General features: G+C 66.3%; 31 protein-coding genes and 1 pseudogene (2 of these 32 only partly in view). 16 read left to right on the top strand and 16 right to left on the bottom strand.

Features of this window, described 5'->3' with window-relative positions:
• Positions 1-730, bottom strand: the 5' portion of a protein-coding gene (locus OG254_RS38575) for an IS30 family transposase (RefSeq protein WP_405591451.1). The gene continues 506 nt to the left of window position 1, outside the view; the window shows 730 of its 1236 coding nt (coding positions 1-730); the start codon lies at positions 728-730; its stop codon lies off the left edge, out of view.
• Between the two features lie 582 nt (positions 731-1312).
• Between OG254_RS38575 and OG254_RS38580 the strand changes: the two genes are divergently transcribed.
• A complete protein-coding gene (locus OG254_RS38580; RefSeq protein WP_405591454.1) occupies positions 1313-2323 on the top strand; it encodes an IS110 family transposase in 1011 nt (336 codons plus the stop codon).
• 190 nt (positions 2324-2513) lie between these two features.
• Here the strand turns inward: OG254_RS38580 and OG254_RS38585 are convergent, their stop codons facing one another.
• Positions 2514-3515: a hypothetical protein gene (locus tag OG254_RS38585; RefSeq protein WP_405591457.1), complete on the bottom strand. Its 1002-nt coding sequence runs from the start codon at positions 3513-3515 to the stop codon at positions 2514-2516.
• Positions 3516-4365: 850 nt separating this feature from the next.
• Between OG254_RS38585 and OG254_RS38590 the strand changes: the two genes are divergently transcribed.
• Complete coding sequence (locus OG254_RS38590) at positions 4366-5337, top strand: IS110 family transposase (RefSeq protein WP_405595443.1); 972 nt, start codon at positions 4366-4368, stop codon at positions 5335-5337.
• A 91-nt stretch (positions 5338-5428) separates the two neighbouring features.
• On the opposite strand, the pseudogene OG254_RS38595 reads toward OG254_RS38590, so the two are convergent.
• The 3 genes and pseudogenes from OG254_RS38595 to OG254_RS38605 all read right to left on the bottom strand — a co-directional run.
• Positions 5429-6168: pseudogene (locus tag OG254_RS38595) on the bottom strand (hypothetical protein); the annotation flags it as partial.
• Positions 6169-6232: 64 nt separating this feature from the next.
• Entirely contained in the window at positions 6233-7687 is a 1455-nt protein-coding gene (locus OG254_RS38600; protein ID WP_405591460.1) for an RNB domain-containing ribonuclease, read from the bottom strand.
• 303 nt (positions 7688-7990) lie between these two features.
• On the bottom strand, positions 7991-8761 hold the full coding sequence (locus OG254_RS38605; protein WP_405591463.1) for a transposase family protein: 771 nt from the start codon (positions 8759-8761) through the stop codon (positions 7991-7993).
• Between the two features lie 436 nt (positions 8762-9197).
• Between OG254_RS38605 and OG254_RS38610 the strand changes: the two genes are divergently transcribed.
• The 3 genes from OG254_RS38610 (at position 9198) to OG254_RS38620 (ending at position 12637) form a co-directional block, all read left to right on the top strand.
• Positions 9198-10805: a phospholipase D-like domain-containing protein gene (locus OG254_RS38610; RefSeq protein WP_405591465.1), complete on the top strand. Its 1608-nt coding sequence runs from the start codon at positions 9198-9200 to the stop codon at positions 10803-10805.
• 323 nt (positions 10806-11128) lie between these two features.
• A complete protein-coding gene (locus tag OG254_RS38615; RefSeq protein WP_405591468.1) occupies positions 11129-12127 on the top strand; it encodes a transposase in 999 nt (332 codons plus the stop codon).
• 171 nt (positions 12128-12298) lie between these two features.
• On the top strand, positions 12299-12637 hold the full coding sequence (locus OG254_RS38620) for a transposase (RefSeq protein WP_405591471.1): 339 nt from the start codon (positions 12299-12301) through the stop codon (positions 12635-12637).
• A gap of 34 nt (positions 12638-12671) precedes the next feature.
• Here OG254_RS38620 and OG254_RS38625 read toward each other — a convergent pair whose 3' ends face one another.
• From OG254_RS38625 to OG254_RS38640, 4 genes are all read right to left on the bottom strand, one after another.
• Positions 12672-18782, bottom strand: a complete 6111-nt coding sequence (locus OG254_RS38625) for a hypothetical protein (protein ID WP_405591474.1) — start codon at positions 18780-18782, stop codon at positions 12672-12674.
• A 320-nt stretch (positions 18783-19102) separates the two neighbouring features.
• Positions 19103-19234 carry a hypothetical protein gene (locus OG254_RS38630; RefSeq protein ID WP_405591477.1) on the bottom strand — a complete coding sequence of 44 codons (132 nt, stop codon included), beginning with the start codon at positions 19232-19234 and terminating at the stop codon, positions 19103-19105.
• Between the two features lie 547 nt (positions 19235-19781).
• Positions 19782-20066, bottom strand: a complete 285-nt coding sequence (locus tag OG254_RS38635; RefSeq protein WP_405591480.1) for a hypothetical protein — start codon at positions 20064-20066, stop codon at positions 19782-19784.
• A 499-nt stretch (positions 20067-20565) separates the two neighbouring features.
• The gene (locus tag OG254_RS38640; RefSeq protein ID WP_405595445.1) at positions 20566-21483 is read right to left on the bottom strand and encodes a sensor histidine kinase; all 918 of its coding nucleotides are present in this window, start codon (positions 21481-21483) and stop codon (positions 20566-20568) included.
• A gap of 147 nt (positions 21484-21630) precedes the next feature.
• Between OG254_RS38640 and OG254_RS38645 the strand changes: the two genes are divergently transcribed.
• Entirely contained in the window at positions 21631-22020 is a 390-nt protein-coding gene (locus OG254_RS38645; RefSeq protein WP_405591483.1) for a hypothetical protein, read from the top strand.
• A 146-nt stretch (positions 22021-22166) separates the two neighbouring features.
• On the opposite strand, the gene OG254_RS38650 is transcribed toward OG254_RS38645, so the two are convergent.
• Complete coding sequence (locus tag OG254_RS38650) at positions 22167-27572, bottom strand: sacsin N-terminal ATP-binding-like domain-containing protein (protein ID WP_405591486.1); 5406 nt, start codon at positions 27570-27572, stop codon at positions 22167-22169.
• 307 nt (positions 27573-27879) lie between these two features.
• On the opposite strand from OG254_RS38650, the gene OG254_RS38655 reads away from it, so the two are divergent.
• Both OG254_RS38655 and OG254_RS38660 read left to right on the top strand, forming a co-directional pair.
• A complete protein-coding gene (locus OG254_RS38655) occupies positions 27880-29856 on the top strand; it encodes an ATP-dependent nuclease (protein WP_405591489.1) in 1977 nt (658 codons plus the stop codon).
• Between the two features lie 5 nt (positions 29857-29861).
• Positions 29862-31622, top strand: coding sequence for a UvrD-helicase domain-containing protein (locus OG254_RS38660; RefSeq protein WP_405591492.1), 1761 nt, complete (start codon positions 29862-29864; stop codon positions 31620-31622).
• 118 nt (positions 31623-31740) lie between these two features.
• Here the strand turns inward: OG254_RS38660 and OG254_RS38665 are convergent, their stop codons facing one another.
• Positions 31741-32016 carry a helix-turn-helix domain-containing protein gene (locus OG254_RS38665; RefSeq protein WP_405591495.1) on the bottom strand — a complete coding sequence of 92 codons (276 nt, stop codon included), beginning with the start codon at positions 32014-32016 and terminating at the stop codon, positions 31741-31743.
• A gap of 324 nt (positions 32017-32340) precedes the next feature.
• Between OG254_RS38665 and OG254_RS38670 the strand changes: the two genes are divergently transcribed.
• Both OG254_RS38670 and OG254_RS38675 read left to right on the top strand, forming a co-directional pair.
• On the top strand, positions 32341-33231 hold the full coding sequence (locus OG254_RS38670) for a transporter (protein ID WP_405591498.1): 891 nt from the start codon (positions 32341-32343) through the stop codon (positions 33229-33231).
• Positions 33232-33632: 401 nt separating this feature from the next.
• Positions 33633-34625, top strand: coding sequence for a restriction endonuclease (locus OG254_RS38675; RefSeq protein WP_405591500.1), 993 nt, complete (start codon positions 33633-33635; stop codon positions 34623-34625).
• Positions 34626-34924: 299 nt separating this feature from the next.
• On the opposite strand, the gene OG254_RS38680 is transcribed toward OG254_RS38675, so the two are convergent.
• Both OG254_RS38680 and OG254_RS38685 read right to left on the bottom strand, forming a co-directional pair.
• Positions 34925-35392, bottom strand: coding sequence for an NUDIX domain-containing protein (locus OG254_RS38680; RefSeq protein WP_405591502.1), 468 nt, complete (start codon positions 35390-35392; stop codon positions 34925-34927).
• Between the two features lie 341 nt (positions 35393-35733).
• Positions 35734-37950 carry a CRISPR-associated endonuclease Cas3'' gene (locus OG254_RS38685; RefSeq protein WP_405591505.1) on the bottom strand — a complete coding sequence of 739 codons (2217 nt, stop codon included), beginning with the start codon at positions 37948-37950 and terminating at the stop codon, positions 35734-35736.
• A gap of 273 nt (positions 37951-38223) precedes the next feature.
• Between OG254_RS38685 and cas5c the strand changes: the two genes are divergently transcribed.
• The 5 genes from cas5c (at position 38224) to OG254_RS38710 (ending at position 43466) form a co-directional block, all read left to right on the top strand.
• Complete coding sequence (cas5c, locus tag OG254_RS38690; protein WP_405591508.1) at positions 38224-38940, top strand: type I-C CRISPR-associated protein Cas5c; 717 nt, start codon at positions 38224-38226, stop codon at positions 38938-38940.
• Between the two features lies 1 nt (position 38941).
• Complete coding sequence (gene cas8c / locus OG254_RS38695) at positions 38942-40777, top strand: type I-C CRISPR-associated protein Cas8c/Csd1 (RefSeq protein WP_405591510.1); 1836 nt, start codon at positions 38942-38944, stop codon at positions 40775-40777.
• 55 nt (positions 40778-40832) lie between these two features.
• Positions 40833-41702, top strand: a complete 870-nt coding sequence (gene cas7c / locus OG254_RS38700; protein ID WP_405591513.1) for a type I-C CRISPR-associated protein Cas7/Csd2 — start codon at positions 40833-40835, stop codon at positions 41700-41702.
• A gap of 213 nt (positions 41703-41915) precedes the next feature.
• Positions 41916-43208 (top strand): IS256 family transposase, encoded by a 1293-nt coding sequence (locus tag OG254_RS38705; protein ID WP_405591516.1) that lies wholly within the window; start codon positions 41916-41918, stop codon positions 43206-43208.
• 57 nt (positions 43209-43265) lie between these two features.
• Positions 43266-43466 carry a hypothetical protein gene (locus OG254_RS38710; protein WP_405591519.1) on the top strand — a complete coding sequence of 67 codons (201 nt, stop codon included), beginning with the start codon at positions 43266-43268 and terminating at the stop codon, positions 43464-43466.
• A 2698-nt stretch (positions 43467-46164) separates the two neighbouring features.
• On the opposite strand, the gene OG254_RS38715 is transcribed toward OG254_RS38710, so the two are convergent.
• A complete protein-coding gene (locus tag OG254_RS38715) occupies positions 46165-46338 on the bottom strand; it encodes a hypothetical protein (RefSeq protein WP_405591522.1) in 174 nt (57 codons plus the stop codon).
• A 1118-nt stretch (positions 46339-47456) separates the two neighbouring features.
• On the opposite strand from OG254_RS38715, the gene OG254_RS38720 reads away from it, so the two are divergent.
• Positions 47457-47987, top strand: a complete 531-nt coding sequence (locus OG254_RS38720) for a hypothetical protein (RefSeq protein ID WP_405591525.1) — start codon at positions 47457-47459, stop codon at positions 47985-47987.
• Between the two features lie 5425 nt (positions 47988-53412).
• Here the strand turns inward: OG254_RS38720 and OG254_RS38725 are convergent.
• Together OG254_RS38725 and OG254_RS38730 are read right to left on the bottom strand one after the other, a co-directional pair.
• Complete coding sequence (locus OG254_RS38725; protein WP_405591528.1) at positions 53413-54600, bottom strand: Wadjet anti-phage system protein JetD domain-containing protein; 1188 nt, start codon at positions 54598-54600, stop codon at positions 53413-53415.
• A protein-coding gene (locus OG254_RS38730) for a hypothetical protein (protein ID WP_405591531.1) crosses the window boundary here: on the bottom strand, positions 54597-57671 show its 3' portion. Its footprint extends 1383 nt past the window's final position; 3075 of the gene's 4458 nt are visible here — the last part of the coding sequence; its start codon lies beyond the right edge, outside the window; its stop codon occupies positions 54597-54599. Before OG254_RS38730 ends, OG254_RS38725 begins: the two co-directional genes overlap by 4 nt.

Here is a 57671-nt window from a genome sequence, read left to right on the forward strand (position 1 = left end):
CCATGGGGGTGGCAAACCGCGAGGTGCGCTGCTGGGCCTGGCGGCGGGGCTTGCGCCGGACACGTCCGGTGCGCAGGGCCCGGGCCAGCTCACGGCGCAGTTCGCCGCGGCCTTGGACGTAGAGGGCCTGGTAGACGGTCTCGTGGACCACATGCATCTCCGGCCGGTCGGGAAACTGTGTCCGCAGAGCCTGGCAGATCTGCTCCGGGCTCCACCGCTTGTCCAGATGAGTCTGGATGAAGTCCCGCAGTTTCGGGCTCTGGCCGATCTTGCCCGGCTTCGGACGGGGCCGGCGGTCATCCGCGCGGGCCTGGGCGGCGAAGGGGCGGTAGGCCCAGCGGGATGCACTTCCACGCAGAGGCGTGCCGTTGCGGCGGACCTCCCGGCTGATCGTCGATGGGCTGCGGCCCAGCTCGGCGGCGATCGTGCGGATCGACGCCTTCTCCCGCAGCCGGTCGGCGATATGGATCCGGTCTGCCTCGCGCAAGTAGCGCGACGGGACAGACGACGGCACCACCGTGCGACGAGCCGGTGGTGCCGCCTTGTCCTTACCTGACGGGTTGCGGCCGTTACGCCATCGCTTGCCCGTCCGGATGTTGATCCCGACGCGTCTGCACGCCTCGGAACTGCTCAGCCCCTGGCCCATGAGCCGGAAGTATTCCTCCCGCTCACGGACCAGCTGCCTACGGCCTTGGGCCACCGTCCGCACCTTGCGGATCTCGAACTCCATCGCACCCCTCGAGCTGGGGTGTTGCGACGACTTCTAGAACCCAAGATGCTGGCAGGGGGCCTCAGCGTTCGCCAGCGGCGAGGTCGCTTACACCGGTGCGGCGTCTGTCGTGACGCAACTTGAACCAAGATGTCGGCCTCTGTGCCGCATAACGATCAGCCGGTGTCGGGTCCGCGATGCCCCGAGAGCTGGGACTGAGCATGCTCTCTGTTTACGGGTGGGAATGTTGTGACGGGCGGGAGGATTGGTGGTGCTGTCCCGGGTCCTGCGGGGTCTGACTCATGACATCTCTGACCGGAGCGTCTGAATTTCGCAGTGTCGGCTGTGGGCCGGGGATGGTGCGTTGTCGGTGCCGGGCTGGCGGGGTGTGTCCCGAAAGGGGCCTGCCGAGTGTTGTGGCGTCCTCACGATTCTGACCGTCTGACGCGGCCCGGTACCGGCGACGCGACACTTCGTCGGATCGGAAGGGGAACGGTCATGTCTACTTCGACGGTGCCCAGTACGTCGCTCGCCCCGCAGGCCCGCCGTCGCCGTGCTGGGGGAGAGGTGGTGCTGGGAGTGGACACGCACCGGGATGCACACGTGGCTGCGGTGCTCTCCGTGACAGGGGCAGTGCTGGCCACCGACGAGTTCCCGGCCACCGCAGCCGGTTACCGGGATCTGCTGAAGTGGGCCAGGAAGTCGGGTGTGGTGAGGCGGGCCGGGGTTGAAGGGACCGGTTCCTACGGGGCGTCACTGTCGCGCTATCTGCTGGCGCAGGGCGTGGATGTGGTGGACGTGAACCGGGTGGACCGGGCGGATCGCCGGCGGCGCGGCAAATCGGATCCGCTCGATGCTCAGAACGCGGCGCGAGCCGTGCTGAGCGGGCGGGCCCGCGCCCGGGCCAAGGCAGGCGACGGACCGGTGCAGATCGCGAGAATGTACAAACTCACGAAGGCGTCGGCCGTCAAAGCCCGCACGCAGGCCATCAACCAGCTCAAGGCCGTCCTCATCACTGCCGACCCCGCCTTGCGGGAGGAGCTGACCGGACTGGGCAATGCCGAACTCTTCCGTACCTGTGCGGACTTTGCCGACCTGAGCAGTCACGCGGAGGCCGGCGAGGAGTCGGTGCTGCAGGCAACTCGGATCACGCTGGGTCTGCTGGCTGGCCGGATCGGCCAGCTCTCCGAGCAGATCCGGGAGTTGGACGCACGTCTGGCCCGGCTCGTTGATAGTCATGCCCCGCAGCTGCTCGACGTGGTGGGGATCGGTCCGGACACGGCGGTCACGTTGCTGATCACGGTGGGGGACAACCCGGAACGGCTCGACAGCGAGGCATCATTCGCCGCGCTGTGCGGTGTCAGCCCTGTCAAACGTTCCTCGGGACGCCGGCAGTTCCGTCGCCTCAACCGTAGTGGCGACCGTCAGGCCACCGCCGCGCTCCACCGCATCGCATTCACTCGTCTGCGGGTCGACCCGCGCACTCAGGACTACTACGAGCGCCGCATCAAGGAAGGCAAGACCCGGCGCGAAATCGTCCGTTGCCTCAAACGCTACGCTGCCCGGGAGGTCTTCCACCTGGTCAAACAGCTACAGCTAGGACCCCGCTCATAGGGGCTGTTGTGACAGCTGTGACTGACATGGACCCCCGTGGGTTGTATCGACGGGGGTCTTCGTTGTGGGGCCGAGATGACGTGAGCCTTAGCGCCAACGATCGACGAGCGGCGGGATCTGGCACGGTTCGACGTCCGCCATCACCTGGCACGCGCCGACGTACGTTGCTCAGTCAGCCGTTTGCAGTCGATCACGCCTCATTCTTCCTACGGCACGAGAAGTGCTCGGGCAGTCCTTCTGGTCCTGGAAGGCTTGCGGGTTGGCCACAGCCGAAGCGGCAGAGCGGGATCACTTGACCCATCGCGTCGACCGGAACCCTGACGGCCTCGGATTCCCGGGGGCGGGACTCGAGGACGATCGAGCGGCTGCCACGTCTCTGCTTCGGTTCAGCCCGCGCTTCCGAAGATGGCCGGTCCTCGGTGCACCTGTTGCGACGGTCTCCCTGTCGTATGGATGGCTGGCGCTCCTTGTCGTCCAGGGCAGGTCCGTTCGCCTCGATGTACTGCTGCCACTGCTGTGCAGGGAGCCAACCGTGGTGCCCGCTCCGCTGGAACGGGATCCGCTCACCGGCCGCTGCTTCCACGATGAACCGGGTGAGGGTCAGACCGCCTTCCCCAGTGAAGGCGCTCGACTGATGGGCGGGCACGAGGACGCGATGCCAGCCCCCGCAGTAGCCGGTATCGGTGGGGTTCTCCGGGTCGTAGGGCTTCTCAGGACACCGGGTCAGCGCGCCGTTTTGGCTGCACTGGCCTTCCTCCAGGACGAAGTTGCCGTCCTGGACCGCGATGGGGTTCTTCTGCACGCGGATGACGGAGGCCGGCAGGTTGGGTGTGCGGACGTAGGGGACGGTGCCGATGCCGGCGTGGTCAGGGTCGGCGAAATCCCAGACCGATTGAATCCCGGCGCGGCGCCGGAACCCCTCCCGCGCACGCATCCCGCGGGCCGTCTGGATGCTCAGCTGAGGCTCGTAGCCCAGGACGATGCCGTTGGCGCCATCGATGCGTACGTCGAGGCGTGCGTGTCCGTCGGCGGTCTGCGACTCGATATCGGCGTGGAAACCATGATCTTCGGAATCTTTCGCAACGCGTTCCTTGCGCGCGAGGTGCTCGTCGGACTCGTGGCTGATGGGCTTGTCTCCGGGCTTCCGGTAGTGGGAGGCGAGCCATACGCCGTCACGCTGGACGAGGTACATGGGGACACGTCGGCCGCGAATGTCCCGGCAGTCGGGGCAGATGAGTCCGCGCTTTTCGACGGGGACACGTCCCCGCATGCGCAGGAGCACGTTCAGGAGGTCCTCGCCTTGCGGGACACCGAGGTCGGGGCGGTCCAAGTCAAGGTTGCGGCCGACCGGTTCGTAGTAGACGGGGTTGCGGAAGAGGTCTTCGTCGCTGTCGACTTGAAGGTCGTCGTCCATCAGTGCTCCCCGCAGCCGTCACGAGTAGGACTTACAACGCTACGGGGAGGTTCTGACAATCGGGACGGAGCTGAGGTGAGGGCAATGTTGCGAGACGCAAGGGGAGTGGGTCAACAGGAGTTCAGGCTCGCAGGGTGTACGGGCAGCCGACGGAGTGGTCTGCCGAAGGGGTGTCAGCATGGACAGGCGGGCATGCCGGGGTTCGCGCGGGGCGCGTGGAAATGCGCTGCCGCACCCTCTGCGGCGCGTGGTGGTGTGGCGGGGTAAAGCGTCGGGTCGTCGGGAAGCATGAGGCTCAGCACTGCTGCTGCACCGTGGACTGGCTCCTGACATCTCTGACCGAAGTGTCCTGACCATCCTGTGTCGACGCGGGGCGGGGCAGTAAGCGCAGACGCTGGACCGGGCGAGTGTGTCTAGAGCTCTGCATTGCGGGCGGCTCCTGCACCGTGTCACTCGTGACCGCTCTCAGGGCCGGCGGCGAGGCGTGTGAGTGGGCGCTGACGGGGGTGAATTGGCCATCGAATCGCCGAACCCTGAGCAAGTCGTGGACCACTCTGAGCGTTGCGGTGAGGTGGTGCTCGGGGTCGACTCGCATCGTGATGTCCATGTGGCGGCTGTGGTGTCGACGGTGGGGCAGGTCTTGGCTGTTGAGCGCTTCCCGACCACGGCGAGTGGATATCGAGACCTCGCCGAATGGGCCCTTTGCCGGGGTGTGGTGCGGCGGGTAGGGGTGGAGAGTTCTGGCAACTACGGGGCGGCGCTGTCTCGGTATTTGCTGTCTGTGGGCATTGCGGCGGTGGAGGCTCCCGGTCCTGGTCGTTCGGCTCGGCGTCGACGGAGCAAGTCGGATGAGGGCGATGCAGTCGCTGCTGCCCGCTCTGTACTTAGTGGCCGTGCGCAGTCCCCGGTGAAGTCAGGGGATGGCCCGGTCGAGATTGCCCGCATGTACCTGATGGCCAAGGACTCTGCGGTGAGTGCCAAACGGCAGGCGGTGAACCAGCTCAAGGCCCTCTTGGTCACGGCGGAGCCGGCCCTGCGAGACGAGTTGCGGAGCCTGTCGCGCCGCGGGCTCGTCCTTGCCTGCCTGCAGTTACGCGAAGGCGGCGAGGAGGTGGATCCGGTGGTGAGGGCAACGAGGTTCACGGTGCGGGTGCTGGCCGAGCGTATCGAGCAGCTCGGTGCGCAGGCCCGCGTGCTGGAGCAGCGCCTAGCGAACCTGATCGGGACGCACTACCCCCGCCTCATGGACTCTGTCGGAGTGGGCCCTCACAGTGCGGCGGTGTTGTTGACGGTCCTGGGGGACAGCCGTGAGCGCATGCGAGGCGAGGCTTCGTTCGCGGCGTTGTGCGGGGCAAGCCCCGTCGAATACTCCTCGGGCAGCCGACAGTACCGCCGGCTCAACCGCGGCGGAAACCGACAGGCGAACGCCGCCCTGCACCGCATCGTGCTCACCCGGCTGCGCTGGGATCCACGTACCCAGGCGTACTACGAGCGCCGGGTGGCAGAAGGAAAGACGCGGCGCGAGATCATCCGCTGCTTGAAGCGGTACGTGGCCCGCGAGATCTATCGGTTGATCATCACCAGCCGCGGGGAACTGTGACCGGGCACACCTGCCGGCGCGTCACCCGCCTGGAGATGGCGCTCGTCGACGAAATGGCGAACTTCGGGGTGACGAAATGCCGTGGTGGCGCTTACCGCTTGACCCGTCCGCGGATAGCGAGAACTGCGAGGCCGAGCAGTACAGGTTCGGTCCGCCGGGAAGCCATCTCGGTGTAGGTGCCGGTGGTAGTGAGGTCCTGACCTGAGGAGCGGAAGACGACTGAGTTCACCACGATGCGCAGCGACTTTCCCACCGTTAGGAGGTAAGCCGGGAGCTGAGTGAGCCGGTGGGGTTGACCGGGTCGGATTTGTCGGTGGTCAGTGAGATGTCCTGCCCGTTCAGCCGTCCGGTGGTGGACGGCTTCGGGTCGTCGACAGGTAGCCCCCACAGCATCATGACCAGCACGGTGGCAGCCATGGCACCAAGCAGCCAGCCCAACGCACGAGAAGCCCGCAGGCCATACCCGGAAACTGCCCAGTACAGGGCCAGCAGCACACGCTCGGCGCCAGGCCGATTGCGGTCGCAGCGGCGCATCTCCATCTCTCCGTAATAGAAGTCCGCTGCGTCCGGCTCGTTCTTGCCGTCCTCAAAGGACTTCCGGAACTGCCGGTACACCGGTGCCAGACCGGCCGGCTGCACCACCTCTACCCCGGCGGGTGCTGCCGTCCACCCGGGCTGGCCCTGCGCGGCACGCCAGTGATGCTCCTCGGCCAGCGTCCGCCGCGGGGTCCACCGCACAGGAAGTGGACCTCGCCGTCGCAAGCCTGTCGGCGCGGGAGCGAGCGGGCAGTCCCCCTCGAGCCGTAGTTGATCCAGGTGCACCGTGCCGGATATCCGCTGAGCGTCACCGCCCGGACCGCCCCCCTTCGCCCATCCGGCCGGACAAAGAACGAGCTTAGGGCACGGTGAAAAGGACCTTGTCCTCGTCCGCGGCGGGGTGCGCCTGTTTGAGCCTGGCCCTGATGCTGGAGCCGAGCTGGAGATCCAGGCCGTTGGTCGAGACGACCTTGGCAAGCACGGCGGGGTCGGCCAGGAACACTTTGCCCTCGCGCGGCCTGCCCCGCTCCGCGTCGGTGTCGATGACCGTGGCGTCGAACACCTCGCCCACGCGGTCCTTGAGCACCGCGGCCTCGGCCAGGTCCACGGTCTGCCGGTCCGCCAGGCCGCCCTTCCCCCGTGCCGTGTCGCACGGGATGCAGGACAGGGCGTCGAGCACCCAGTTCGGCGGGGCCTTGTCCGCGCACGCCATCACGCACAGCTCACCGGTGTACCGGTCGACCAGGCGCCGCAGCGGAGCCGTGCAATGGGTGTACGGGGCCGCGATCGCTGCGTGCATTGTGTACGCCGGCTTCTGGTTGTCGCGGAAGACGGTGTACTCCGCCTTGAGTATCGTGCTCGTGGCCTCGGTGAGGAAGGCCATGTGCTGCTGGTTCTGGGGATCGAGCTTGCGGACCAGCGTGGCGTACGAGATGCCGGGCCGCCAGACGATGCCCAGGGCCTTCGCGATGTCGTGCAGGCGCTTGATCACATTCTGATCGGCCTGCTCCTTCTGGGTCCGCAGGATGCCGGTACCCGTGTCGAGCATGATCTGGGCCGCGGACATCCCGGTCATGAGGGAGATCTGCTCGTTCCAGCCCTCGACCGGCAGCGTCGCCACGTAGCGCAGCCGGAACGATCCGTCCTCGAGGGTGACCTCCTGGTCCGGCAGATTCACCGAGATGCCGCCGCGCGCGATTTCGACAGCCTCCCGCAGCTCGCCGATCTCGCGCAGCAGGGCGAGGGACTCCTCCGCCGTGCCGTTCTCGATGGCCTGCTGGGCGCCGGCGTAGTCGAGCTGGGCCCGACTTCGGATCATGGCCCGGCTCACGGACGAGTCGGTCAGATTGCCGTGGGCGTCGAGGTCGTGCTGCCACACCAGGGCGGGGCGGTCCTTGTTCGGCAGCAGGCTGGCCGCGCCCTCGGAGAGGACGGGCGGGTGCAGGGGCACCTTGAGGTCGGGAAAGTACAGCGTTTCGATCCTGTCGTGCGCCTCGATGTCCAGAGGGCTGCCCGCCCTGACGAAGGTCGCCACGTCCGCGATGGCGTAGTACACGCGGTAGCCGCCACCGGGCCGCCGTTCCAGGTGCATGGCCTGGTCGAGGTCCTTCGAGGTCGGCGGATCGATCGTGAAGAACGGCAGGTGGGTGGCGTCCTTGTCGGGCAAGCGCGCCTCACCCGCGGCCTTGTCGGCCGCTTTGAGTACGCGCTTGGGGAAGCCCAGGGGGACCTTCAGCTCCGCGCGGAGTTCCTCCAGCGCGGTACGCAGAGCGTCCTGGGCCTCGGCAGACATGTGCATCAGGCGGCGTTGCATGCCCCGAGCGTAGGGCGGCGGTCACGAACCGGCGCGGCGAGCGGGGCCGGGCGGCTGAGGGGACCGGGGCGACGGCGGCCGCGCGGGGAGGGGACATCGCCTGAGGGCGCGCGACGGAAGCTACGGCACCTCGCCGCGTTGTCGGATCGCCCGAACATACCCAGCATGAGGACGACCCTCCGCCTTGCCATGCACGGCATCTGACGCCGCGCGCTGATCCACCGGGGATTACGGGACAGCCTTTAAAGCGTGTTGCAGAAGGCCGTGAACAGGCAGCCTGAGCTGGGCTGTTGGCGGGTTTGGTCATGCGGCGAGGGCGAGGTTGTGCATGCGGGCGACGGCCTGGACGGCGTGGTGGAGGCCGTCGCCGTGTTGCCGGCAGTCGCGGAGGATCTTGTAGTTCTTCATCCGACCGATGACATGCTCCACGCGCGCGCGGACCTTGCGGTGCGCGGCGTTGTCCTCCTCCTCGCCCTTCAGCAGAGGCCGGCCGGGGCGTTTGCGGTGCGGCACGACGAGCCCGGTGTTGATGTAGGCGCCGTCGCCGAGCACGGTGACGCCCTGGCACTGCTCGGCCAATCCCGAGTCGCGCCATGCTTTCGCGTTCGCGGTCGTGCCTGGTACCGGCCGCGCGGCGGCCACCACCAGACGCGTGTCAGCGTCCACGATGACCTGCACGTTCGCCGAGAACCGGTAGTTGCGTGAGGACGTGCCCACCGTGCGGTCGCGGACCGGAACGAGGGTGCCGTCCACGATCCATAACCGCTCGATGGCATTCTGCGGAGCGCGGACGGGCTCGATCGCGAGCAGCGGGCCAAGGCGCTGGATCACCCGGCAGACGGTGGCTGGCGAGACGCCGAACAGCGGGGCGAGCTGCCGCATGGTCAGGTTCGTGCGGTAGTAGACCGCCACCATCAGCACCCGCTCGGCCAGCGGCAGCCGCCATGGCCGCCCCCATCCACAGCCATCACCACCACGTGCCCGGACCGCCTTCAACAGCCGCCCGAACTGATCGATCCGCAGCCCCGTGAACGCTTCCACCCACACCCGCTCGGCCTTCAACACCCCAGCCACACACCGGAGATGCCCTGTTCACGGCCTTCTGCAACACGCTTTAGAAGGCGCCTGGATGCTCAAGTCAGCAAGGGTGTGTGAACTGCACGATTGCGTCAGGGGCACCGCCGACCAGGCTTGCTTCGACACGCATTCGACTGACGGCGCAGCGGGCCGTAAGGCTGCGGCCGCTGGTCTCGCTGCTGCGCCGATCGTCGTGCATCCACCCTTCCTAGCGGGCGAGCTCCGTCACCCGTACGGCACGTCATGGTCCTGGCCTCAAAGTAAACGTCTTCATCCGGCGTGCTAGGTGGGTCGAAGACTGCAGTACGTGCGACCCTCGACTCGCGTAGCGAATGCGCTCGCTGACGGTCCGTTTTCGGTACCGAGATAGTTGGTGGCTGCTGGCAGCGAGCAGTGGTCCAAGAGAACGTTGGGTGAGCGCGGAGGCATCGGCATGAGGGTGCAGGGCAGTTCCGGGCCATTGCGAGTGCAGGCCATCGCCGGGAGTCACGTGGTGGTGTTGGGGTTCGACCACGATCGAGCTGATATGGATGGCGTGCTCGGTTTCGGGGTCGAGCGGTTTGATCACACCGAAGGCCAGCACCATTGGCTCGACAATCGCCTCCGGTTTCCGCAGGCCAGGCACCGATGGGGGTCGGACTGGAACCCGTTCCAGACCTTCGCGTGGGGTGACTACCGTGCCAAGCCAGGACATGTCTACACCTACCGCGTGCACACCATGACCGGAACTCCAGGAGAGGAACTCACCCCGGTCTCGACCGTTGAGCTGCAGGTGCAGACCGAGGAGCCGGGCGTGCATGGTGTCTGGTTCAACCGTGGCGTGTATGCGTCGCAGGCTTACGCCGAACGGTTCAAGAACCGCCACCCCCGCGACGTCCCCAACCGCGAGGCATGGCGATGGCTGTCCCGCGGCCTCGAAGAGGCGCTGCTGGCCTTCATCGGCACCGCCTCCGACAACCATTGGCAGCTGCATGCCGCGCTGTATGAGTTCGAGTACCTGCCGGTGCTCGAAGCCTTCCGCGTGGCCGCAGACACGGGCGCGGCGGTCCAACTTGTTGTGTACGACCACCCGGACAACCGCGACGCGGTAACCGAAGCCGGCATCGACGACCTGGTCAAAACGTGGCGGGCCCATGCCCAGATCCCGCACAACAAGTTCGTGATCGCAAGCCGCGACGGCGTGCCCCAGGCGGTCTGGACAGGCTCGACCAACATTACTGAGAACGGGATGTTCGGCCAGTCGAACGTGGGACACACTGTCACCGAGCCGACCGTCGCGCAGCAGTACCTCGACTACTGGGATCAGCTCGTCGAAGACCCTACCCCTGGCACCCTCAACAACTGGGTAGACGCCAACAACCCGATGCCCGATCCCTGGCCTGCGGGCATCTCGGCTGTGTTCAGCCCTCACACGCAAACTACGGCGCAAGACCGTTACGCCGAACTCTTCGGATCGGCCAAGGACCTGGTGTGCGTGACCTTTCCGTTCAAACTTGATCCTCGATTCGCCAACCAGCTTCCCGGTGACCACCCCGCGCTCCGTTGGCTGCTGTTCGAGGACGCTAACACCGCTGACGCACATCGAAACTTGGTCACCGATCCCGACACCGAACTCGTGGCCGGTGGCCTCGTCGAAGAGGGCGGCCTCGCCGGCTGGGCGGCTGAGCACGACAACCCCTTCTCCAACAACATCGAGTATCTACACACGAAGTACCTTCTGATCGACCCGCTTGGCGGCGATCCGATCGTGGTCACCGGCTCGGCAAACTTCAGCAACCCGTCCGCGAACCGGAACGACGAGAACATGCTGGTGATCCGGGGTGACCGCGGCCTCACCGAGATCTACTTCACCGAGTTCTTCCGCCTGTTCAACCACCACCGCTTCCGCGACCGGCTCCGCCTGGCCGCGCACCAGCCCACGCCCGGCCCCGAGTCCGGAGTCGAAGCGCCGATGCCGCTCGCCGCTGGCCATTGGTGGGACAAGTACTACGACGAACCGGCGCGGGACCACCAACGCCGGCTGCTGGCCGATTCGCTCTAGGCTTTGGCCCAGCCTGCCCGGCTAACTTGACTCTGTCGGGGATCTTGGAGTTTCCCGGTGCGCCAGCATGGTCTACGGGCATGCTCGGGTGGTTCCGCCGACCGATGCAGCTGTCGAGGTGCCCGTTGTACCTTCGCCCCCGTTCCGGTGAGCAAGTCCCGCCTCTGACTGCGCAGGTCGCACGGGCGAACAACCCGGGTGTTACGACGGCGATATGGGTGCGTGACCGCCTCGATGGACTGTGGTGCGACGAAGGACTTCGCCGACTGGTACCCGCGAGACGGGCGCCCGGCCTCTCGCCTACCCAGCTGGCCACCCTCTGCGTGCTGCAGTTCCTGCTCGGCCTGTCGGACCGGCAGGCCGCCGAGGCGGTCCGCTGCCGCATCGATTTCAACTACGCGATGGCCGTGGAGCTGGAGGATCCCGGCTTCCACCACAGTGTGCTGGCCGATTTCCGCGACCGTCTTGCCGAAGGCGACCGTGCTGACCGCCTCCTCGACCTCGCGCTGGCCCGTCTCAAGGAGGCCGGACTGGTGCGCGAGCGCACCACGCAGCGCACCGACCCCACTCATGTCCTGGCCGCGGTGCGTGACCTGACCCGGCTGGAGCTGATCACCGAGGCGGTCCGCGCAGCACTAGAAGAAGTCGCTGGCACCTCCCCTCACCTGCTGGACGAGCTGGTCAATGAGGACTGGGGGCGCCGCTACGGCCGACCGGTCCGCCTGAGCAAGAACCCCACCAAGCCCAAGACCAGGATCCTTGCCGCCGGAAACGACGCCGTCCGGCTCCTGAAACACCCTTACCGGCACGGGGCGGGCTGCACCTTCGGCCCTCACATCCAGGCCCTGCGTCAGATCATGGTGCAGAACAACCACCGTGACGCCGCAGGACACCTGCGCTGGCGCACCGCCGAGAAGGAAGGCGGACCCGGACTGCCGCCCTCGTCCCGGACGATCGTCTCTCCCTACGACACCTCGGCCCGCTATGCACGGCACGGACACATCATCAGCTGGAAGGGGTTCTCCGCTCATTTGACCGAGAGCTGTGCTCCGGACGGCCCCAACGTGATCACGGATGTGGCCACCACCGCGGCCACCACCCACGACAGTCAGGTCCTGCCCGGCATCCACGCCCGCCTGGCCCGTCGCGGGCTGCTGCCCGCCGAGCACCTGGTCGACGCCGGCTACACCTCCCTGCCCCACCTGGAACAAGCCAGCCGTGAACATCAGGTCACCGTCTCCGGGCCGCTCCGGAGCAACCCCACCCGCCAACACCGCCGGAACGAGGGGCTTCGCCCGGGACGACTTCCACATCGACTATGACCATCGGCAGGTCACCTGCCCCCAAGGACAGGTCAGCCAGGGCTGGACGGTCCCTACCCGACCTCCTCACCCACCGCGGTCCCGCTGATCGTGGCCAGGTTCACCAAAAGCCAGTGCCAGCCCTGCCGGGCCCGCACTCAGTGCACCACCTCCCGCTAGAGCACCCGCACCGTGGGCTTTCCCCCACGAGAACTCCGCGACCTGCAACTCCGCGTCCGCACCGAGCAACAGACGCCCGGGTGGAAGACCCGCTACGCGGTCCGCTCCGGAGTCGAGGGCACGGTCAACGAGTTCGCCCACGGACACGGCATGAGCCAATGCCGCGACCGAGGACAGGGAAATTCCCACATTCAGCACGTCCTGACCGCCATCCCCGTCAACATCGAGCGCCTCAGCGGACTGCCACCGGCCGGGGAAGCACCCACGCCCCGCCGACCGACTGCCTTTCAGAGCTACCTCGACCAGTGCGAGATACCCCGGCCGAAGTCCTGGCGGGCCCTGGGCACCTGACCCCGGCAACTCCAAGATCCCCGACAGAGTCAAGTTAGACGCCGAAATCGACCGCGTCAGCCCGCGCCTGAGCCAGCAGGGGTTGGTAGGTGCTGGGGTCGGTTTGGGTGAGGCGTTCGACGAGGTGGACGCGCTGAATCATGACTGCAGCGCCGGCGGATATGTCGTTGGCTTCGCGGTGAGCGTAGGCAAGGATGTACAGGGCGGAGGAAAGGGTGCCGGTGGTTGGCTCATACCAAAAGGTATTGGGTGTGAAGGCGGAAAGGTTCTCGTAATCGACTGGGGTAGTGGAGCCTGCCGTGCGCAGGCTCGCCAGCTCCTCGTATACCCGCACTCCGCGCTGTGCCCAGAACAGTGCGGTTTCCGGGCCCAGTGCGGCACGCCATTTGGCATCGGATACCAGTTGGTTGACTAGGCATTTTCCTAGCAGAGGCCGGTTGCTGGGGTCGGTTTGGGTGAGGCGTTCGACGAGGTGGACGCGCTGAATCATGACTGCAGCGCCGGCGGATATGTCGTTGGCTTCGCGGTGAGCGTAGGCAAGGATGTACAGGGCGGAGGAAAGGGTGCCGGTGGTTGGCTCATACCAAAAGGTATTGGGTGTGAAGGCGGAAAGGTTCTCGTAATCGACTGGGGTAGTGGAGCCTGCCGTGCGCAGGCTCGCCAGCTCCTCGTATACCCGCACTCCGCGCTGTGCCCAGAACAGTGCGGTTTCCGGGCCCAGTGCGGCACGCCATTTGGCATCGGATACCAGTTGGTTGACTAGGCATTTTCCTAGCAGAGGCCGGTTGCTGGGGTCGGTTTGGGTGAGGCGTTCGACGAGGTGGACGCGCTGAATCATGACTGCAGCGCCGGCGGATATGTCGTTGGCTTCGCGGTGAGCGTAGGCAAGGATGTACAGGGCGGAGGAAAGGGTGCCGGTGGTTGGCTCATACCAAAAGGTATTGGGTGTGAAGGCGGAAAGGTTCTCGTAATCGACTGGGGTAGTGGAGCCTGCCGTGCGCAGGCTCGCCAGCTCCTCGTATACCCGCACTCCGCGCTGTGCCCAGAACAGTGCGGTTTCCGGGCCCAGTGCGGCACGCCATTTGGCATCGGATACCAGTTGGTTGACTAGGCATTTTCCTAGCAGAGGCCGGTTGCTGGGGTCGGTTTGGGTGAGGCGTTCGACGAGGTGGACGCGCTGAATCATGACTGCAGCGCCGGCGGATATGTCGTTGGCTTCGCGGTGAGCGTAGGCAAGGATGTACAGGGCGGAGGAAAGGGTGCCGGTGGTTGGCTCATACCAAAAGGTATTGGGTGTGAAGGCGGAAAGGTTCTCGTAATCGACTGGGGTAGTGGAGCCTGCCGTGCGCAGGCTCGCCAGCTCCTCGTATACCCGCACTCCGCGCTGTGCCCAGAACAGTGCGGTTTCCGGGCCCAGTGCGGCACGCCATTTGGCATCGGATACCAGTTGGTTGACTAGGCATTTTCCTAGCAGAGGCCGGTTGCTGGGGTCGGTTTGGGTGAGGCGTTCGACGAGGTGGACGCGCTGAATCATGACTGCAGCGCCGGCGGATATGTCGTTGGCTTCGCGGTGAGCGTAGGCAAGGATGTACAGGGCGGAGGAAAGGGTGCCGGTGGTTGGCTCATACCAAAAGGTATTGGGTGTGAAGGCGGAAAGGTTCTCGTAATCGACTGGGGTAGTGGAGCCTGCCGTGCGCAGGCTCGCCAGCTCCTCGTATACCCGCACTCCGCGCTGTGCCCAGAACAGTGCGGTTTCCGGGCCCAGTGCGGCACGCCATTTGGCATCGGATACCAGTTGGTTGACTAGGCATTTTCCTAGCAGAGGCCGGTTGCTGGGGTCGGTTTGGGTGAGGCGTTCGACGAGGTGGACGCGCTGAATCATGACTGCAGCGCCGGCGGATATGTCGTTGGCTTCGCGGTGAGCGTAGGCAAGGAAGTACAGGGCGGAGGAAAGAGCGCCCGTGGTTGGCTCATACCAAAAGGCATTCGGTGTGAAGGCTGCGAGATTCGTGTAGTCGACCGGAGTCTGTGAGTCCGCGGGGTGAAGACCTCCCAGCTGTTCGTAGACCTTCACTGTCAAGCGACCGATGGATTGTGACTTTTCTGCGCCCATGTCTGCGCGGTAGCGGGCTATCGCATAGAGTAGTTTCTCACCGAGTAGAGGGAGGTACTTCTGAGGGTCGACGGCGACCAGTCGGAGATAAATGGCGATGCTCTCGTCTAGCGCATCGTTTCCCTCCTTGTGCCGTTGTTCTTTCCAGAGCTTTACCGCAAAATCCGCCAACGCTTGCGCACGGTCGGCCCAGGGCTTCGGGCAGGCGGTGAAGTTGTCCGCGTAGCTGGGAAATTGCGGATTGCTGTAGTCCATGAGGATGTCATAGTCAAGGGGGCTCTGATCACATCCGGGATGATGGAACGCGATCAGCCCCTCATGGCCGTTCGCCCAGAGGTACGGGCCAGACACCAGGGGGAGTCCGCCGAACCCGTTTGGGTAGAGAAGAACGCCGTCTTCTTTGATGATCCGGGGCTCCCACTTGTGTTGGTCGGGGCGGAGCCAGAACTCGTAGGTGGGGCCGTCGATGGCGTGGAAGGTGTAGTGCTCGTTCCACATCAGCGGATCGGGGTAGTCGTTACTGTCCTTGACCTTGCTTTTGAATGCCTCAAAGGAGACGGGCGAGTGGGTTGACGGATCGATGGTGTCAGCCTCGACCACGTAGAGAAGGCCGAAGTTCTTCGGGAATACGTTGAAGACGACGTTGAGCTCCACGGCTTGTTGAGGGTCAGGAGCTGTGCGATAAGCGGCAACGTACACACCGAGCGGCCCATAGTCCTGGAGATCGGCGTTCAGGTTGAGGAAGATCCAGCCGTCCTCCCACGCTGCGCCGGTCAAGTCCAGCCACTTGTCCGGAATTTCCAGGTCTGCTCCGCACGCGAATCCCCGGTGAACGGCAGTATTGTTGCACGAGCGTTCACCCGGCCAGCGATCGCAGCGGATGAGATCGGAGAATTCGAGATCAAGCTCGGGTCGGCCTGTCACGTCGAAGGCGCGGGTGATCAACAGGGTTGTAGACTGAGCAATCGCGACCTGCTTGTATTTGTGGAATTCGTCTTTACCGTAGCCACTGTTGAGCCACATGCCGCCGGCGGTCAGCAGGAACGATGGGGAGCGCGAGTATATTTCGACGCCGCCGTCAGCGTCTTCATCAGCCTCATGCAGCTGCGGTCGCTTGCCGTGGTTGAAAATGTGCTGACCAGGTTCCTTCCATTTTTCCAGGGCAAGGATGTAAGCAGCCGGGGGCGGGCGGTAGTCCGACAGGCCGCCGATCACGGCGATGAAGGTGTGAGCGTCTGGATACCAGGGAGTGGCCTTTCCATCGCGATCTGTGGGTCCAGCATAGCAATGGAAGAATGCGATGAGCGGATCGCCATGAGGATCCGTAAATAGATCTTTATGGTCCGTTGTGTTGTTGGTGTTCTCCTTCATTCGCCGGAACGGTGAGATTCGGCGTATTCGCGTGCTGGAGACCGCGAATTTAACCATGCTGTAGTCGAGTATGATTCGGGCCGCCTTTCTGATGTTCCTATCTGTCGCGAACTCGTGAAGGTTGAGCAGTGCATGCAGTGACATGCGCTGGTATATTCTGGAATTGAATTCTAGGAAATCATGTTTGGCGAACTGCTGCAGATGGTCGAGCAGCCAGGCTGTCAGGCCGTTGGCGGAATTATCGAACTGCTTGTCTCCGAGCCGCTCATGGAGCAGCTGGTTCACCAAGTATCTGGTGGTTTCGATCATCAAGATGTGGTTCTCGGTCTCGGGGGCGTCCTCGGTGAGGAATACATACTCATGGAGGGCGAGACGCACGGGTCCGCTGAGTTCGGTAGGGACGAGCTTTATGAGGATGTCTTCAATTTCCTCTTCAGTGAGTAGGTCCTTGTAGCGGTACAGGACGACCATGAGTCCTTTGAGGGCCATGTCATAGTCGCCCTTGCGGCTGCCGAGGAGGCCCTCGTCGAACTCTGTACCCACTTGTCCGTGGCCACGATTGAGTCGACGAATGAAGACGTGGGCGAGGACGCGGCTGGGCAGTTCGCCGAGTGTTCTGAAGCTGGCATCTTCGGATGCGGCCTGCATATGGGCGATCAGCTGGATGGTCTCGTTCTCGCCGACCGTGACCTCCTGCCGGTCCAGGAGGACCAAGGGGCGGCGCCGGGCAAAATGGCGGGCGATGGCGTTGGCGCGGTGGCCGTGGCTGGCGTAGGCGCCGGCTGGGGTGCCGTCAAGGGCAGGGACGTCGATGTGGGCGTTGAAGCCGTGTGGGAGGAAATCGATGGGATCTCGGAATTTGACTTTGATGACTGGCGTCGCGCCCGGCGGAGTTTCGTTGGTGAGCGTGGAGGCGGGTGGGAAAAGCGACGGATCTGGGACTGGACTTGAGGTCTGCGCGGGGAAAATGAAGAAGAAATAGTTGCCGAAAGATACAAGGTCCCGCAGGACGAGATGTCCGCCGCCGATGCCCGGGCGTGCCAATTCTGCGTCCTGGAGCCAGACGTATTCCTGGACCATGGGGTGCCCGCCAGGTCGATGAACGTCGACACGAAATGCGTTGAACGGGGTGCTTGCCCCGCCCCAGTCGAGTTCGATGGAATCGAACCGCTGGTAGGCGGCGACCACCATGTTCGGGCCGAACTTGGGTACCGTTTTGATGGCGCCGTTCTCGAAGAGCTGTCCACGTCCGGTGTCGCTCACTACTTCGTCTGCGACCGGTTTCCCGAGCGGGCCGGCCCATGCTCCGAGTTCGTGCCAGCGTTCCGCGATCAGCCCGTTGACCGGTGGCCCTCCAGGGTTGGGGGTTTCCGTCGCTTCCCCGAGCTGCACTCGTACGGGGATGGTGTAGCCCCGGCATGTGTCCGAGCCGACCAGGGGTGAGGTGCAGCTCTTGACGGTGAAGCCATAGTCGCCAAAGCCCTGCAGCCTGACCCATCTGCGTATACGGCCCCGCTCACGAGAACGGAACTGCGTGGCGGCCTGCCCCTGTGGAACGTCGTTGTACGTAATGTCGTACCGGAAGTAGTCGTGGGCAAAGTGGGGTCGTGACCATTCGAAGCATGCTTCATTGCGAAGCCTGAAGACGCTTACCACCATGTCTTCATCGAGGGATGAGGTGATCTCACCACGTTCGAAAAGCTGGTGGACTCCGTTCCGGCCGGGAGTGTCCTCCTTCGGACCTATCGGTTGCCCGAAAGGCCCGTCGGCTGCGCCCCAACTTCGCCACCGGATGTCGATCTTGTCATGCGGAGACAAAAGTCGGTACCAGCTATGCCAGTTGGCGTTCTCGCCGCCCCACCAGTTGCCGTAGAGTCCGCCGTCGGGTCGGACGGCCCAGATCTCCTGGTGATCATCGATGCGGGACAGTGCGGCGATGGGTGTGGCCGGGTCGAACGTCTCGGTGCCGATTGGGTACCAGCCGTGCCAGTTGGCGTTCTCGCCGCCCCACCAGTTGCCGTAGAGCCTGCCGTCGGGTCGGACGGCCCAGATCTCCTGGTGGTCGTCGAAGCGGGACAGTGCGGCGATGGGTGTGGCCGGGTCGAACGTCTCGGTGCCGATTGGGTACCAGCCGTGCCAGTTGGCGTTCTCGCCGCCCCACCAGTTGCCGTAGAGCCTGCCGTCGGGTCGGACGGCCCAGATCTCCTGGTGGTCGTCGAAGCGGGACAGTGCGGCGATGGGTGTGCCTGGGTCGAACGTCTCGGTGCCGATTGGGTACCAGCCGTGCCAGTTGGCGTTCTCGCCGCCCCACCAGTTGCCGTAGAGCCTGCCGTCGGGTCGGACGGCCCAGATCTCCTGGTGGTCGTCGAAGCGGGACAGTGCGGCGATGGGTGTGCCTGGGTCGAACGTCTCGGTGCCGATTGGGTACCAGCCGTGCCAGTTGGCGTTCTCGCCGCCCCACCAGTTGCCGTAGAGCCTGCCGTCGGGTCGGACGGCCCAGATCTCCTGGTGGTCGTCGAAGCGGGACAGTGCGGCGATGGGTGTGCCCGGGGCGAACGTCTCGGTGCCGATCCGGTACCAGCCGTGCCACTTAGCATCGTCGTCGCCGCCCCACCAGTTGCCGTAGATTCCGCCGTCGGGCCGGACAGCAAAGACCTCCATGTGGCCCTCGTACCGCGACAAAGCCGCAATCGGCGCATTTACCGGGAAGGTCTCCGATCCCAACCGACGCCACTCATACCAATTAGTCCCGTCCCACCAGGCAAGGTAGATACCTCCATCGGAAGCTACCGCCCAAACCTCCATGTGGTCCTCATGGCGCGACAAGGCGGTAACGGGAGTTCGAACCGGAAAAGTGAGGTTATCCACGCGTTGCACGATGCGATGACCCGAGCGCCTGGATCACCAGGCGAATCACACCGCTCCCTCCCTCCTGAGGGTGTGGTCTCATTCAACTCGTTCGTGGCTGCCTCCCCGTGCTATCAGTTAGGGGGCACGATCGGGCTGTGTAAGAAGGGCAGATGGCCACAGGTGGAATGGCTGCGGCGGTGTAAATCGGCAGCAGGCTGGAACTGGTCGCCGACTTTTGTGGTGTTGGCGATGAAATCGGCCATGATTGCTCTCCGGGGCGTGCCGGGGGATGGCGGGTGAGGTCAGCCGTCAAGGTTTGCTGACGAAGTGAGAAGCAGGGGCCGTGGTTTACATCCAGGACTCGACGCCGAAATCCACGCTGACCGCATGGTGAGTTGCACCAGCTGGACACGCACCGTCAAAGTCGGTTCCACTGCCCCCGACGAAAAATACGACACCGCATTTTCCGAGATTTCCTCCCGCCTCGTCCGCAAACACTCCTTCGCAAGCAGTGCAGCGGTAGAATCCAGAAGTCCAACCCCTGACCACAGTACCGTCTCCCCTGTTTGATGGGTCCGTGGTCAGCTCGAATGGCCAGTCGACATTAGGTACGTGGCGCCCTCCACTGCCTTCAGGGGCAGTGGGGCACGATCCGTTGGGTGCCGGGTTATACGGCTTGTCGGGCGTGGGCGGTGGCGGTGGCCAGCCGCTGAAGAACAGCCCGAGGCAGTCATGGCATCCAATCCATCCTTTTTTCGTGGTCATGACTTACTCTTTTCCGCATGGCAAGGGTGTTTGCGTTCGGGGAAGTCATTCCTGATCGATGATGATCCTGGACACGTGCGAGCCGGCGATCTGGTGGAAGATCGAAACGGAGATTTGCCCCACGCTGTCATTTAGCACCTTCGTGCCGACGATGACACTGTTCACCTGATCGATCTCGGGCGCCACGAGTTCGCGGAAGAATTTCTCCGGATCGGAGCGAATCGCTTCCAGATCTTCAACGTCGAGTTGAGCTTCGAAGACCTCGAAAGCGGCCGCGTCGACGCCATGCCTGCGATTAATGTTTCCCATGCCCTGATCCTCCTGTCCCATAAGGTGCTTCATTCAGGATCCGTCACCTCAGGGGCCTCAGCAACCTCAAGGGGGACGCCCTCACGATCTCCGAGTTTTCAAACGGCCAAATATTGAAGGGGAAACTGACTCACTCCCATTGATTGCAAATTCCACGATTCAAGTTGGGTCTCGGCCTTGCGCGACGCCTGGCAGGCTGTTGATCGTCGTGACCGCGCGGGGCGGATGGTGTGGTCGTGCCGGCGGTCAAGGGCACTCACGGCCAGTCCCGGGCCGCGCGTTCGGCTGCCCGACGGGTCCCGCCTGTCGTGTTTCGGTGGCCAGGACGGCACTTCCCAACTCTGCCTGACGGGTGGATGGTTGTGTGCTCGCCGTGCGTCGCGCGGGCACGCTGCGGCTCGCCCTTCGGTCGCGCATCGGGCGCTGGTTTGTCAGCATGGAGAGTTGTACGGACGGCGAGAGTCCTGTGCACCCCAGTACTCCCGGACAGCGCCGCATCGCGGGGGTCGAGCCATGGCCGTCATTTCCGCTTCCTCGTTCTCCGGACCCTCCGAGAACGACAACCAGTCCGTGCCGGACTGGTTGTCAGATCCCGCGGCCGCGTTGAAAGGACATGTTCGTCGACCGGTCCCAGGGCGAGCGCATCGCCCGCGGGCATGATCCCGTGGAACGGCCGGTCTTCCTCAATCCGCACGGCACCGCTCGCGGCACTCTCACCGTCCGCGCCGATCTGCCGGACGAACTGCGCGTCGGATTGCTGGAACTCGCCCGGCAGCGGTCCGAAGGTCTGCACGCCTGGACGCGGTTCTCCAGTGACACCGTGCCCAGCTGCCCGGAGCTGCTCACCACCCGCGGCGTCGGTGTGAAGCTCTTCGGCGTGCCCGGCGCCAAGCGACTCGACGGCGAGGGCAACGCCGACACTCAGGACCTGCTGATGCAGAACCACGACGTGTTCTTCGTCGACCCGGCCCAGGAGATGTGCGAGTTCACCCGGGCCGGCGTAGTCCACCACGACCACGAGTCCGGCCGCGTCCACGGCCGGGGGCAGCGCGTCCAGTTCGCCGTCGAGCCCCAAGTCGCCCCTGAGGCGACCACCCGGGGTGCGCACCAGGCGCTCCAGATCCGCGACTCCGGCAGGGGGCGCCAGCTCGGCGCCGACCCCGCGGTCGCGCAGCGCGGCGACCATGGCGCGCATTTCCTCCAGCGTGCGCGCCCCTTCCTCCTCGACCCCCTCCAGCGCCTCGACGGTGGCGGACGGGTCGGTGCCCGCGAGTACCCGGCCCGCCTGGGCGATGATCACCACGGCCGACACGTGGTGGGCCACCGTGTCGTGCCGTTCCCGGGCGAGCTGCTCGCGCTCGCGGGAGCGCACCTGCTCCACCTGCCGCTCGCGAGCGGTCACCCGGAACAGCACGGCAGCCCCGACCACGCCGGGCATCAGCAGGAAGACGAAGCCCACGACATTTTCGACGACCGGGGTCTCGTCCGTGACGGAACACAGCGCGCCGGCCGCGAGGATCACCGCGCCGCCCAGCACGATCTCGCGTCCCGATCCCCCCTTGGACCACACCACCCGGAGGAACCAGTGTCACACCCGCAACTGCTCACCCCCGACGAGAAGCTCGCCGACGCGAAGAAGCAGCTGAGCCTCCCGCGTATCGTCGTGATCTGCGGCTCCACCCGTTTCATGACCGAGATGACCGAGGCCGATCTGCGGGAGACTAAAGCCGGAAAGATTGTCGTCAAGCCGGGTTGCGACATGAAGTCGCCGCACGAACTTTGGTCCGATCCTGTCGAGGCCGAGGCGCTGAAGGTTCGACTCGACGATCTGCATCGGGCGAAGATCCGGCTCGCTGATGAGGTGCTCGTAGTCGGCGACTACATCGGAGACAGCACCCGAGCCGAAATCGCCTACGCCCGGTCACTGGGCAAGCCCGTGCGGTTCACGCACCCCGAAGTCGACCCCGACGCCTGACCGCCCATCCCCACACCCTCCGCAGGCACCCCTTGGAATTGATCATCTAGTGCTGTGACCGCATTGCTCCGCCGGGTCGCTCGTTGTGCTGGTGGAAGCAAATGACCAGAGATTGGAGGACGTGTACGCCGGCGGGGCGATAGAGCTCAAAGCCGGTACGAGAAGCGCAGCGAGCCGCCTTCCTCCCGGTAGCGTCCGCGTCCGCGTTTCGCGTAGGGGTTGGGGAGCATGCGGATGTTCATTCGGCCCGGGGTAAGGGCGTTGGTGACCACAAGGAGGCGCCAGCGGTCGTTGCCCGCGTGTTGCTGGGCTGCGCGTACTTCGCTTTCTCCCAGCTCGAAGCGTCCGCCGTCGCCCTGGGTCGCTTTTACTTCGTACATGTAGGGTCGCCGGCCGGAGCCGATCCGGAAGTCGTAACCGAGACCGTCGTCGCCGGGCGGGCCGGGGAAAGCCTTGCGTCGGTTCGTCGACACCCAGCTGGTCGCGTCCATGCTGTCGGGGTAGTGCGCGCACAGCCACTGGTAGGCGTACCACTCACCTAGGTATCCGATCGCCTCCCGCTGAGCCGTGGTCAGTGCGCTGTCCGGGCTGCCGCCGTATCGCCCGCCGCGCGGACGACCGGTGGAGGATGCCCGCCGGGCGCCGGTCAGCGTCTGGGGATCGGTGAAGCGGAGCGGCCCGGCGGCGACTCCCGGTATGGCCCCGTTCCCGAGGACGCGCTGGAGTTCGCGGGTCAGAGTGGTGAAGTCGCCGTCATGCACGTCGAAGGCTCGGCCGCCGACGGAGATCGACCGCCGTCGACGCTCCTGTTCGCGGCGGGCGTGTTCGGCCGCGTTGCGTACCCGGTCCAGGTCGGACTCGGTCAACCCGTGCTGGTCGAGATCCGTTGTCGGAGGCATCCCGGCGGGCCACTGACCGAGGACGGCCAGCCAGGCGACGACATCGGCGGCAGCCAGCGGGCGGAAGTCCAGTGCGCCCGCCGCTTCCAGCCGTGCCATGATCTCGGTGGCGGGCTCGGCGCCAGCCAGTGCCGGTGGCCGTGGGTGCCCGGCGGCCTTGACCAAGATCGCGAGTTCGGCGGCCAGGTCGGTGATCGTACGGAGGTTCGCGCTGCGGACTTGGTCGAGGGCGGGCAGGCGTTCACCCGCGCGGGGCGCCGGGCGGCCCAGCTCTCGTGTCAGCTCCTCCTCGACGTGCCGCTCCAGGCGCCCGGTGTCGGCCGTATCCACGGTGCAGGACCACGCCGCAGGTACGCTGATCCACTTCAGGGTGGTCAGCAACGGCCAGTGGGGCATCGGGCGCCGGGCGTCGAAATCGTTCAGTGCCGCCCAGCGCAGCCGGTTCACGAGATCCTTCCTGTGGAGGTCCAGGTAGGTGTGGAGCGCCTCCTGGTGCTCGTCCGCGTGGCTGATCGGTTCCATGGGCGGTGTCATGGAGCGCAGAGTGTCGTTCAGCTCGGCGAAGCCGATGCCCAGAGCGGCCCGCAGCTCGTCCGTGCTGCGGGCCGCACGGGCTTGGGCTATGAACTCCGAGGCTGCAAGCGGGAGTTGCGCGGCATGCTTCTCTAGGCCGGCCTGGAGCTCTCGCGTGTCGGCCGGTGGCGGCACGAGCAGCGTGTCAGCTGTCGTCGCGCCGAGCAGGTGGACGAGGAAGGGGCGGCAGCGCTCCACAACGACGCCGATGGCCCCGTCGATGCGCCGGCTCGTCTCCTCGATCTGGTGGACGGTGACTTCCAGGGCATCGGCGAGCTCGTCCTGGCCGGGGTCGGTGAGGTTGGCGTGGCGGGCGGCGAGGACGTGGGTGGCCAGGCGGAGCCGGATGCCGAACTCCCGCCTTTTCAACAACTCGGCCGTTGCCTCCACCCTGCGGGTCGTCTCGTGCCAGCTCGGTTCGGACTCGGGGGCGAGGAGAAGGGGGTGCTTTGGATCCGGCAGTGGCAGCACTCCCCCGAGACGGGCCGGCAAGGTCACGGGCTGGTCGTCCAGCTCGATTTTCCACGAGCGGTAGCGGTGCAGGCGCACGCTCTTCACCGCAGAGGTCAGCTCGTTCAGTTCCGCCTCACTCGCCCGGGGACCGTGGGCCAGGTGATCGGCGAGGACACCCACCGCCAGGGCGAGCCAGGGCAGTTGATCGACCAGGGGCTCTCCCATGGTGACGGGGTCTACCTGCTGGCCGTCCACGGTCACGGTGAACGTCACGTCGTCAGTGTGACGGACAGCCTCGGGATGGCCAGGTGCCAGCAGTCCGGCAGCCTTCGCCGCGGCACGTGGAACGACGAGCAAGGGGCACGCCATCTCGCGTACCAGCAGCGCGGTCAGGCCATCGCGCTGGTCACTGATGTAGAGCACGGTCTTCCCATCGGACAAGGCGGACAACGGCATGCCGGTGAGCTGTTCCCCGGTCTCGACGAGCAGAGTCGTGTCGCTGGGCAGTGCCGGGCGTGGCTGTTGTACGAGGTGCTTCCAGGCGCGTTCGTTGGCGCGTTGCGCGGCAGGCCGGTCCTCGGCCCCCAGCGCTTCCTCGGATGCGAGCCGGCCCAGCGCGGCAAGGGCGCGAGCGCTGTCGCGGGGGTCGTCCCAGGTCGGCATCCTCATCTCACGCAGCCGGTCACGGGCCTTGTCCCGCTCTAGCAGATGGCGTACTCGGTGGTCGACGGTTGCCGCATAGGCGGGCTCCTCCTCCAGCCCGGGCGGGCAGTGCCAGGCGTCGGCCGGCCGTACGAATCTGACGGCGCGGTCACGCCCCCGCACCGGAAGCCATGGCTGCTCCCGAATGAAGGCGGCGAGAGGGGTCAGGGCCCGTTCCCTGTCCGTGCTTCGGCTCCCCGCACTGGTCCAGGTGCTGGTGAAGTGCAGGTCTTCCCAGTGCGCCAGGCCATGCAGAACCAGGCGCGCGTAGGCCAGCCGGGCACTGTGGCCGAGCCGTTCGACGACGTCCTGTCCGGGAAGCTGATAGGCGGGGGAACCGTGGTAGGACGTCCGGGGGTAGGAAGCATGGGACCAAGGGCGGTCGATATGCGGTTCCCACTGCTCGCGCACAGCCAAGGCCACCTTGGCCATGCGGACTAACTGCCGGGTGGTGAGCTCCTGGCCGTCCGCCCACCGTTGGGCATCCGGGGAGGAAACGGGCACGAGTCCGTCGGCCACCCCTGACTCCGTCAGGAATGCCCGCCACTCGTCCGCAGTATCGCCCCGCTTCACGAACTCATCCGGCGCGGCGATGAGGTGTTTAGCGATTACCTTGAGGCTCTTTGACACGCCCTGCCCGGCAGCGACCACCGTTGCGAGGTCCTCGCCGATGGAGCCACGGCCCCAGCCCTTGCCGAACACACCGTCGCTCGCCTTGATCAGCCTGCCGTCCACGGACGGCACGTACAGTCCCAGCGACGAGACCGTCGTGCCACCCAACGAACGCCGCGGCTGCCACAGCCTGAAGACGAACCGCAGGGCCTGGAGCCGGAGTCGGTGATCGGTGCTCGCACCGAGAGCCTGCCGGACGTGGTCCAGCAGGCCCCTCATGTCGAACGGCCGGACAAGCCCCGCGTCCTCGAGGAACGTGCGGGCGGGTAGCCTCCGCCCACGCTTGCTGTGGTCGTTCCAGACTAGCCCGGGATGCAGGGAGAAGAGCCGTTTGCCGAGCAGGGCAGGGACGGAGGGTGCCTCTGCGAGGTTCATGTCCGCGCGCACCGGTTGGAAGAATGCCTCGCGCCGGGCTCCCCGACCACTCACCTTGCGCGGTGAACTAGCCCTGGCCGCAGGGTGGTTGGCGTGACGCAGCGAACCGTCTTCCGCAAGCAGCAGCTTCCTGCCGCGCAGGACGTGCCCGTCTTCTTGGAAGAGCACGGCCAGATCCTCGTACAGCTCGCTCCACTGGTCGACGACCGCGTCGGGACGGGGCGCGGAACGGGGACGGCGTGCGGCAGGGGATGAAGGAGCGGGGTGGGAGGTCGGACGGGGGAGGGTTGCGACGATCCGCTCCACATGCCCGGCGAGGGTCTCCCGGTCTGGCTCCAATGGACACGCGAGGGACTTGCACGTAGCCGCCAGCCGATGCAGGCGTTCGCCGCCCACGGCCGGGTCCGCCACCACGACTCCTGCCACGTGGGCGCGGTGTGCTGTGAGGACGGTCAGCTCCGGGTCAGGCCACAGGATCGCACCCCGGGGTGATGCCCAGGCCGCCTCCCGCTCGGCACCATCGACGGCGAGAACAGGCACGATTGGCACGTCGGCGAGATCGCTGCCGTGTACGCGCCGGGCTGCCGCGCGCAGCAGCCCGGCTGAGCCTTTGCCGCTCTCCCAGCTCACGAGATCCACCGCCAGCCGCCCCCATTCGGCCTGCGGCACCGCGCGCAACATCGCCGCAGCCGCAAGGCAGCTCTCGGCAACCGCGTCGAACAACAGCGTATTAAGCGGGTGTTCAGAGGGCAGGCCGGTGCGGTCGATCTTGGTGAAGAACGGGGCGTTCACATGACCGGGGAACGGCGCTGTCAGATCCGCGCCCATCGGCAAGAAGGTATAGATCTGCCCCCGTCGCGGCCGGCGCACGGCGGGCACCGGAAGGGCAACCTCAACTACGGCGGACGAAGTCCACCGCTGCCAGGTGTCATCGAGGAGCCCGAGGCCCACGGCCTCGTCGAGCGCGCTGTTCAGACGCTCCTTCTCCACGCTGCCCCGGGCCACGAGAAACGTTCCAGAAGGCCCCAGATCCACGGTCGCGAAGGAGACGGGAAGCCGCTCTCCCGCCGCGCCCGCCATGGCGAACTCCTCCTCGGACCGGGTCAGTTCCCACCGCTCAGCGGCCTCGCCACCGGTGGCCCGTCGCTCCAGCGTCAGGCTCGCCAGTCGGTCGAGGAACAGCATCACGGGCACCTTCGCCTCCGCGAGCTCGCGAAGCCGCAGCCGGACCTCGGCCCGGGCCGCCTCATTCAGCAGAGGCAGCCGCACAACGGTCACATGCCGCTCAGTGGCGAGTTCCCGGCAGATCGCCGGCACTTCGTCCAGCGGCAAGGGCACCTGAAGCGGCGGAAACTCGGCGGCCACCTCGTGGGCGTTCGGGTCGTCGCCCAAGAACGCCTCCACATCGCCGCGGTGCGCAAACCGGAAGCAATAGCCGTCCAGTTCACAACCGCTGAGGCCATCAGGATCGGCGCTATAGATCTCGGGCGCATCGCTGATCAGTAGGACGCTACGGAACCCGACGCCCTTGTTCCCGATCCCCTCCCCAACCTCCTTGGAGCTCTGCGCCAGCTCGCAGACCCTCTCGACGTTCCTCCACGTAAAGGGCGCGCCGCCATTGGCGACGTACAACGTCCCCCACTCGCCCTCTTCCTCATCCAGCAGCACATGCACCCGGCCGTCGCCACGGTCCCTTGGGTGTGCGTCGTAGCCGTTCTGCAGCAGCTCGAAGAGCGAACGCCCGGCGTACTCCCGCGCACTCGCGTAGGACACGGCATTCACCTGCCGTGCCAGCCGCCGTACCTGCTCCGACCGCGCCCCCTCCAATACGGATCGCCCGAACCTGCGTAGCTGCTCCGCACGGTCGACACCTGCCATGGGTCCCCTCCCAACTCCCGTGGCGGGACGCTATCTCGTGCCACTGACATTCATGGGCCTGCCGGAAACCACCCTGCGCCGCCCAAGTGCGGGGCGGCGCAGAGGCCCTGGCGAGGATGCGCAGGTTGGCCAGTCGCGGCCAGCCTGGAGGCAACGCAACGTGACCGAAGCCACTCTGTGTTACCGGCCGGTTCGCCTGATCGCCTTATGGATCACGTGCCAAAGTACGCAAGGGCTGCTCTATGTGACACATGGTGCAGTTGGTCGATTTTACAGAATGGTTTCATGGATTAGCGGGGGCGCGTTAGTGAGCCAGGACGAACCGAAGGCCGGAATGTACCTGCGGCAGCTCGGCATTAAGAACTTCCGGTCGTGTTATGACCTCGATCTCGAATTTCAACCCGGCATCACGCTGCTCGTTGGCGAGAACAATTCCGGCAAGTCCAATGTGATCGAAGCGCTGAGGCTGGCCACGACGCCCTTGAACCGTCGTTCGACGCGTTGGTTCGATGAGGTCGACCTGTCCCACGGACGCGAAGACCAGGAGGCTCAGTTCCGTGCGACGTACGACGGACTGACGGCAGCCCAGCGGGCCCACTACATCGCCGCGCTCGACGTGGGATCAAACCAGGCCGCCTACACGACGACGTACAAGCGGGATGAGGTCCGGCAGCAAATGCGTCCGACCGTGACTGTGGGTCCGGTGGACGGTCCAGACGCTGAACCCGATAAACGCGACCAGATCGCGCACGTCTACCTGGCACCGCTGCGGGATGCGCAGCGCGAGCTGGACTCCTCGGACGGGAACCGGCTGCTGAGGATCATCCGATACCTCACCGAGGAAGACGAACAGGAAGCCTTTCGCGCGCAGGCCAACGACTCGTTCACGCAGCTCAAGGAACATCCCGTCCTGACCTCCACGACCAAGGAGATCCAGGGCCACCTGCGCGAGCTGACCGACTCCGTCCGCGGACAGACGGTCGAGGTCACCTTCGCCGAGTACGAACTGCATCGCCTGGCGCGCAGCTTGCGAGTGAAGATGGCTGAGGCCGGCATCCCGCCGGCCGACCTCACCGAGTCGGGTCTGGGCTACGCCAACTTGCTGTTCATCGCGACCGTCATCTTGGAACTGCGCAATGCCCAGCATATGGAGCTGACGCTTTTCCTCGTCGAGGAGCCCGAGGCGCACCTCCATCCGCAGCTTCAGGCAGTCCTGTTGGACTACCTGCGGGAACAGGCAGAGGCTTCCCTGAAGGACGACACGCAGGGCCCGGCCGGCCGCATCCAGGTCGTCGCCAGCACACACTCGCCCAACCTGGCCAGCAGCGTCGGAATCGAGAACGTCGTCGCGCTGCGCACACGGGTGGACAAGGAGACTGTCCGGGACGGCCAGGGCCAGGACAAGGACGTGCTGCGCCGGAAGACCCAGGCACTCCCGCTGGCCAAGATCGAGCTTTCTGAGGCCGAGCGGCGGAAGATCAACCAGTACCTGGATGCCACCCGGGCCGGCTTGCTCTTTGCCCGTCGGGTCATCCTCGTCGAAGGGATCGCCGAGGCCGTCCTGCTGCCGGTGATCGCCCGTCACTGCGTCTTCGGCGGCGAGGACCAGGCCAAGCAGCGCCGGGACTTCCACAGCGTCACGATCATCAACGTCGGCAGCGTCGACTTCGCCCCCTACATCACGCTGCTGCTGTCGGAGGTCAACGGGTGCCGGCTCCTGGACAAGCTGACTGTCATCACCGACGGCGACCCGGAAATCCCCAAGGAGAAGAAGACCGAGGAAGGGGAGAGCGAGGACGGCCAGGTCGAGGTCCAGGAACCGGCAGCAGCTGCCCCGACCGGGAACGATCCTGAAGCGGACGCTGAAACCGATGAGGACGAACCGGACGACGATGACGACACCGCGGTGAACAACCGCAAGGACCGGCTGACAGCCCACGCCGACTCGATCGGGGCCAAGGACCACCTGCACGTGGCCGAGGCTCCCCACACCCTGGAAGCCGACCTCCTGACGCCCGAGGCCAACGAGCCCGTACTCAAAGCGGCCTTCCTGAAGCAGAAGACGCGCTCCAAGAAGAAGTGGCAGGAGATCCTCGACAACGAACGGGGGCGTGCTTGGGGTTTCTACCTCAAACTCCGCAAGCACAAGAAGTTCATCGGCAAGGGCGAGTTCGCGCACGACGTGGCCTTGGCGATCGAGAACGGGGAGACCTTCGAAGCCCCGCAGTACCTCGCTGACGCCATCCGTGGCGTCCTGGCGGACACTTCGGGTGAGGCACGTTGAACGAGGTGAAGCTCACCGAAGGCCAGCAGGCCCTCGTCGATGCCACAGACAGCCTGTTCGCGGCGGCCTGCCCTGGGGCCGGCAAGACCCGGGCCATGGTCGCCCGCTTCCTCCAGCGGACCGCCGAGGAACCCCGACGCGGGATCGCCTTGATCTCCTTCACCAACGCTGCGGTGGACGAGGTCCGACACAGGTGTGGCAGCCAGACGGAGGCCCTGCGGGCACCCCATTTCGTCGGCACGTTCGACACGTTCATCCACCGCTTCATCGTCACCCCGCTGTACGTGAAGGCGTACAACCGGAAGCCCAACTACGTACAGTCCTGGCAGGACGTGCCAAGTACGAGCTTTCGCCTCGTCCCTGATCTAGGGAGGGCCAAAGACCTGGAGTTCCGCTGGTTCGACTTCGAACCAGACGGGCGCGCTCATCTGGACCTGAGCCGGGTGCCGAAGACGTTCGGCGATGCCGCGGTGCACCATCAGTTGGCGCAGCGCAAACACGAGGCGGAAGCCAAGGCGTCGCACATCTTTGGCCAACTACTCAGGGTCGGGACCATCACCTGCGAGGCTGCCCGTCTGCTGGCCGCGTTCTGGCTCAACAGCTCCGAGGAGCGGGCGATCCTTGAAGGGCTGCTGCGGGCTCGTTTCGCTGAGGTCATCGTGGACGAAGCGCAGGACTGTGGCCGGGAAGAGCTCGACATCCTTCACTTCCTTCGAGACAGCGGCGTCCGTGTGGTCATGGTGGGAGACCTTGACCAATCGATCTACGAGTTCCGCAACGCGACTCCCGCTGCGGTCCAGGAGTTTGCCGCCGGCCTCCCTGCCCAACTCGAATTCGACGACAACTGGCGCAGCTCTCCGGCCATTTGTGCCTTCAACAGCGCACTGAGGTCCGGGCAACTGGTGGAAACGGCTCGCGGCGAGAACTCCGTCGTCCAGACCCCGGTCCACCTGGTCGAGTTCTCGGCTCTTGACCAGATCGTGCCCGCGGCGCTGGAAGTCGCTGACCGATACAAGCTCGCAGCAGACGATCTCGTCGTCCTGTCCCACGCCGAAGCTCACGGTATGAAGGCGGCCGGGGTCGTCGGCCTGGAAGCCGCTGGGAGCAACCGCGTGCTGGCCATCGCGAACGCCGGATCTACGCTCCGGTCGCGGGAGACGGACCCGAAGGCCCGCCGCAAGGCCGTCGAACAGGTGCAGCGAGCCATCCTGGCGACGCTCACCGTCGGGCGGGACACACAGCATCACAGCTTCACCGCGGTCTGCGAGGAGATCAGCGTCGACCCTCGGTGGCTGGAGAGCTTCGCAGTACGGATGGCTCTGGGGCTCGACGCTCAAGGCAAGACCCGGCTCGACTTCGCTGCCGAGGTGCGTGAGTTCTTGAAAACAGTCAGCTGGGGGGACGGGCCAGCCCCGGCTTCCAGCGATCTGGGCAAGCTGTTCAAAGCACCACCGGAGGCCGCTTGGGCCAGTGTCTCCAGTTTCGGCAACAGCCCGTCCGTCCGCTACTCCACTGTCCACGGTGTCAAGGGCATGGAATTCCCCGGAGTCGTACTTGTCCTTCCGGACAGGCTGCGGGTAGACCCGATGACTGGGCGGACGGTCTTGGACGACTGGGAAGGCGGCCACAACACCGAGGCCCGGCGTGTCCTCTACGTGGCTGGCTCCCGAGCGCAGGAACTGCTCGTGTGTGCCCTGCATCGTAAGCACTCGAGTCGAGTTGCTGCGCTACTCGACGTCAAGGGCGTTCCATACAGCACCACGTAGAGCTGCCCAGACCAGGAGCATTCGGTTTCTGGCCTCACTGAGGGCACCGGCTCGCCTTGGGATTCTCACCGGTCGCGGTCCGAGGACGATAGTCCATCGAGGCCATGGGCACGTTGGGTCAGGAGCGGGTGCTGTGCCAGCTGTCGACGGCGTTGCATTCCGGTTCGCCGCTTTCCAGGACTCGGAGCAGTGATGCGGTGACAACGCGGGTGGCGCGGCCGATACGGAGCACGCGGCAGGGAAACTCGCCGCGGCGGACGAGGTCGTAGCTCTTCGACCTGGACAGCCCAAACGCTTGGGCTGCCTCTTCGACGCTCGCGGTTCCGCTCCAGGTGGCTCGTATATGTGCGGGGCTGAACTGCCCGTGCTGCGTTGCGCTGCTGTGGCTGGGCATTCCTGTCGGCAGTGCCTTTCGATTCTGTGTTGCTTCCGGCAGTAGAGGAGTATGGACGTGCGGGTGACGGCGTGGGCTACCAATGATCCGAGAGAACACCGGTTTCGGTAACCGGCGATTGTCCGCTATCCTGCTCCGCTCGGCGCGCCGGTGGAGCACTTAGTCCATAGCTCGTTGGCCGCGGCTCGTCGCGGCGGGGAGCGCGCAGCTTCCGCTGTCCGGCCTAAAACCACATTCTTCTCGTCGGAGTCCGAGGCCGGAGCCCCTGACGGAAATAATCCTGCACCCGCCCGGTGTTGTCGATCTTCGAGCCGAGGAGGGGAGGTGCCGGGCCTGAAGCTGTTCCACACGGCGAATGGTGGCGTGACCGAGGTCGCGTCGCGTCTTGTTGAGGTCGAAGCAGATGTGCAGGGCCTCATCGAGGCGCACATGGAGAAACTACTGGGCGTTCGTTTCCTGGTGAGCGAGTACAGCACCGGGCCGGTCCACGGGGGCCGGATCGACTCGCTCGGGCTGGACGAGAACGGTTCGCCGGTCATCGTCGAGTACAAGCGGGGCGTCGATGCGGGCGTCATCAACCAGGGCTTGTTCTACCTCTCGTGGCTGATGGACCACCGGGCCGAGTTCGAGCGCCTGGTCCGCGACCGGTTCGGGGCTACGGCCGCGTCCCAGGTGCTGTGGAGCGGGCCACGCCTGATCTGTATCGCCGGCGACTTCACGCGATACGACGTACATGCCGTGCGTGAGCACCGGAGGTCGATCGACCTGGTCCGCTACCGACTCTTCGGCAGCGACCTGCTTGGGCTTGAAGCCGTGGCGTCCGTGAGCGGCGGTGTACAGGTAGCCCGTCGAGCTCGTCGACAGGCCGTCACACGGACGGCAGCCGACGTGCTGGCCACGCCCATGGTGGAGCTAGCGAACTCGGTCGACGAGGCACTGCTCGGCCTCGGAGACGGCGTCAACCGCGTCGAGCGCAAGCAGTACCGGGCGTATCAGCGTCTGCGGAATTTCGCCTGCGTGTGCCCGCCCCAGCGGAGCAAGCTCCTGGTCTACCTGAAGGTCGACCCGGAGCACGTCGACCTCGTTCCCGGTTTCACCCGGGACGTGTCCGATCTCGGGCACCACGGGACGGGTGACCTGGAGGTGCAGCTCCGCACGCCGAGGGACGTGGAGCGAGCGCAGGATCTGTTCCTGGCGAGCTACGCGGCGGCTTGATCGCTCGACGGCATCCTGGCCATGAGCGTCAGGGGTCGGGTCTGTGGTCGTCGGGTGTCCCTTTCGGCGTACGGGCAGGTCGTGGCGGTGGACTACTAATGGTGCGGTGGAGCCCCGGTTTCGGTAACCGGGGCTCCACCGCTACATTGCGCGTCTGAATTGGACTCGGAGGCCGACTGCTGTACGTACTGTCTGCCCACAGCTCCTTGCCCTGCTGTCGGCCGGACGCGTAGCTGCGGCATCCCTGAGGCAAGTTCTGCGATATGAGCGAGGACCGGTGGCAGCAACACCGAGGGGCGCGTCGCTTCGGGGCCGCGGCGATGTTGGCGACGGTGAAGTCGGCTGACTGTCTTCCCTTCCATGAGTTCGGGCTGTCAGTCGCAGTCGGTAACATTGTTGGAGTGGGCGCAGCGACGGCGCTGGCTCACAACTGGGGAGGGAGGGCTGGTCAGTTGACCACCAGTCGATCATCGGCGCGCTCACAACGGATCCATCCGGCGGCGTACGGCGCCCTGAGCCACGCTCTGGCTGCGATCTATTGGTACAAGCGCGATCTCGCCACCTTCATCCGGCGCCGTGTCATCGACTATCCCGAGCTCCTGGTTGGCATCGACTTCGACGACTACAAGGCGCGCTTCGCGGACGAGTTTGTCGACCGTTTGATGGAGCACGAAGAGGAGTATCGGGACCTCACGCTCGACCTCATGCTGGAGGTCTCACAGCTGGAGGAGTTCCCCGGTCTCCGTCGCGCCCAGGACACGCTCAAACTGACGGCGCTAGCCCGCGACGCCGTGGCCGCTCTGAAGCGCTGGACCAAGGAGCACCAGGGCATCATCCAGGAACGGGAAGACCTAGAAGACGAGCTAGCTGCTCGACGTGCTGCAATTCAGGAGCAGCGTGGCTTCGCTGGCAAGCTTGAGGGCCTCAAAGATCAGTTCCTGGAGCTCGGCCAGATGGCCGACCGCCAGAAAGCCGGGCGTTTGTTTGAACCGTTCCTGGCAGGACTTTTTGCGCTGTTCGACCTCGACCCGCGCTTGTCCTACGTCCTAGAGTCGGAGCAAATTGATGGTGCCCTGACCTTCGATACAGATGACTACATCGTCGAGGCCAAGTGGTATAAGGGTGCGGTTGAAGTCGAGGACTTTGACAAGTTCGACGCCAAGGTTCGACGTAAAGGCAAGAACGCCCTCGGGCTGTTCGTCAGTGTTAACGGCTTCAGTGCTGGAGCGCTTCGCGAATACGGCAAGCGCACGTCGTTCATCACGTTAGATGGCGGCGATCTGTACTGCGTATTGGAAGGTCGCATTGCCCTGGATGACCTGTTGGGGCAGAAGAAGCGCCACGCAAACCAGACTGGAAGCTGTTACTTTCCGGCGCAGCTGGCACTTTCTTGAGTCCATTGTGAGGGCTCCGTTCTTTTTCAATCCGGCCGTCGGAGTTCCGGTGGAGATGAAGACAGGCCAGACACTCCGACAACGATGCGCAAGGGGCCTAGTGGGTGAGCCAGTTGCGCTTCGGACTAATGGGTGTAGCGGTCATCCGAGTAGTCCACTGGGCGGCTTGGCGAGTGGATCGCACCCAGCGGCTGCTGGCCGGGGCGGCTCTGGGCCAGCAGCTGCAGCTGCGTCGTCTTGCCGACGTTGTCAGGGCCGTTAAGACTGACGAAGTCAGGCCGCACGGTGGGCACCGAAGCTCACGCTTTGCGGACAGGCGTGTCGAGAACAGAGGCGATCGCTCTGGTGTTGGCGGCGATGAACTCAGCCAACTTCGGCGGCATCAAGTTCAGTTCGCTGACATGGGCAGGGCTGAACGGCACCCGGACGACCTCGTACTCGCCCCTTCCCGGCTGGCTGAACTCGGTGCCGGTCCGTGCGGCTAGGTCCATCGACGCCAGGCGGGCGGCGAAGATGTGTTGGATGCCGATGCCAGCGTCCAGTTCGTCGGTGATCAGGTAGACGAGTTCCGCGCGGTCCACTGTGCCGCCGAGCTCCTCGAACACCTCGCGATGCAGGGCTGCTTCGATGGACTCGTCGTCGGCTTCCACGCCGCCGCCGACCGTCACCCAGTACGGTTCCCGGCCCGGCTTGGTGCGCTTGATCAGGACTAGCTCGTCACCATCGAGGAGAACGGCGCGGGCACTGCGCTTGACGACGTCGGTCATGGATCGGGTTCCTTCTGGTCGCGGTACAGCAAGAAGCCGAGGCGGAGTACCGCCTTTGGGTGACTGGATGTCCAGCCTGGCGGAGCCAGCACCAAGCAGAACCCTGGCCATGGTGTGGCGTAGGCGCGCTGTACTACTGCCCAGCGGCTGCGGCCTCCGCAAGTGCTTGATAAATCGCGCCAGTTCGTTCACACGCCGGGCTTGCGGTTGCCCAAGCCGGGGTTGCGAGGCCACTGTATTGAGGCACTGCTGGAGGGTTACGGGGACGACGGGAATAGGGTGAAGCGGACGTTTCCCTTGAGTGCAACTTCACGTCGCGGTTTCACTTGTGGTTGCGCGCTCTACTTGGGTGGCTCGATTCCGCGATGCGGGTGGTAGGGGCCTGTCCACTCGTAGAGGTCACCGGCGATTTCGACCGCGTGACCGGCGCTGATCGCTGTCTCCAGTTCTTTGTGAGGGATCGATGCCATGTGGTCCTGGAGAGCGCGGTAGGTCTCCGGGGTCGGCACTCCGTCGCGGAGTTGCCCGATGGCGTCCCGGGCGGCCTGCTGCTCCTTGTGGGAGAGCTGGGAGCGGATGACGACGACGGCCACGGAGTGCTCGTTGTCGATCATGCGCATTCTGCGGGCAACTTCCGGATAGTCCAGCTTCTCTCGCAGTGCCTCGATGACTTCTCCGGTGGCTCCGTCGGGATCTGTGGAGGAGCGTCCGGCCTGGAGCTGGTAGCGGTGCTGGTAGTAGGAGCGCAGGGCGTCCAGGTCGTCGGGGGCTGCCAGGTCCTTGCCGAATCGGCGGGATGCTGCGGCGATGCCGGACCGGTTGTAGATCACTTGTGGCTGGAGTCCGTCGGTCGGTTCGAAGACGGTCAGGACGCTCTCTTCGGTTTGGCGGTGGCCTTCGCGGTTGATGCGTCCGGCGGCCTGCTGTTCGGACTCCGGCAGTGACCTGGCGCGGAATCCGTGCGGGAAGTCGAGGTCGACACCGGCCTCGATCAACGACGTCGACACCAGCAGCGTGCCCAGGCCGGCCTCCAGTCGTTGCTTGGCGGCCTGGATGGTCTCTCGGCGGTGACCGCCGGTCATGCGGGTCGACAGGTGCAGTACGCCGGGACTCTCTCCGCGGCCGACGAGCCACGTTTTGTGCACGTGGCTGGCGTCCTTGGTGCCATTGACCACGACCAGGGCGTCGGTGTGCTCTGCAGCCTCGGTGGCGATGCTCCCAAGCGTCACGGCTGGGCCGGTGCGCCACTCGTACCGGACCCGGCGCAGTCGCTCGAACAGGGGCGCGGGGTTCGCGACGATCTCGCGCTGCGGCAGTCCGGTCTGCCAGGGGTTCAGCGCAGATAGTTCCGGCTGGGTCGCCGAAGACAGCACCAGGGTCACGCCGTAGTGCTCCACGAGCTCGCGCAGCCCGGACAGGATGGGTGTCAGCAGGCTGTCGGGGAGAGCCTGGACCTCGTCCAGTACGAGGACGGAGTTCGCGATCCGGTGCAGTCGGCGGGTGGCCGAGGGGCTGTCGCCGAAGAGGCTCTCAATCAAGCGGACGGTGGTGGTCACGATGAACGGGGCGTCCCAGTTCTCCGCGGCCAGTTTCGCCCATGGGTTGGGGCGGTGGGACGTCTCGAAGTTCACGGCGGAGTGGTGTTCCAGGACCGTCCGCGGCCCGTGCTCGGGATCCAGCAGGCTGCGGTAGACCGCCGCGTTCTGTTCCGTGATCGAAATGAACGGGACCGCGACGATGACGCGCCGCAGCCCGTGCAGGGCTGCATGACGGAGCGCGAAGCCTCCCCCGGTGAACGTCTTTCCCGCACCGGTCGGCAGGTGCAGCCGGTAGACCCCGGGCTTGCCGGCGGCTGCCTCGACGGCCTCCCCGTAGATGTCCTCGCGGAGCCGGTCCAGCCATGAGGGAGGGGTGCGGCGTCGGCGCTCGGCAATCATCTCCTGGCGGCGGTTCTCGTACCGCTCCCACAACCCCGCCAGGCTCACGGCCCTTTGGGGGTGCGTGCCGGGTCTGAAGTGGGCGGCGGTGTCGAGCCGGTCCGCGTCGACCACGGCCGAGTACGTCATGCGGACCAGCATCTCCACACTGGTCCGGTCGTGCGGGTCAAGCCAGTTGGGGGCAGCCGGACAGGTTCCGTCCAGGATCTCCGGCATGACCCTGGCGACGCGGCTGATCGCCTCGTCCACCTTTGCGGAGTTCCGCATGAGGGCCTTGAGCCGGACCTTGAGTTCCGACCAGGCGGGCAGGCCGGTGTGATGTCCCTCGATCACTCCGGCGAACGGTGTCAGCACCGGATGGCGCCGGGCCGCCTGGGCGAACAGGAACGCCCCGGCGTCATGGTGTGGAGGGCGGCGGACCTTGCGGCCGGTCGTGGCCTCCTCGATCAGCCCGTCCTGCCAGGCGCACGCGCCCTTACCGGTGTCGTGGTCACGCCCCAGTCGGCGGGCGAGGTCTCCGCCTCCCCAGACTTCGGCGAAACCGCGTGCCAGCTCGCCGGTGCCGTGGGCGTGGTCTTCGTACCAGTGCCAGACGCCCCGACGGCCGGGTGAGTGGGCCACGAGCCGTCCTTCCGGAACCGGCACTGGGCCACCTAACGGGTCAACTACCTTGTTTTCAGGCATATTTGACTTTCTATCAGTTATACGCTGAGATCCCAGCACGCCATCACATTCACCGCTATCTGCCGCGCGTTCGTTGTGGCTCGCGATGGCGCCACGACGCTAGCGGCCAGCACTGACAACGGGCCGAGTCGGCCGGTGCATAAGGGAGGAAGATGCATGATGACGGGGCATAAACGGCAGCGCAGGGAGAGGGCTGACCGGCCCCTTCACGTGCAGGTGGAGGCGTGGGGCCCGCTGGCCTGCTTCACCCGCCCGGAACTCAAGGTCGAACGGGTTTCCTACCCGACCATGACCCCCTCGGCGGCACGCGGGCTGCTGGAGGCGATCCTGTGGAAGCCGGAAATCGCCTACCGCATCGAGCGGATCGAACAGCTCAAGCCGGTGCAGTGGACGACCTTCCGGCGTAACGAGGTCAACAACTCGGTCATCACCAAGAAGACTTACGAGGATCTGCGCGCCAACTCCGGCTACCGCTACGACGTCGCCGAGGACCGCGGGCAGCGCGTTACCGTCGCCTTGCGTGACGTCGCCTACCGCATCCACGCCACGATCAACGCCACCGACCGCTGCGCCGCGCCGCTGCCGAAGTACCGCGACCAGTTCGACCGCCGTCTCCAGCGGGGTGCCTGCTTTGAGCAACCCCACTTCGGCTGCCGCGAGTTCGCTGCTTTCTTCGGCCCCCGCGGATCAGCCGAGGAAGCCGGCGCCGTCATCCCCGCCGACCGGGCAGGCATCCCCCCGATCGACGAGATCGGACTGATGCTCCACCACATCGAGTACCTACCCAAGGGTAAGGAGCGCTACCACTGGTTCCGCGCCCGCCTCGAACGCGGTGTCCTGCACGTGCCCGACCGCCCGCTCGATCCCGCCCAGGCGGGCGGGATGCCCGGTGCCGAGGGCCGCGTTTCTGCCGAGGGGGCGGCCTGACGTGCTGCTGCATAGCCTCGTCCAGCACGCCGACGGCCGCGAGGACGCGGTCCCCGACTACTACCAGCGCCGGCCGGTCATGTGGCAGATCGACCTGTCCAGCAGCGGCGACAGCGAGCCGCTGATCATCGATCTGCGCCCCGACAAAGGGAAAGATCCACGGCAGGTCACCGCCCCCTACACCGGCCGCTCCGGTACCACCCCGCCGCCGTTCCTGCTCACCGACAGCGCACTGTACGTCCTAGCCCATCCCGGGCTGGTCAAGCAGCCCGACGGAGAGAAGGCTCCGTCGACCAGCCCGAAGGACATCACCAAGGCCCGGCAGCGGCACGCCGCCTACCGCGCCATGGTGACCTCCTGGTGCGACGAACACCCCGACCTTCCCCAGGCCCGCACACTGGCCGCGTGGCTGGACAGCTACACGCCGGGCCGCTGGCCGGAGGCGATGGACCAGGCGCACCTCGTGGCCATCAGCGTGGACGGCGCATGGATCCACGACCTGCCGCAAGCACAAGACTGGTGGGCCCAGAAGGTCAAGATCTCCAAGAGCGGGAAGCCGGGCAAGAGCCAGGAAGGCATCTGCCTCGTCTGCGGCGAGACGGGATCCTTGCTGTCGACGCTCCCGGTGCCCGTCAAGGGCCTGCCCAACTCCGGGATGAACACGCAGCTGATCTGCCTCAACCAGCCCGCCCACTACCGGGCCGGCGTCAAGCAGCTCGGCGCCACCCCCGTCTGCGTGACGTGCGGAACCAAGGCCACCACCGCCCTGAACACCCTGTTGGCCGACCCCGAACACCGCACGTTCGCCGGCGACTCGGCCATCGTGTGGTGGACCCGCAACCCCGCCACCGAAACCGACATGTGGACCCTCGACAACCCCGACCCCACGGAGGTCGCCCAACTCATCGACGGGCTCAGCCACCCGCACAAGGGACGCGATGCGCGGGCCGCCCTCGACGAGGACGCCTTCCACGCCGTCACCCTGCGGGTGAACACCAACCGGGTCATCGTCGCCGACTGGATCAACATCCCCGTCCCCGACCTCAAACAGCGGCTCGGAAGCTGGTTCGCCGACCAACAGACCTGGGACGGCTGGACCGACACCCACCTCTACTGGTCGGTATGGCGCCTCGCCCTGGCTGCCGCCCGCTGGGACAAGCGGAAAAACAAGTACATCGACACCACCGTCCCCGCACATCTACAAGCCGACCTGGCCAAAGCCGCACTCCACGGCACCCCACCGCCGGCCCACCTCCTGCCGGTCCTCATGCAGCGCATCCGCGCCGACCACCACATCGACCGACCTCGCATCGCGCTACTGCGCCTCGCCATGACCCGAACAACCACCCGCCACAAGGAGCTGTGCATGCCCCAGCTGAACACCACATCGACCGAGCCCGGATACGTCTGCGGCCGGATCATGGCCATGCTCGAAGCAATCCAGCGCAAGGCCATGCCCAAGGTCAACACCACCATCACCGACAAGTACCTCACCACCGCGGTCGTCTCGCCCCGAGCCGCCCTCACCCGGCTCCGCATCGGCGCACGCCCCCACCTGCGCACCATCGCCCGCACGAGCGAACCCGCCGCCAAGGCCATGGAAAACCGCATGCGGGACGCCTTCGACCTGCTCGACACTCTCCCCGCCCACCTCAACGCCGAGCAGCAGGCCCTGTTCATCCTCGGCTACGAACACCAGCGCGCCCACTCCGCACGGGCCGCCGCCGAAGCCATCAAGGCCCGGGAACTCGGCAAGGAACTCTCCGGCGAGCAGGCAGCCGACGCCCTCCCCGAAGCCACCGAGGAATCCAGCAGCACGGACAGCACCCTCGGCTAAGCCCCAACAGCCCACAACCACATCCATCCAACCCGGAAAGGACACCAGTACAGCTATGACCGCCGCACACCTGGACCCCACCCGCAAGCACGACTACGTCTTCCTCATCGACGTCAAGGACGGCAACCCCAACGGCGACCCCGACGCCGGCGGCATGCCCCGCATCGACCCCATCACCAGCCAAGGCTTCATCACCGACGTCGCCCTCAAGCGAAAGATCCGCAACGCCATCACCCTCGCCCACCAGGGCCAGCCCGGCTTCGAGATGTACGTCGAGGAGGGCGTCGCCCTCAACCCGCAGATCCAGCGCGCCTACCACGAAGGCGGCGCCAAGGAAGGCGAAACCGCCACCGCCCAGCAGTGGATGATCCGCAACTTCTACGACGTTCGGCTTTTCGGCGCCGTCATGTCCGTCGGCGACCAGAAGAAGCACGCCGGCAAGGCCCGCGGCCCCATGCAGCTCACCTTCTCCCGCTCCATCGACCCCGTCACCCCGCTCGAGGCTGGCATCACCCGCGTCGCCCCCAACAAGCCCGAAGACATCGCCAACGGCAAGGTCACCGAGATGGGCAACAAGCACTACGTGCCCTACGGCCTCTATCGCGGCCACGGCTTCTACTCCGGAGCCCTCGGCGCAAAGGCCGGCGTCACCTCTGAAGACCTGGCCGCCTACTGGCAGGCCATCACCATGATGTTCGACCACGACCGCGCCGCTTCCCGCGGCGAGATGGCCCTCCGCGGCCTGTACGTCTTCTCCCACGACGACGCGTACGGGCGAGTCCCCGCCCACAAGCTGTTCGACCGGATCCGCGTCAAGCCGCTGGGCCACAGCGAGGCACGATCCTGGGACGAATACGCCGACCGGATCACCATCGACCAGGACGGAATGCCCGAGGGCGTAACCCTCACCAGCCTCACCGACTGATGCTGATCCAGAATCACAACATCGGCTGACGCACCCCACCGCCGCGAATAGCAGCTAAGCGCAACTCCTGAGAGTTTCGACGGAATTTGGGTAGCCGCGTTGTAGTGGTCGCTCCGCCGGGCGACCGAGAATCGCAACCACTCCGGCCGGTTGTGCGGCGAGGGAGGGACTGTAAGACGTTCGGTGTAACTCCCGATCATGGAAGATGCATCGATGACCAGTGAGAACGTGAGCGATCCCAAGTCTGTCGAGTCGGCAGAGGTGGTGTCGGCGAAGGCCGTGGACGACCAGTTGATCGACGAACTGGTGCACCGGGCCCAGGCCGAGGGTCTGCAGCTGACCGGCGAGGGCGGGCTACTCCAGCAGCTGACCAAGCGGCTGCTGGAGTCCGCCCTGGAGGGCGAGATCACCGACCACCTCGGCTATGACAAGCATGATGCGGCCGGCAAGAACGGCGGCAACTCCCGCAACGGCAAACGCTCCAAGACCGTGCTGACCGACGTGGGCCCGGTGGAGATAACCGTGCCCCGCGACCGCGAGGGCTCCTTCGAACCGAAGATCGTCAAGAAGCGACAGAAGCGCCTGACCGGCGTCGACGAGATGGTCATCTCGCTGGCCGCGAAGGGCCTGACCACCGGCGAGGTCCAGGCCCACCTCGCGGAGGTCTATGGCGCCGACGTTTCCCGCCAGACCATCTCCACCATCACCGACAAGGTCCTCGAGGGCATGGCCGAATGGCAGAGCCGCCCCCTCGACCCGGTCTATCCGGTCGTCTTCATCGACGCCATCCACGTGAAGATCCGCGACGGCGCGGTCGCCAACCGGCCCGTCTATGTCGCCCTGGCCGTCACTACTGAGGGTCGGCGCGAAATCCTGGGGCTGTGGGCCGGCGACGGCGGCGAGGGCGCCAAGCACTGGCTGCACATCCTCACCGAGATCAAGAACCGCGGCGTCAGCGACGTCCTCATGCTGGTCTGCGACGGGCTCAAGGGCCTGCCCGAGGCGGTCGAGACCGTCTGGCCGCGGACGATCGTGCAGACCTGCGTGGTGCACCTGCTGCGGAACTCCTTCCGCTATGCCGCCCGCCAGGACTGGGACAAAATCGCCAAGCTCCTCAAGCCCGTCTACACCGCTCCCACCGAAGAGGCCGCCTTGGACCGGTTCGCCGAGTTCGCCGACGCCTGGGGCCGCAAGTATCCGGCGATCGTGAAACTGTGGGAGAACGCCTGGGAAGAGTTCACCCCGTTCCTGCGGTTCGACACCGAAATCCGCCGCATCGTCTGCACGACCAACGCGATCGAGTCGGTGAACGCCCGCATCCGCCGAGCCGTCAAGGCCCGCGGACACTTCCCCAACGAGCAAGCCGCCCTGAAATGTGTCTACATGGCGATCATGTCCCTCGACCCCACGGGCAAGGGACAGGCCCGCTGGACCATGCGCTGGAAGACCGCACTGAACGCCTTCGACATCACCTTCGACGGCCGCCTCTCCGCAGCCCGTCAGTAACCTCAACTAACCCAGTTACACCACTCGTTTGACAGTCCCGCGAGGGACCGTATCCGCGTGGCGGTCGTCCTCCGGGCGGTCGAGGATCGCAATCGGATGTTCGAGCCGCACGAAATCGGCCGGGCAATGGTGGCGGTCGCCCTTCAGGACGGCCGGGGATCACGACTGCACGGTTGTGTGGGACATGTGCTGGTGGTTGACCTGCGGCGGTCGCCGTGCGGGGCGGCCGAGGATCGCAACGTCGAACACTCCTACTAGCTGGTCGGCGAGCGCCAGGTGGCGGTCGTCCTGTGGGGTGGCCGAGGATCGCAACTTCGAGGGCGCGCTGCTGGTTCACGCGCACAAGCAGGTGGCGGTTGCCCTCCGGGGTGACGGAGGATCGCAACAACTCGGTGACCGACTAAGTCCAGAAGGACAACGTGTTGCGGTTGCCCTCCCCGGTTGCCGAGGGTCGCAACAGCTCGTCGCTCGGCGCCTCGGCCCGGGTCTCGCGGGCGCGGCGGTCGTCCTCCGGCGAATGCGGATCGTAACGGCTTGAACTGCCCAAGCCCGGTCCCGAGCACGAGCCGTGGCAGTTGTCCTCCGGAGGGCGGCTGCGGATCGCAACACCGACCTCTACAAGGAACGGATCGACCCGCGAAAGGTGGCGGTTGCCCTTGGGGCGACTGAGGATCGCAACCACGGGATGGGCACACCGTGCTGCTTGGCCGTCGGCACATGGCAGTCGCTCTCCTGGGCGACTGCGGTCCCCTACGCGGCGACTGAGGGTCGCAATGTCGAGAACTTCGCCCACGAACCGCCGCGCCCCGGGGAGTGGCGGTAGTTGTCCTTCGAGGTGGCCGAGGATCGCAACGTGTCATCCTCGGGACATGACGAACAACGACACCGCTGGCGGTCGTCCTTCGGGGCGACCGAGGATCGCAATTTCGGTCCCGAAGTCCTGCCCTTGTGGCGCTGGAAGGTGGCGGTCGCTTTCCTGGGCGGCAGAGGATCGCAACGTCGTTGACGACAACACGCCGACTCATACCCGAAGATAGTGACGGTCGCCCTCTGCGGCGCCCGAGGATCGCAACCAGTACGGGATCGCTCCCGTGAGGTCGAGGGCGGGCGGTCGCCTTCCGGGGCGATCGAAGATCGCAACATGGCCGCGATCCCGCGTGGACCGAGCCGACGTGGCGGTCGTCTTCAGGGCCAAGGTCGCAACCTCGGACTCCATCGACCGATCTCATTCCTCGACGGCATGGCGGTCCCCTTGGGGACGACCGAGGATCGAAACCACTTCGGCCAGATGGCGCTGAAGACGGGCACGTTGTGGCGGTCGTCCTCCGGGACTACCGAGGATCGCAACATCTGGGTCGAGAAGCGGAACTTGCCGACCTCGACGGTGGTGGTCGCCCTCGGGGGCGACCGAAGATCGCAACGCCTCCAACCGGTCAACCAGCATCAGCGGCCGGCCAGGTGGTGGTCGCCCTCCGGGGCGACCGGGGATTGCAACACCAGCGTCGAAGGCTTCGGTTGGGCCTGGTGCTCATGTGGCGGTCGCCCTGCGGGGCGACTGAGGATCGCATCGAGGCGCAGCTCGGCGAGCTCGACCTCGACAACCCGGGTGGCGGTCGCCCTGCGGGGTGACCGAGGATCGCAACTGCGACTCCGCGGGCGCAATCCCGGTCACAGCGCGGGTGGCGGTCGTCTTCCGAGGCGACCGAGGATCGGAACACCTTCACGTTCACCGACAACGCGACATCGGCGTACGGTGGCGGTCGTTCTCCGGAGCGACCGAGGGTTGCAATATCGCTTTCAGGTCTTGGTTGGCGGAAGCCAGAGCCGTGGCGGTTGTCCTTCGGGGTGGCCGAGGATCGCGACACCATCACCTGGTCCGGACAGACCACCGCCTCCATCGTGGCGTTCGTCCTCGGGGGGCGACCGAGGATCGCAACTCAATCGCAGCGATGTGAGAGCGTGACATGATCGCAGGTGGCGGTTGCCCTCCGGGGTGACCGAGGTTCGCAACTGGGACCTGTTCACGAGCTTGGCCAGCATCCGGGTCGGTGGCGGTCGCCCTCCCCGACGACTGAGGATCGCAACTCATTCAGCATCCACGCGGCGACGATCGTGTCCCGTGTGGCGGTCACCTTACGAGGCGACGGATGATCGCAACATGGGACGTGACTGCCGTGGGACTGACTTACGGTGGTGGCGATCGCCCTCCAGGGTGACCGAGGATCGCAACCTCGGCGCGGCCGGCCGGTATGCCTCCGGCGGTCGTGTGGTGGCGGTCGTCCTCGGGGACGACCGAGGATCGCAACGCCTCCTTCACTTCCGCCGGGGTCTGGTCGCTCGCGGTGGCGGTCGTCCTCTGGGGCAACTTCGGATAGCAGCCGAGGGGTGCCGGGGACAGGCTTGTCCTCCATTGGGGTGGCGGTCGTCCTTCCGGGCGATCGAGGATCGCAACTATGTCGTCAAACGACCGGCGGCGGACGCGGCCTTGTGGCGGTCGCCTTCCGGGGCGGCCGAGCACCTTGAAAACTGGATAGCGAATCTGAGTGGCAGTCGGGTGGCGGTTGCCCTCTGGGGCGACCGAGGATCGCAACTCCGCGTACCAGGGGCGCAGGCTGATCTGCGCGACCGATGGCGGTCGCCCTCCGGGGCGGCCGAGGATCGCAACCACCTCCACCAGGTGGTCCGCTCGGCGATCCGCAGTGGCGGTCGCTCTCTGGGGCGGCCGAGGATCGTAACTGCTCGTTCTGTCGAGACAGAGTCTTCCAGCTATGGCGTGGCGGTCGCCCTCCCGGGCGACCGCGGATCGCAACATGTAGTACTCGCCCTGCTCACCAGCCAGCGCTGGGTGACGATCGCCCTACGGGGCGATCGAGCATCGCAACTTGTACGTCGTGAAGGCGCTGCCCGCGTACCGATGGTGGCGGTCGCTCTTCGGGGCGGCAGAGGATCGCAACGACTACCCGCACTGGCTGGGCAAAGCCGTCCACGAGTGGCGGTCGTCCTTCGCGGCGGCAGAGGATCGCAACTGCAGGCCGAGGCTGGCGATGCGGGCCTGCTCGTAGCGGCGGTTGTCCTCCGGGATGACCGAGGATCGCAACTCCCAGATCATGTCGCGCTGGAACTCCAGCATGGCGTGCCGGTCGCTCTCTGGCGCGACTAAGGATCGCAACGCCATGGACTCGCGCGGCGCCAACGCCCGCACCGACGTGGCGGTTGCCCTCCGGGGAGACCGAGGATCGCAACACGATGCCCGCGAACGACGCCGTGGCCGGCGCCATCGTGGCGGTCGCTCTCTGGGGCGGCCGAGGATCGCAATTCCAGGCTCTGCTCCACCTGTCCGTGCAGGTTGCGGGTGGCGGTCGCCCTCTGGGCGTCCGAGGATCGCAACAGCGGCACCTCGTGGTCTTCGATGACCATGAGGTCCGGTGGCGGTCGTCCCTGGGGATGACAGAGGATCGCAACTCACCGCGGCTGGTGGCCGGTTGGGCGCCTGTTAGCGTGGTGGTCGTCCTTCGGGGGGACCGAGAATCGCAACAGCGTCGCCGCGAACGCCGTCTACAAGGTTCACGGCGTGGCGGTCCTCCTTCAGAGCGACCGAGGATCGCAGCCCCTCCATCAGCCGGTACGTGGCGTCCCGCATATGGTGGCGGTCGCTCTTCGGGGCGACGGTGGATCGCAACGAGGTTTGGACGAACGATCAGCGGGCTGCCATCGCGGGTGGCGTTCGTCCGCCGCGGCGACCAAGGATTGCAACTTCAGGTACAGGGTGGCGGTGGTCTTGTAGACGTCGAGTGGCGGTCGTCCTCTGGGGTGGCCGAGGGTCGCAACCCCGCGGACGCCGGGCGGTACTACGCCGTCACCCCAGCGGCAGTCGCCCCCCGGGGTGACCGAGGATCGCAACATCGGTGACGTGCCGGTCCACTGGGCCGGGCCCCTGTGGCAGTCGCTCTCTTGGGCGACCGAGGATTGCAACTACAAGAACGTCTCCCACGTCGACCTGCACGCCAACGAATTGCGGTCGACCTTATGGGCGGCCGAGGATCGCAACAGCACGGTCATTCCGCGTACCGAGCGCTTCGCTGACGTGGCGGTCGCCCCCCCGGGTGACCCAGGATCGCAACCCCGGCCTGATGGGCGAGGAGCGGAAGGCGGGCGAGCGGCGCTCGTCCTCCGGTGCGACCGAGGATCGCAACACCCCGGTCTGGGAACGCAAGGACGTTAAGGTCCTCGTGGCGGTCGCCTTCCGGGGTGACCGGGGATCGCAACGGCTTGTACCTGATCGGCGACTGGCAGGTCATGCGGGGTGGTGGCCTGGGGACGGCCCAGGATCGCAACCCCGGCCTGATGGGCGAGGAGCGGAAGGCGGGCGAGCGGCGGTCGTCCTCCGGGGCCACCAAGAATCGCAATGCGGAGATGGACGCGTACAAGCCCGAGGCCAAGCTGGTGGCGGCCTCTCACCGCGGCGGGGGAGGATCGCAACGTCTCACCAGGCCGGCAGCACCGCCGGCACCCGTAGTGGCGGTCGTCCTGCGGGGCGTCCGAGGATCGCAACGTGATGGTCAGGCCGATGACGTGGCGGGTGCAGGCGAGTGGCGGTCCGGGACGACTGAGGATCGCAGCCTTTTCCGCCTCGGGGAAGGCGACCGGCAGCGGCAAAGGTGGCGGTCGCCCTCCGAGGCTACCGAGGATTGCAACGGCGAGATCGGCGAGAGCATGGATCGCAGCATGTACGGTGGCGGTCGGCCTTCGGAGTGGCCGAGGATCGCAACAGCGGGATGACGTCCGCGATGTCCGCGAGGCCCTAGGTGGCGGTCGCCCCTCGGGGCAATCGAGGATCGCAACGCCTCGTGCATGATCAAGTCAGGCAGTGACTAACAGTGGCGGTCTCCCTCCGGAGCGACCGAGGATTGCAACGACGGATCGAGCGGGCTGCTCTGCACCAACGTTGGGGTGGCGGCCACCTTCAGGGGGTGACCGAGGACCGCAACTTCGTCCGCAGCCCGATGCGGCATGGAGTGAGCTCATTTGGCGGTCGCTCGCAGGGGCGACCGAGGATCGCAACAACGACCGGCCGTACATCCGCGCCGAGATCGAGACGTGGCGGTCGCCCAGCGAGGCGACCGAGGTTCGCAGCGTCAACTACATCTGGCCGGCGAACGGCGACCCGAAGGTGTCGGTTGCCCTCCGGGGCGACCGGGGATCGCAACGTCAACGCCGACGGCGGCATGAACTGGGGACACGGCGGTGGTGGTCGCCCTCCGGGGCGACCGAGGATCGCAACTGGGACTTTTGGGGACCGCCTACGCGCGCCCCCGCGGTGGCGGTCGCCCTTCGGGGCGACCGAGGATTGCAACAACCGTGAGGGCACCACCAACATCTGCTACCTGCCGGTGGCGGTCGTCCTCAGGGGCGGCTGAGGATCGCAATCACACGTCCTAGCACTCCGGTTCATGCACCAGCGGGGGGGCGGCTGTTCTCCGGGGCGGCCGTGGATCGCAACATCCGGTACAGCAGCTCGGTCGTGCCGAGCTGGGTGGTGGCGGTCGCCCTCCGGGCGAACCGAGGACCGCAACTGCTCCACGAAGTCGTCGTAGTGGTCGGCGATGTCATAGCGGTCGTCATGGGGGACGACCGAGGATCGCACTTCCGAGGACTTCGGGGTCGGGCTCGCGCCGCTCAACGTGTGGCGGTCGCCTTCCGGGGCGACCGAGAATCGCAACGCCGATTTCCCGGTGGTGTTCATTCCGGCGAAGCGAGGTTGCGGTCGCCCTCCGGAGTGACCGAGGTTCGCAACTGGATGGGGCAGCCGATCCTTGTGGGCCGCCATTCGGAGTGGCGGTCGTCCTCCGGGGCGTCCAAGGATCGCAACGAAACGGACGTCAGATCGGAAAGAGCCTGGGAACCCAAGTGTCGGTCGCCCTCCGGGCGACCGAGAATCGCAACAGGTTGAGCTTGCCGCCGGTCATGTCCAGACCCAGGTGGCGGTCGCCCCGCGGGGCGACCGAGGATCGCATCGGGTGCCTCCGAGGCGCGGGAGGACGGCATGAGGGTGGCGGTCGCTCTCTAGAGCGACCGAGGATCGCAACCACATCACCGGCGCCTGGGGCGACTGGCCGGGCTCCGGTGGCGGTCGCTTTTCAGGGCGACCGAGGATCGCAACGACCTTAATACTGCCGTGCCCGCACGAGGACGAGTGCCTGTGGCGGTTGTCCGCCGGGGCGACCGAGAATCGCAATAGCATCGCGACGACCCGGCCCATCCAGGCCCGGCCCGTGGCGGTTGCCCTCCGGGGTGACCGAGGATCGCAACCCCGTTACACCGAAGGTCTTGGCGGAGGGGCTGATGTGCCGGTCGCCCTCGGGCGCGACCGAGGATCGCAACACCGCCGACGGGCTCGGCATGACCGGCACGCCCAAGGTGGCGGTCGCCCTTCGGGGTGACCGAGGATCGCAACACCGCCATGGGTATGGCCATGATCGACATGGTGGAAGTGGCGGTCGCCCGGCGGGGCGGTCGAGGATCGCAACTGCTCATCGAGCGAGACACGCCCGTAGCTCACGCAGCGGCGGTCGTCCTCCGGAGCGACCGAGGATCGCAACACCGAAGAGGGCTGGATGGTGTGCAAGCCCTGCCCAGTGGCGGTCGCCCCAGAGGGCGACCGAGGATCGCAATGGGTTCGCGCGCGGCGTGCCGGACGCGCTCGTGGTCGTGGCGGTCGCTCTCCGGGGCGATCGAGGATCGCAACAACGCGTAGGACCAGGAGGTGGAGGAGGACGACGAGTGCGGCGGTTGCTCTCCGGGGCGACCGAGGTTCGCAACGTTGAGAACTTGGCGCGCGAACCAGTGCGCCCTGGGGTGGCGGTCGCCCTCGGAGTGACCGAGGATCGCAACGAGTGGTGTTGGGCGGGATGTCATCTCCTCCTCACAAGGAGGCGGTCGTTCTCCGGCGGTGGTGGCGTCGTGGGGCGGTTGCCCTCTGTCGACAGCCCTCCGGGGTGACCGAGGATCGCAACGTCAAGCACTTCATCCGGCCGGAGCAGGTAGCCGAGGCGTGGCGGTCGTCCTCCGGGGCGATTGAGGATCGCAACGGCACGGCGTAGGTGATACCCCAGGTGCCGAGGACGGGTGGCGGTCGTCCTTCGGGGTGATCGAGGATCGCAACATGTACCGCAGGGCAACGATCGGCAGACCCAGGCAGAGCGGCAGTCGCCCCCTTCGGGATGACCGAGGATCGCAACACCGAGGACGGCGAGTACATCCGCACCGAGTACCGGGTGGCGGTCGCCCTGCAAGGCGTCTGAGGGTCGCAACGGCTCCAACCGGTCCACCAGCATCAGCAGCCGGCTAGAGTGGCGGTCGTCCTCCGGGACGACCGAGGATCGCAACCTCCGTGGATGGCGGGCGGTACTGGTCGCGGGGTGGCAGTCGCCCTCCGGGGCGACCGGGAATCGCAACGGGATGCTCGGCAGGATCGGCGACCTCATGGGTGACCGGGGGGGGGGGATTCCCGGTGCGGCCGAGGATCGCAACCTCAAGGGCTACGTGTACACCTCCCCGGACGGCCAGGTGGCGGTCGCCCTACGGGGTGGCAGAGGATCGCAACGACACCGGGCTGCGGGACGCCTGGCGCAACCGCGTGGTGGCGGTTGCCCTACGGGGGCGACCGAGGGTCGCAACGAATGGACGATCACCGCCTACCCGGATTCTGCGAACGTGCCGGTCGCCCTTCGGGGTGACCGAGGATCGCAACGACCCGGACAACCCTCGTTACCGGTGCACCCAGACCGTGGCGGTCGCTCTCCGCAGCGACCGAGGATCGCAACGACAATTCTGAAGTCCACACGATCTTCGGCCTGGTCGTGGCGGTCGTCCTCCGGGACGACCGAGGATCGCAACTTCCGTACCGATCCGCCGCACAACTGGAGCCAGCCCGGTGGCGGTCGCCCTCCCGGGGCCGGCCGAGGATCGCAACCTGTACCAGGCCGGACCATACGGTCATGCTGACGGCGAGTGGGGGTCGCCCTCCGGGGTGACCGAGGGTCGCAACTTTGTGTCCCACCCTCTGCAGGAGGGGTGAAGCCTGGGTGGCGGTCACTCTCCGGGCGACCGAGGATCGCAGCAACTTTGACACTGGCCGAGCCCAACACGGCATCACGTGGCGGTCGCCCGCACACGGCGACCGGGGATCGCAACGACTATTGCGTAGGGGCAGGGTGGTTGTGGCCGGTACTTGCGGTTCCCCTCCGGGGTGACCGAGGATTCCAACACGCAGCTGCTCGACGAGGCCGCTGTCGGCGATACGTGGCGGTTACCTTCTGGGGTGACCGAGGATCCCAATGGCGGGTGCGTGGGGGCGATGACCAACCCAGTGTCGTGGCGTTCGCCCTCCGGGGTGACCGAGGATCGCAATTTGAACTCGCGTTCCACGACGTTGCCCATGGCCTTGTGGCGGTCGCCTTCCGGGGCGACTGAGGATCGCAACGTGTAGTACCAGTCGCCTTTGCCGCAGTAGACCCGCGTGGCGGTTACCCTCCGGGGCGACCGAGGATCGCAACGATGTGTGGTGCGCCCCGTACCGGGACACCCACTTCAAGTGGCGGTCGCTCTCTGGGCGACCGACGATCGCAACCGGGTGTGCGGGACCGGCCGCAGCATCATCGCCGTGGGATGGTCGCCCTCCGGGGCGACCGAGGATCGCAACGCGAAGATCGGTCTTGCTCGGGCCGGGGAGAGCGGCGGTCGCCCTCCGGGGCGACGGAGGATCGCAACTGCTCCACGAACTCGTCGTAGTGGTCGGCGATGTCGTAGCGGTCGCCCTCGGGGACGGCCGAGGATCACAACGAAAATCCGGACGTCTCCAAGGGCGATCCCAGGGTGGCCGTCGTCCTCTGGGCCGACCGAGGATCGCAACGAGCCGCACTACCGCGAGCACTAGGACGCCGAGGGCGGTGACGGTCGCCTCCTGGAGTGACCGAGGATCGCAACCGAGGGGTGCCGGGGACTGGCTTTTCTTCTATAGGGTGGCGGTCGTCCTTGCGGGCGACCGAGGATCGCAACATACAGGCGGCTCGGGCCGCGCAGCACCGCGCCGCCTGGCGGTTGCCCTCAGGGCGACCGAGGATCGCAACCACTTCGGGCAGATGGCGGTCAAGGCGGGTACGTACCTGGCGGTCGCCCTCTGGGGCGACCGAGGATCGCAACAAGGCGTCGCGTGACTACGAGGACCAGGCTGTGCAGCTGGCGATCGCCCTCAGGGCTGACCGAGGATCGCAACCGGCGAAGGCCGTGGTAGGAACGGTGATCGGCCGGAGTGGCGGTCGCTCTACGGTTGACCGGGGATCGCAACAAATGGATGGGCGGCGGGACCGCGGCCGTCTCGCTGGGTGGCGGTCGCTCTCCGAAGCGACCGAGGATCGCAACTACAACAACGCCGGAACGAACTGCTACGTGCCGTGGTGGCGGTCGCCCTCCGGGGCAACCGAGGATCGCAACCTGTTCGGCCACGGCCTGTTGGGTTTCGAGCCGGGCGTGGCGGTCGTCCTTCGGGGCGACCGAGGATCACAACGACATGGAGACAAGCGGTTTGGACTGGTGGGCTCAAGGTGGCGGTCTCTCCAGGCGCGGCCGAGGATCAACAAGGCCCCTCCGCTCAGCACCGCGCAGAAGTCCGACGTGGCGGTCGTCTTGCGGGGCGGCCGAGGATCGCAATTACGAACAGGTCCACATTCGCTACAACGGCTCCGAGGTGATGGCCTGCCCCGGGGCGATCGAGGATTGCAACGACTGGACCGAGCCCCCAGGCCCGGCGCATTCGGAGTGGCGGTCGCCCATCGGGGTGACCGAGGATCGCAACACCCACAACCTCGGCCTTGTCCCAGTCGTCGACTGCCAGCGGTCGTCCTTCGGGGCTGCCGAGGATCGCGACACCAGGGTCTACGGGATCTAGGACGCCAAGATCTCGTGGCGGTCGTTCTGCGGACGACCGAGGATCGAAACGCCGAGCGCCAAGAGCTGCCGCCGGCGGTCGGCGGGTGTGGCGGTCGCTCTCTGGGGCGACCGAGGATCGCAACAAGCGTGGGAACTGACGGGCTGGCTTGGACTCCCCCCAATCAGGCTTCGCAGGAGCTGTCGCCCGTTACCTATCCGGCGGGCCATATCGGGCAGCATCAGTTTGATTAGCGGCCATGAGCTGGAGAAGGCCGCGTCAGAGAAACCCCTCCGCGGCCGGATCCAATCGGGTGCCGACTTCAGGCTCGTACTTCACTGAACTGGCGTTAGCGGCCGCGTTCCCTCTGCAAGAGCCAGTGTCGCCGATTGAGGGGATGGAGATTGCTAGTCGCCAGGCGGATTCGGTGCCGAGTTCGTTCCGGTTGGTTGCCTCCTGCGCGAGGCGTTGTCCTTTGGTCAGCAGCGCGTGCACTGCCTGCCGAAGTTCTCCGGGAAGCCATGCCGTCAGGTTGTGGGCCCGGTCGCTGGCGATGATGTCGCCGGTGGTGGGTTCGTGGGCGAGTAGCAGGCGGTACAGCCCCGTTGCCGGTTCGATAGGTGGCAGCCCGTGCTGGAGGCCGTTGATTGAGGCTCTGGCCGGGATAGCGATGCCTTGGGCGTCGAGGTCGCCGTAATAGACGATGCGGTGGATGCCGTCGAGTTCGGCGATATTTTCGACGGATGCCTCGAAGGCCCTTCCGGAGCCGAAGGCGATGTATCCGATGCGGCCGGGGGCGGGCTGGAGCAGGTCGCGCAGGGTGGCGTAGGTGTCGCTGTTTTCCACCACGAGCAGGGTGTCGCCGTCACCGAGCCGGCGGTAGGCCAACGGCGGCGGTTCACGGTAGGCGGCGAGTTGTTCGAGGGTCAACCTCCCGGGGGCGAAGAGCGCACCGGTGATCAGCGTGTCGAGGCGCTTTTCGTGGCGGAAGATGTCGTACGAGCGCTCGCGTAGAGGGAGTGGAGCTCGTCGGTCGGGGCGGTTGTGGGTGTCTCGGAACCAGCGGTTGCAGGCGAGGAGGTCCTCAGTCTGTGATGCGGTCAGCCGGGCACGGTAGGCCCAGTCGAGTTCCGGTCTCCACGAGACATGCCTGCGTGGAGTGGCGGATTTCGCGGGCGTGGCCGTGGGCAGTCGGACCTGCTCGGGAAGGGCTGGGCGGCCGGCATCCCAATTCGTACGGGCGGTGGGGAGGTTGATGATGCCGTGTTCGGCGATTTCGTACAGCAAGGTGGCGAGCGTGCTGCGTGCGTGCTCGCCGCTGGCAGGGCCCGGCAGAGCCTCTCGGAATGCCTCCATGAGGGTGGCCCGGCCGACGGTGACGCGTTCGGCGCGGGCCTGGACCGCGGCGCTGAGTTGTGCTGCCGCTGGGGAGAGCAGCACGCGGACCTGATCGGCGGGTGAGGTCATCGGGCTTCGTCCTGTTTCCTGTAGAGCCGGGCTGAGGTGAGGTAGCCGGCGGGTTCGGGTGCGTCTTGGTCGGGGGCGATGCGGGGCGCGGGGATGAGGGCGTTACGTACCTGGTCTTCAAGTCGGATGAGAGAGAGGCCGCTTCGGGCCTCGGCATCGTTGCGGAGCTGGATGCGCATGGGGAAGCGTGAGGTGACGTCCTCGTCGCTCAGTCCGGTGGTGTAGATCAGCTGGATCCCGAGGGCGGCGGCCATCTCCATCTGGATGTCGACGAGGTATCCGGCATTGGCTCGGCCGATGGGGTTGTCGAGCAGGAGCAGTCCGCCGTTGCGTGTGCGGCTGCGCGGTCCCGGAGAGGTGCGCAGGGCGGCGAGAGCGCAGTACAGGAGGATGGCCCCGGTCAGTTCTTGGCCCCCGGAGAAGACCCGGCTCATTTCTTCCACCGGGACGCGGTCCACGCGTTGGGCGGCGTTGGGCTTCATGACCTCGGCGCTGAATCCGCGGGGGACGGCGGCTTTGAGGCAGCGCATGACGACATCGGTGCCCTTGAGCTTGCGGGTACGCAGATTGCCGGCCAGGTCATCGACGGTTTCGTGCATCTGGGCGGCGAGAGCGGCAAGGTCCGGCCTCTTGTAGCGAATGGTGAGGAACTTCTGCCCGGACCAGGGGGTGTCCCCGTCGGGGAAGGCGGAAAAGCGGCTGGCCTGGTCCAGGCGTTGCAGGAGGTCGGTGACGTGGCCGCCGAGTTGCGAGGCGAGGGCCTCGCGGGCTTTGGCCATGCCTTCCAGGTCGGAGTTCAGGGCTGCGATGCGAGAACTGAGGGCGGCGGTCCAGGTGGCGGCCATGGCGGGGATGTGGCGGCTGTCCAGGGCGGAGATCTGGGTCCGCAGCGGGATGTCGAGTCGTTCGAAGCGGACATCGGCAGGTACTTCTTTGAGCCGGCCGACTCCGCCTTCCAGCTTCCGCTCGGTTTGGAGGGCTTTCTCACGGGAGCTGCTGTACTCGGCTGTCACCCGGCGTGCGGTGCGCTCGGCTGCCTCCGCACTACCGTCGTAAGGGGCCTGGTCTGAAGGAATCACCAAGCCGCGGACAGCGGACTCCAGCAGCGGCAGGACACGATCGAATGCCGCCAACTCCCGACTGGAATCGGTCTGAGCGCGGCGGGCCGCGTTGAACGCCTCGGCGGCAACGCGTTCATCTTCCTGAGCCGTGTTGTGCTCGCCCGTGGCCAGGGCCAGCAGGCTGCGGGCCTCGGCGAGGGTGGCCGGTGTCCACGCGGTGGCGTCCTCCTCGCTCAGCGGGGCAGCCGGGGAGAGGCGTGTGGCACGTTCTTTGAGGCGGCTCGCCTGGTCCCGTAGCCCTTGAAGGGTTTCGTCGCAGGTGCGCACACGGGTTCCGAAGGCGCGCAGAATGGCATCGCGCTGTACCTCGTTGCCGGCCCGCGCATCGTGGCTGTACTGCATGGCCAGGCCCTGTACGTGGCCAGGGACCCTATTCCATTCCTCCTGACTATGGAGCAGGGCCTTCTGCGCCGCGTCGGCCCGCTGCTGCTGGTCCTCGCCGACCTCGACGCCCTTCAGCTCGTCCTGCGCCTGGCGATAGCGATGCTGGAGAACGGGAAGCGGCTCCAGAGCGGCATCGAGCGAGTCCTGGGCCTGTTGTGCTTGAGAGGTGGCGGTGATCGCGTCCCGTGCCCGCGCGTAGCCGTGTGCTTCCTGCTCGGCCGCTTCGATCGCGCGGGCGTGACGCACGATCTCGTCCCCGGCCTGGCCGATCTGGCTGCCCAGGGATTCGAGTTCATCGGTGCGAGCAGCACTTTCGGTGGCAAGCACCGCGATCCGGGTCTGCGCCTGGGCGGCAGCAGACTCCTCCTGCGTCAGATGGGCCAGGCCGTCAGCGGTGCGCTGCGCGTATTGCGCCTCCTCTGTGAGGCGATCACATTCGCCCTCGGCGCCTTCCAGCGCCGCCGCATGCTCGCGGGCTGCTGTGCGGGCACCTTCCACTGCGGCCTCAGCCGCCTCCGCTTCGTGCTGCAGTTCGCCCAGCTGCTCAAGCCGGTTGGGCACGGGCAGGTCACCGCAGGCATCACGCCAGTTCGCGATCTGGCGGACCAGATCCCGTACTGCGGTGAGGCGTTGGCCGAGCGTGTCCAACTCGCCGGTGACGGCAGTGATGCGGGCGTCGACCGCGGCGCGCTCGGCCGCGGCGGCCTCCTCGTCGTGGAGAGCGGGAGAGGGCTCGACCACGAACCGGCCGTCCTCGGACGCCGCGTGAGAGCTCAGCATCCGTTCCCCGGTTCCCACCGTGACGGCGGCGGACGGCAAGGGCCGCAGGTGCTCCACGCGGCTCCTGGCGGCGTCCAAGCCGTCAGGCCCGCCCACGATGATCCCGCCGACCAGGTCCGGATGGGCGCTGATGACCTGCTGGCGCTGTGTGGTCGGGACGTTGTCGCGCATCCACTGCCAGCCGGGCACGGCGTGGATGCCGTGGTCCGACAACCTCCGACACAGGTCCCGGACTTCTTCGGCCGCAGGCAACAGACCCTCGCTCGTGTCGAGGAGGGCGAGCAGCTCCTGGTCGTGCTGCAGGTCCATGCGCTTGCGTGTCAGGGTGGCTTCGAGGCCGCCGGCGCGGCGCTCGGCGAATTGATGCAGGCCGACGGCATGGTCGTGGAGCCAGCGCAAAGCGTCCCCGGTGCGCAGCTCGCCGCTGTCAGTCTCCAGCAGTTCGGCACACAGCGGGTTGTCGCGAACGGCCTCGGCTCGAGTCCGAAGACGGCTGACCTCTTTGTCGGCAGCTGTCGCGGCGGTCCGCGCGGACCAGGCCAGTTTCTCCTTCGCCGCCAGGACGTTGTGGGCCTGGTCGCGCTGGGTGCGGATAGTGTCGCGGCTCTCCTTGGCCTCCCGGAGCAGCTGCTCGCTGTGGCGCGCGTGCCCCTGCATGCGAGCTGCGGCGTCGGCGGCACTCTCCTGCGGGGCGACGAGTTCCTTGTCCCGGGCAGCGCTCAGGCGTGTCGCGAAGGCGCGGGTCACCCCCTGCAGGGTGCGGGTTTCCTCCTTCGCGGCCCCCAC

Origin of the sequence: Streptomyces sp. NBC_01092 (genome assembly GCF_045039535.1) — a bacterium.
Taxonomy (GTDB): Bacteria; Actinomycetota; Actinomycetes; order Streptomycetales; family Streptomycetaceae; genus Streptomyces.

Bases quoted from the DNA above. Each gene is read 5' to 3' on its own strand.
- OG254_RS38650 (WP_405591486.1), bottom strand. From the start codon at position 27,572: ATGGCAGGTGTCGACCGTGCGGAGCAGCTACGCAGGTTCGGGCGATCC.
- OG254_RS38585 (WP_405591457.1), bottom strand. From the start codon at position 3,515: ATGTACCTCGTCCAGCGTGACGGCGTATGGCTCGCCTCCCACTACCGG.
- OG254_RS38715 (WP_405591522.1), bottom strand. From the start codon at position 46,338: ATGCTGGAGTTCCAGCGCGACATGATCTGGGAGTTGCGATCCTCGGTC.
- OG254_RS38665 (WP_405591495.1), bottom strand. From the start codon at position 32,016: ATGCCCAGCCACAGCAGCGCAACGCAGCACGGGCAGTTCAGCCCCGCA.
- OG254_RS38630 (WP_405591477.1), bottom strand. From the start codon at position 19,234: ATGGCCGATTTCATCGCCAACACCACAAAAGTCGGCGACCAGTTCCAG.
- OG254_RS38635 (WP_405591480.1), bottom strand. From the start codon at position 20,066: ATGGGACAGGAGGATCAGGGCATGGGAAACATTAATCGCAGGCATGGC.
- OG254_RS38725 (WP_405591528.1), bottom strand. From the start codon at position 54,600: ATGACCTCACCCGCCGATCAGGTCCGCGTGCTGCTCTCCCCAGCGGCA.
- OG254_RS38625 (WP_405591474.1), bottom strand. From the start codon at position 18,782: ATGGAGGTCTTTGCTGTCCGGCCCGACGGCGGAATCTACGGCAACTGG.
- OG254_RS38610 (WP_405591465.1), top strand. From the start codon at position 9,198: ATGAGGGTGCAGGGCAGTTCCGGGCCATTGCGAGTGCAGGCCATCGCC.
- OG254_RS38705 (WP_405591516.1), top strand. From the start codon at position 41,916: ATGACCAGTGAGAACGTGAGCGATCCCAAGTCTGTCGAGTCGGCAGAG.
- OG254_RS38680 (WP_405591502.1), bottom strand. From the start codon at position 35,392: ATGACCGACGTCGTCAAGCGCAGTGCCCGCGCCGTTCTCCTCGATGGT.
- OG254_RS38600 (WP_405591460.1), bottom strand. From the start codon at position 7,687: ATGCAACGCCGCCTGATGCACATGTCTGCCGAGGCCCAGGACGCTCTG.
- cas7c (WP_405591513.1), top strand. From the start codon at position 40,833: ATGACCGCCGCACACCTGGACCCCACCCGCAAGCACGACTACGTCTTC.
- OG254_RS38640 (WP_405595445.1), bottom strand. From the start codon at position 21,483: ATGCCCGGCGTGGTCGGGGCTGCCGTGCTGTTCCGGGTGACCGCTCGC.